Annotated in this window: 47 protein-coding genes (1 of these 47 running past the window's edge); 32 read left to right on the top strand and 15 right to left on the bottom strand. The window is 54.1% G+C overall.

Going from position 1 to position 57,671, the window contains the following annotated elements:
• From brxC to HBN54_RS20810, 7 genes are all read left to right on the top strand, one after another.
• Nucleotides 1-2,473: the 3' portion of a BREX system P-loop protein BrxC gene (gene brxC / locus HBN54_RS20840; protein ID WP_168675169.1), read on the top strand. It extends 1,046 nt beyond the left edge of the window; 2,473 of the gene's 3,519 nt are visible here — the last part of the coding sequence; its start codon lies off the left edge, out of view; its stop codon occupies nucleotides 2,471-2,473.
• An 81-nt stretch (nucleotides 2,474-2,554) separates the two neighbouring features.
• Nucleotides 2,555-6,163 (top strand): BREX-1 system adenine-specific DNA-methyltransferase PglX, encoded by a 3,609-nt coding sequence (gene pglX, locus HBN54_RS20835; RefSeq protein ID WP_168675168.1) that lies wholly within the window; start codon nucleotides 2,555-2,557, stop codon nucleotides 6,161-6,163.
• A complete protein-coding gene (gene pglZ / locus HBN54_RS20830) occupies nucleotides 6,160-8,664 on the top strand; it encodes a BREX-1 system phosphatase PglZ type A (protein WP_168675167.1) in 2,505 nt (834 codons plus the stop codon). Before pglX ends, pglZ begins: the two co-directional genes overlap by 4 nt.
• Before the next feature lie 5 nt (nucleotides 8,665-8,669).
• On the top strand, nucleotides 8,670-10,697 hold the full coding sequence (brxL, locus tag HBN54_RS20825; RefSeq protein WP_168675166.1) for a BREX system Lon protease-like protein BrxL: 2,028 nt from the start codon (nucleotides 8,670-8,672) through the stop codon (nucleotides 10,695-10,697).
• A gap of 191 nt (nucleotides 10,698-10,888) precedes the next feature.
• Nucleotides 10,889-12,055 (top strand): hypothetical protein, encoded by a 1,167-nt coding sequence (locus HBN54_RS20820; protein WP_168675165.1) that lies wholly within the window; start codon nucleotides 10,889-10,891, stop codon nucleotides 12,053-12,055.
• A 114-nt stretch (nucleotides 12,056-12,169) separates the two neighbouring features.
• Nucleotides 12,170-14,092 (top strand): AAA family ATPase, encoded by a 1,923-nt coding sequence (locus HBN54_RS20815; RefSeq protein WP_168675164.1) that lies wholly within the window; start codon nucleotides 12,170-12,172, stop codon nucleotides 14,090-14,092.
• The gene (locus HBN54_RS20810; RefSeq protein WP_168675163.1) at nucleotides 14,082-15,404 is read left to right on the top strand and encodes a 5-methylcytosine restriction system specificity protein McrC; all 1,323 of its coding nucleotides are present in this window, start codon (nucleotides 14,082-14,084) and stop codon (nucleotides 15,402-15,404) included. Before HBN54_RS20815 ends, HBN54_RS20810 begins: the two co-directional genes overlap by 11 nt.
• A 15-nt stretch (nucleotides 15,405-15,419) precedes the next feature.
• Here the strand turns inward: HBN54_RS20810 and HBN54_RS20805 are convergent, their stop codons facing one another.
• Nucleotides 15,420-16,379, bottom strand: a complete 960-nt coding sequence (locus HBN54_RS20805) for a site-specific integrase (RefSeq protein ID WP_317170260.1) — start codon at nucleotides 16,377-16,379, stop codon at nucleotides 15,420-15,422.
• 235 nt (nucleotides 16,380-16,614) lie between these two features.
• On the opposite strand from HBN54_RS20805, the gene HBN54_RS20800 reads away from it, so the two are divergent.
• Both HBN54_RS20800 and HBN54_RS20795 read left to right on the top strand, forming a co-directional pair.
• Nucleotides 16,615-17,445, top strand: coding sequence for an IS5 family transposase (locus tag HBN54_RS20800; protein ID WP_168675162.1), 831 nt, complete (start codon nucleotides 16,615-16,617; stop codon nucleotides 17,443-17,445).
• A gap of 275 nt (nucleotides 17,446-17,720) precedes the next feature.
• Entirely contained in the window at nucleotides 17,721-19,613 is a 1,893-nt protein-coding gene (locus tag HBN54_RS20795; RefSeq protein WP_168675161.1) for a CHAT domain-containing protein, read from the top strand.
• Between the two features lie 318 nt (nucleotides 19,614-19,931).
• Here the strand turns inward: HBN54_RS20795 and HBN54_RS20790 are convergent, their stop codons facing one another.
• The 5 genes from HBN54_RS20790 to HBN54_RS20770 all read right to left on the bottom strand — a co-directional run bounded on the left by HBN54_RS20790 (nucleotide 19,932) and on the right by HBN54_RS20770 (nucleotide 27,048).
• Nucleotides 19,932-20,486, bottom strand: a complete 555-nt coding sequence (locus tag HBN54_RS20790; RefSeq protein WP_168675160.1) for a HEPN family nuclease — start codon at nucleotides 20,484-20,486, stop codon at nucleotides 19,932-19,934.
• Nucleotides 20,483-21,031 (bottom strand): hypothetical protein, encoded by a 549-nt coding sequence (locus tag HBN54_RS20785; protein ID WP_168675159.1) that lies wholly within the window; start codon nucleotides 21,029-21,031, stop codon nucleotides 20,483-20,485. The genes HBN54_RS20790 and HBN54_RS20785 overlap by 4 nt, the downstream gene beginning before the upstream one ends.
• A gap of 56 nt (nucleotides 21,032-21,087) precedes the next feature.
• Nucleotides 21,088-24,936 (bottom strand): hypothetical protein, encoded by a 3,849-nt coding sequence (locus tag HBN54_RS20780; RefSeq protein ID WP_168675158.1) that lies wholly within the window; start codon nucleotides 24,934-24,936, stop codon nucleotides 21,088-21,090.
• 27 nt (nucleotides 24,937-24,963) lie between these two features.
• Entirely contained in the window at nucleotides 24,964-26,178 is a 1,215-nt protein-coding gene (locus HBN54_RS20775; protein WP_168675157.1) for a hypothetical protein, read from the bottom strand.
• Nucleotides 26,179-26,553: 375 nt separating this feature from the next.
• Nucleotides 26,554-27,048: a recombinase family protein gene (locus tag HBN54_RS20770; protein WP_168675156.1), complete on the bottom strand. Its 495-nt coding sequence runs from the start codon at nucleotides 27,046-27,048 to the stop codon at nucleotides 26,554-26,556.
• A gap of 430 nt (nucleotides 27,049-27,478) precedes the next feature.
• Between HBN54_RS20770 and HBN54_RS20765 the strand changes: the two genes are divergently transcribed.
• A complete protein-coding gene (locus HBN54_RS20765) occupies nucleotides 27,479-30,337 on the top strand; it encodes a T9SS type A sorting domain-containing protein (protein WP_168675155.1) in 2,859 nt (952 codons plus the stop codon).
• A 116-nt stretch (nucleotides 30,338-30,453) separates the two neighbouring features.
• Here HBN54_RS20765 and HBN54_RS20760 read toward each other — a convergent pair whose 3' ends face one another.
• Nucleotides 30,454-30,747 carry a hypothetical protein gene (locus tag HBN54_RS20760; protein WP_168675154.1) on the bottom strand — a complete coding sequence of 98 codons (294 nt, stop codon included), beginning with the start codon at nucleotides 30,745-30,747 and terminating at the stop codon, nucleotides 30,454-30,456.
• 78 nt (nucleotides 30,748-30,825) lie between these two features.
• On the opposite strand from HBN54_RS20760, the gene HBN54_RS20755 reads away from it, so the two are divergent.
• On the top strand, nucleotides 30,826-31,443 hold the full coding sequence (locus HBN54_RS20755; protein ID WP_168675153.1) for a hypothetical protein: 618 nt from the start codon (nucleotides 30,826-30,828) through the stop codon (nucleotides 31,441-31,443).
• A gap of 52 nt (nucleotides 31,444-31,495) precedes the next feature.
• On the opposite strand, the gene HBN54_RS20750 is transcribed toward HBN54_RS20755, so the two are convergent.
• The 3 genes from HBN54_RS20750 to HBN54_RS20740 all read right to left on the bottom strand — a co-directional run bounded on the left by HBN54_RS20750 (nucleotide 31,496) and on the right by HBN54_RS20740 (nucleotide 32,540).
• Nucleotides 31,496-31,702 carry a hypothetical protein gene (locus tag HBN54_RS20750; RefSeq protein ID WP_168675152.1) on the bottom strand — a complete coding sequence of 69 codons (207 nt, stop codon included), beginning with the start codon at nucleotides 31,700-31,702 and terminating at the stop codon, nucleotides 31,496-31,498.
• A gap of 2 nt (nucleotides 31,703-31,704) precedes the next feature.
• Nucleotides 31,705-31,977 carry a hypothetical protein gene (locus HBN54_RS20745; RefSeq protein ID WP_168675151.1) on the bottom strand — a complete coding sequence of 91 codons (273 nt, stop codon included), beginning with the start codon at nucleotides 31,975-31,977 and terminating at the stop codon, nucleotides 31,705-31,707.
• Between the two features lie 386 nt (nucleotides 31,978-32,363).
• A complete protein-coding gene (locus HBN54_RS20740) occupies nucleotides 32,364-32,540 on the bottom strand; it encodes a hypothetical protein (RefSeq protein WP_168675150.1) in 177 nt (58 codons plus the stop codon).
• Between the two features lie 224 nt (nucleotides 32,541-32,764).
• Here HBN54_RS20740 and HBN54_RS20735 point away from each other — a divergent pair, with 224 nt between their 5' ends.
• The 3 genes from HBN54_RS20735 (at nucleotide 32,765) to HBN54_RS20725 (ending at nucleotide 34,072) form a co-directional block, all read left to right on the top strand.
• Nucleotides 32,765-33,004: a hypothetical protein gene (locus HBN54_RS20735; RefSeq protein WP_168675149.1), complete on the top strand. Its 240-nt coding sequence runs from the start codon at nucleotides 32,765-32,767 to the stop codon at nucleotides 33,002-33,004.
• On the top strand, nucleotides 32,994-33,317 hold the full coding sequence (locus HBN54_RS20730; RefSeq protein ID WP_168675148.1) for a hypothetical protein: 324 nt from the start codon (nucleotides 32,994-32,996) through the stop codon (nucleotides 33,315-33,317). The genes HBN54_RS20735 and HBN54_RS20730 overlap by 11 nt, the downstream gene beginning before the upstream one ends.
• 104 nt (nucleotides 33,318-33,421) lie before the next feature.
• Complete coding sequence (locus HBN54_RS20725; protein WP_168675147.1) at nucleotides 33,422-34,072, top strand: hypothetical protein; 651 nt, start codon at nucleotides 33,422-33,424, stop codon at nucleotides 34,070-34,072.
• 28 nt (nucleotides 34,073-34,100) lie between these two features.
• On the opposite strand, the gene HBN54_RS20720 is transcribed toward HBN54_RS20725, so the two are convergent.
• Nucleotides 34,101-34,373 (bottom strand): helix-turn-helix domain-containing protein, encoded by a 273-nt coding sequence (locus HBN54_RS20720; RefSeq protein WP_168675146.1) that lies wholly within the window; start codon nucleotides 34,371-34,373, stop codon nucleotides 34,101-34,103.
• Nucleotides 34,374-34,451: 78 nt separating this feature from the next.
• Here HBN54_RS20720 and HBN54_RS20715 point away from each other — a divergent pair, with 78 nt between their 5' ends.
• The 6 genes from HBN54_RS20715 (at nucleotide 34,452) to HBN54_RS20690 (ending at nucleotide 39,294) form a co-directional block, all read left to right on the top strand.
• Nucleotides 34,452-35,042 carry a hypothetical protein gene (locus tag HBN54_RS20715; RefSeq protein ID WP_168675145.1) on the top strand — a complete coding sequence of 197 codons (591 nt, stop codon included), beginning with the start codon at nucleotides 34,452-34,454 and terminating at the stop codon, nucleotides 35,040-35,042.
• 33 nt (nucleotides 35,043-35,075) lie between these two features.
• Complete coding sequence (locus HBN54_RS20710) at nucleotides 35,076-35,672, top strand: hypothetical protein (RefSeq protein ID WP_168675144.1); 597 nt, start codon at nucleotides 35,076-35,078, stop codon at nucleotides 35,670-35,672.
• Between the two features lie 52 nt (nucleotides 35,673-35,724).
• Nucleotides 35,725-36,189, top strand: coding sequence for a hypothetical protein (locus HBN54_RS20705; RefSeq protein WP_168675143.1), 465 nt, complete (start codon nucleotides 35,725-35,727; stop codon nucleotides 36,187-36,189).
• 336 nt (nucleotides 36,190-36,525) lie between these two features.
• Nucleotides 36,526-37,413, top strand: a complete 888-nt coding sequence (locus HBN54_RS20700; protein WP_168675142.1) for a S41 family peptidase — start codon at nucleotides 36,526-36,528, stop codon at nucleotides 37,411-37,413.
• Between the two features lie 632 nt (nucleotides 37,414-38,045).
• Entirely contained in the window at nucleotides 38,046-38,786 is a 741-nt protein-coding gene (locus tag HBN54_RS20695; protein WP_168675141.1) for a ParA family protein, read from the top strand.
• Nucleotides 38,787-38,799: 13 nt separating this feature from the next.
• Nucleotides 38,800-39,294, top strand: coding sequence for a hypothetical protein (locus HBN54_RS20690; protein WP_168675140.1), 495 nt, complete (start codon nucleotides 38,800-38,802; stop codon nucleotides 39,292-39,294).
• A gap of 60 nt (nucleotides 39,295-39,354) precedes the next feature.
• Here the strand turns inward: HBN54_RS20690 and HBN54_RS24155 are convergent, their stop codons facing one another.
• Nucleotides 39,355-39,660, bottom strand: coding sequence for an HNH endonuclease (locus tag HBN54_RS24155; protein ID WP_168675139.1), 306 nt, complete (start codon nucleotides 39,658-39,660; stop codon nucleotides 39,355-39,357).
• 240 nt (nucleotides 39,661-39,900) lie between these two features.
• Nucleotides 39,901-41,043 carry a replication initiation protein gene (locus HBN54_RS20680; RefSeq protein WP_168675138.1) on the bottom strand — a complete coding sequence of 381 codons (1,143 nt, stop codon included), beginning with the start codon at nucleotides 41,041-41,043 and terminating at the stop codon, nucleotides 39,901-39,903.
• A 992-nt stretch (nucleotides 41,044-42,035) separates the two neighbouring features.
• Here HBN54_RS20680 and HBN54_RS20675 point away from each other — a divergent pair.
• The 11 genes from HBN54_RS20675 to HBN54_RS20625 all read left to right on the top strand — a co-directional run bounded on the left by HBN54_RS20675 (nucleotide 42,036) and on the right by HBN54_RS20625 (nucleotide 54,776).
• A complete protein-coding gene (locus HBN54_RS20675; RefSeq protein ID WP_168675137.1) occupies nucleotides 42,036-42,986 on the top strand; it encodes a DDE-type integrase/transposase/recombinase in 951 nt (316 codons plus the stop codon).
• A 565-nt stretch (nucleotides 42,987-43,551) separates the two neighbouring features.
• Nucleotides 43,552-44,250, top strand: coding sequence for a type IV toxin-antitoxin system AbiEi family antitoxin (locus HBN54_RS20670; protein WP_210428136.1), 699 nt, complete (start codon nucleotides 43,552-43,554; stop codon nucleotides 44,248-44,250).
• Nucleotides 44,222-45,133 (top strand): nucleotidyl transferase AbiEii/AbiGii toxin family protein, encoded by a 912-nt coding sequence (locus HBN54_RS20665; RefSeq protein ID WP_168675135.1) that lies wholly within the window; start codon nucleotides 44,222-44,224, stop codon nucleotides 45,131-45,133. Before HBN54_RS20670 ends, HBN54_RS20665 begins: the two co-directional genes overlap by 29 nt.
• 1,450 nt (nucleotides 45,134-46,583) lie before the next feature.
• Entirely contained in the window at nucleotides 46,584-47,033 is a 450-nt protein-coding gene (locus HBN54_RS20660) for a hypothetical protein (protein WP_168675134.1), read from the top strand.
• Nucleotides 47,030-49,582: a relaxase/mobilization nuclease domain-containing protein gene (locus HBN54_RS20655; RefSeq protein ID WP_168675133.1), complete on the top strand. Its 2,553-nt coding sequence runs from the start codon at nucleotides 47,030-47,032 to the stop codon at nucleotides 49,580-49,582. Before HBN54_RS20660 ends, HBN54_RS20655 begins: the two co-directional genes overlap by 4 nt.
• Before the next feature lie 80 nt (nucleotides 49,583-49,662).
• On the top strand, nucleotides 49,663-50,016 hold the full coding sequence (locus HBN54_RS20650) for a helix-turn-helix domain-containing protein (protein ID WP_235955637.1): 354 nt from the start codon (nucleotides 49,663-49,665) through the stop codon (nucleotides 50,014-50,016).
• A 244-nt stretch (nucleotides 50,017-50,260) separates the two neighbouring features.
• Complete coding sequence (locus tag HBN54_RS20645) at nucleotides 50,261-51,121, top strand: DNA/RNA non-specific endonuclease (RefSeq protein WP_235955636.1); 861 nt, start codon at nucleotides 50,261-50,263, stop codon at nucleotides 51,119-51,121.
• Nucleotides 51,122-51,235: 114 nt separating this feature from the next.
• Nucleotides 51,236-52,147 (top strand): toxin-antitoxin system YwqK family antitoxin, encoded by a 912-nt coding sequence (locus HBN54_RS20640; protein ID WP_168675132.1) that lies wholly within the window; start codon nucleotides 51,236-51,238, stop codon nucleotides 52,145-52,147.
• A 190-nt stretch (nucleotides 52,148-52,337) separates the two neighbouring features.
• Nucleotides 52,338-53,282, top strand: a complete 945-nt coding sequence (locus HBN54_RS20635; protein WP_168675131.1) for a phospholipase D-like domain-containing protein — start codon at nucleotides 52,338-52,340, stop codon at nucleotides 53,280-53,282.
• A 9-nt stretch (nucleotides 53,283-53,291) separates the two neighbouring features.
• Complete coding sequence (locus tag HBN54_RS20630) at nucleotides 53,292-54,455, top strand: HNH endonuclease domain-containing protein (RefSeq protein ID WP_168675130.1); 1,164 nt, start codon at nucleotides 53,292-53,294, stop codon at nucleotides 54,453-54,455.
• 3 nt (nucleotides 54,456-54,458) lie between these two features.
• Nucleotides 54,459-54,776 (top strand): nucleoside triphosphate pyrophosphohydrolase, encoded by a 318-nt coding sequence (locus tag HBN54_RS20625; protein WP_168675129.1) that lies wholly within the window; start codon nucleotides 54,459-54,461, stop codon nucleotides 54,774-54,776.
• Between the two features lie 85 nt (nucleotides 54,777-54,861).
• Here the strand turns inward: HBN54_RS20625 and HBN54_RS23715 are convergent, their stop codons facing one another.
• Nucleotides 54,862-55,056, bottom strand: coding sequence for an HTH domain-containing protein (locus HBN54_RS23715; RefSeq protein ID WP_168675128.1), 195 nt, complete (start codon nucleotides 55,054-55,056; stop codon nucleotides 54,862-54,864).
• Between the two features lie 256 nt (nucleotides 55,057-55,312).
• Here HBN54_RS23715 and HBN54_RS20615 point away from each other — a divergent pair, with 256 nt between their 5' ends.
• Complete coding sequence (locus HBN54_RS20615; RefSeq protein WP_168675127.1) at nucleotides 55,313-55,609, top strand: DNA-binding protein; 297 nt, start codon at nucleotides 55,313-55,315, stop codon at nucleotides 55,607-55,609.
• A 406-nt stretch (nucleotides 55,610-56,015) separates the two neighbouring features.
• Here the strand turns inward: HBN54_RS20615 and HBN54_RS20610 are convergent, their stop codons facing one another.
• Complete coding sequence (locus HBN54_RS20610) at nucleotides 56,016-57,443, bottom strand: hypothetical protein (protein ID WP_168675126.1); 1,428 nt, start codon at nucleotides 57,441-57,443, stop codon at nucleotides 56,016-56,018.
• Nucleotides 57,444-57,671 lie beyond the last annotated feature (228 nt).

Genomic DNA, 57,671 nt, shown 5'->3' with positions numbered 1-57,671 from the left:
AGTAGAGCTCAAGGGCCTTTGGGCGAGGGAGCACGCCAATCTGAGCACGCTGCTGCGTCTAAGCACGACGGGTAGGCAGTTCGTCGAATTCAAGAATGACGGTGACTTCGTTAACAAGTACCCCTTTATTCCTTACCAGTTCTACCTCTTCCAGGAGTGTATCCGGCAGCTGTCGACCCACAACGCTTTCCAGGGCCGGCACGCCTCTGTTGGCGAGCGGTCCATGCTCGGCGTCTTCCAGGAGGTGCTGAAGCAGGCTGGGGACTATTCAGCTGGGTATCTGGTCAGCTTTGACCGACTCTTCGATGGGTTGCGCAACACCATCAAAAGTGAAGTACAGGCGGCCATCTTTACCGCAGAAAACAACCTGGGAAATGATTTGGCGAAGCGAGTGCTGCGGGTGCTCTTCATGGTCAAGTACTACTCTGCATTTTCAGCCAATCTGCGTAACCTGGCCACGCTGCTCATTGACAATGTAAACGTAGATGTCACGGCGCATGAGCAGCAGGTAAAGGAGGCGCTGGAGCTGTTGGAGCAGCAAACTTATATCCGGCGCAACGGGGACCTTTATGAATATCTCACCGACGAAGAGAAGGATATTGAAAACTCCATCAAGGCTGTTGACATAGACAATCAGCAGGTAGGAGGGGAGCTGCACAAGCTCCTGTATGATGACATCATTGCGGACAACAAGCTCCGGTATGCTGCAAACAAACAGGACTATGGCTTTACCAGAAAAGTGGACGGTGTACTCTATGGCCGTGAGTCGGAGCTGATTCTTGACATCATCACGCCCAACCATCCCCAGTTCGATGACGAGCAAGGCCTGCGTGCTCTAACCATGGGCTACCCAACGATGGCGCTGTTCCGCTTACCAGATGATGCCACGCTGCTGCCTGATGTGCGCATGTACCTGAAAACGGAGAAGTACGTCCGACAGCAGTCAAATGACAGCCCCAGCGAGGGGCAGAAGCGTATTCTGCGCGAAAAGCAGGAGCGCAACGACGAGCGCCGCCGCACCCTGGTGAATCGGATGCGGGCTTTGCTTGGAGAGGCTAAGGTCTACCTGAGTGCAAGAGAAGTGACCAACGGCACGTCAACGGACGGGAAAATCCGCGTTAACAACGCCTTCCAGGAGCTAATTAACGTCGCTTACCCAAGCCTGGCACTGCTGAATAACGTGACCGTGACAGAGGCTGACGTTCGCAGTACGCTACAGGCGAAGCATGATGATTTGTTTGCTGGGCCCAAAGCAGCTGTTTCGGCCGCCGAGCAGGCAATCTTAAACTACGTGCATCTGCGTAAGCAGCAATCCGAGCGCACAAGCGTAGTGGACGTGCGCGACAATTTTGGCCGTAAGCCTTACGGGTGGTATCCCAATGCGGTGTACAACCTGTTGGCCAACCTCTACAAGCGAGGGAAGCTGGAGCTGCGGCGCGACACCACCATCCTGACTGACAATGCGGTGCTGGACGGGCTGCTGAACAACCGTCAGCAGGGCTCTACCATGCTGGAAATACAGTTGGAGTTTGATGCCCAGCAAGTCAAAAAGCTATGTGATTTGTACCGGGATGCTTTTGACAAGCTGTGCCCTAGTACCGATGCGAAGGAAATAGCCAATCAGTTCCGAATCGAAGCCGCGCAGCAGCTGGGCGAGGTAAACGTCTTGTTAGGTCAGAAGGCTCAGTACCCATTCCTGGTAGCTCTTGAGCCGGTGCGCAGCCTGTTTGCTGATATCACCAAGCGAGATAATACTGCCTTGGTTACCGAGGTGCGGGAGTTGGAAAAGACACTTCTTGACTTGAAAGAGGATGTACTAGACCCCATTCGCCAGTTCATGAGTGGAGGGCAGCGTACCATCTTCGACCAGGTGCGCAGCTTTATGGAAGGCCAGCAGTCCAACTTCAGCTACGTAGACCACACCGAGCTGGACGCCCTGAAAGAAGCATACCAACATCCCTCGCCTTATAAAGGCAAGGTGCTGACGGAGGCCAAGGGCAACATGACCGCCTTGCAGACCCGTGTTAACGACCGCATCAAACAGGAGCGGGAGGAAACCATACGGGTCGTAGAGCAGCTACTTCAACAGTTACAAAATCGGCCGGAATTTGCACAACTTGATGCTGTGCAGCAACAGGATGTACTTACTCCTTTCCGGACTTTACGCCAGCAAGTGAATGAGCACCGCTTTATCGCGGACCTGCAGCTTGCTTGCACCCGTGCCGGTGACCCCATGTACCTGGATGCGCTGAACCGCTTGACCGCCCTGACGGCACCAGCCAAAAAAGAGGACGATGAAACGCCAGGCGTCGAGGAGCCACGCATCCGGTACGTCAACAGTCATCAGATTAAAGTGAGCATTGGAAAAACGGAACTGCAGAGCCCTGGCGATGTAGAAGAGTACCTGACTGCGCTCCGGACGAAGATGCTGGGCTTGCTGGACCAAAACCAGCGCATTGTGCTCCCCGCTTAACTCTACTGCTTTTTCAACACGTCTTGTATTGACGGCTCTGCTCGAAGCCAGAGCTTCATTTCTTGCCTTTTATCTAGTCTTGTGAATACCAACGCCCTGAAGCGCTTCGCGCAGCAAACCCGTACGCTGCTGTTGGAGCAAGTTGCTACCCGTTTACATCTGGTCCTCAAAACGGATAGCGTAGAGCTGCGTGAGCGGGCTGAGCAAGTGGCCGCTTTGCGAACTGCGCTACAGACAACCACAGCGGCGGAGCTGGTAGATAAAGTAGCCTATACCTGGTTCAACCGGCTGGTGGCCTTGCGCTACTTGGATGTGAACGGGTATCAGCCGCTTGGCGTGCGTATTGTCTCCCCCGCTGAGACCGACGAAAGCCACCCGCTGCCTGAGGTGCTACAGTTGGCTCAACAGGGGATGATTGATTCAGAGCTGTTACCTGACCAGGCAAGGGTAATGGGGTTGCTGCGCGGCACTATCCCGAGTCAGAACGTAGACAATGAGGTGTATCGGGAATTGCTGGTTGGGGCCTGTAATTCACTTCATACCCTTTTCCCCTTCCTTTTTGAGCCCCTCCAAGACCACACGGAGCTACTCTTGCCAGCTGACCTGACAACCATGTATTCCGTGGTGTACAAGGTGCGCAACGAGCTGCTGGTCGAAGATTGCCAGCACGTCGAGGTGTTGGGCTGGCTTTATCAGTTCTATATCGCAGAGCGAAAGGACGCTGTTTTCGCAGCCAAGACCAAGGTTAAAAAAGAGGACATTCCGGCCGCTACGCAGCTATTCACCCCGCGGTGGATTGTGGAGTACATGGTGCAGAACACCTTAGGAAAGCTATGGCTACAGCACCACCCTGATTCTGGGTTGCGCCAGCACATGCCTTATTTTATTGAATCACCGAGTCTGCAAGCCACTGAGAAGCTACCCTTGAGCGGACCAGAAGAGCTTACCGTTCTTGACCCGGCCTGTGGCAGCGGCCACTTGCTCATCTACGCTTTTGAGTTGCTGGCTCACATTTATGAGGAGGAAGCTTACAGTAAGGCTGATATCCCTGGCCTTATTCTGACTAATAATCTACGAGGGCTTGAAATCGATGAGCGGGCTGCCCAGTTAGCGGGGTTTGCCTTAATGATGAAGGCGCGTTCTTATCATAATCGGGCTTTTCGTAAAGAGCTCACTCCCCATATTACACACTTAAAACCCTTAGTACTACGTAAAGAGCAAGCACAGGCGGTGTTAGCCCAAGTGGGGCTGCAAGGCTCTCTGGAATTATGGCACGACTTGGATGCTTTGCGTCAGGTGGATAACATCGGGTCATTACTAGTGCCTCGTTCGCCCTCAAAAGAATTATCCAGCTTTAAGGAGGTATTGGTCTCTCAAGGTGCTACAGCAGACATGTTCCAACGCAATGAGAAGGAAGCGTTGATTAAAGGTCTCACTACACTAATTGAGTTAAGTAAGAAAAGTGCTTGTGTAGCAGCCAATCCACCATACATGGGTAATGGCAACATGAACGCGGCTTTATCAGCATTTGTCAAGAAAAATTATCCTGATAGCAAAACAGACTTAATGGCCTGCTTTATGGAAAGCAGCTTAGCCATGTTAAAACCCTGTGGCTATTTAGGTATGATTAATCAACAAAGCTGGATGTTTGCCCCTAGCTACGATGGCCTTAGAATCAAGTTGATTGACAATCTATTATTTGATACTTTGCTGCATTTAGGTCCACGTACTTTTCCTGAAATTGATGGGGAAAAGGTTCAGAATGCGGCATTTGTGTTGTATAACAAAAAGCCAATCGATGAATTAGGTATTTATATTAAGCTAACTAATTTAAAGGATTCTAATCTCAAAAAAGAAGCGGTAATCAAAAGTGCATCAGGAGTTAGCACGGAAAATATATATCAGAAGTCCCAAAAAGCTTTCTCACAAATTCCGGGAAATGTTATCAATTATTGGTTTGACAATGATTCACTTGAGGCATTCTCCCAAAATGAAAATCTAAATCAATTTGCTGAAAAGCGCCTTGGTCTTTGTACGGGTGACAATGAATATTTCTTGAGATTATGGCATGAAGTAAGCTTTGACAAGATAGGATTTAATCATAAGTCTATTGGTGAATTCCGACAGTCAGGTAAGAAATATGCTCCTCACAATAAGGGAGGTGAATTTAAAAAGTGGTTTGGCAATAATGATTATCTTATAAAATTTGATGACAGCAATTATAATAAGCTGTCAAATATGTGTAACAAACTAGCCTCTAAATCCCACTATTTCAGGCCATGCATTACATGGTCTGAGCTTAGCAGTGCTGAGTTTGCAGTTAGATTCCAGCCACAGGGAACGGTCTTTAATATAAAAGGACCATCATTATTTCCGCGTGATAACAATAACTTCGATTATATACTAGGCTTAGCGAATTCTAGCGCTTTCAACCAATTGCTTAAAGGCGTTAGTAACGGCCTCAGTATAAATGGAGGTGATGTTGAAAATATCCCATTCGCTGTTGATAAGCATCATTTCGATGCTTTAACTGACTTGTCAAAACAGCAGCAAAATATTGCAAAATACGATTGGGATAAGCACGAAAGCTCTTGGGACTTCAAAGGTCACCCACTTATGGACTTTAACAGGTCGGAGTCAATGATGCAGTATTTGCTGAGCGATTTTGCAATGCATTTAGCTTCGCTCTATAAGCAAATGGTGTTTAATCAGCTCGAAATAAACAAAATAGCTAACTCTATATATAAAACGAGTACTGGTATTAAATTATCAAGTGCAATTTCTAGTGCAACAGTATTAAGTGAGGAATTGTCTTCGTCAGGTAATAATGTGTTCGATTTGCCGGGTTATAACTTAGATGACTTCGATAGAGATATAGAAAAAAATATAAGTAAAAGAGCATTAGTGATACAGTTGATTTCTTACGCTGTTGGCTGCATGTTTGGTAGATATTCGCTAGATAAGCAGGGGTTGATATTGGTTAATCAAGGTGAAGATTTTGCTGATTATCTTAAAAAAACAGGGGTGAATGAAGCACAAATGAGCTTTGTTGCTGATAAGGACAACATAATCCCTGTTTTAGATGATGAATGGTTTGAAGATGATATTGTCGCTGGATTTACAAGCTTTCTGAAAGCTGCTTTTGGAGAAAAAAATACAAGCCAGAATCTGAATTATGTTGAGGAATGCTTAGGTAAGACTCTGCGTCAGTATTTCAGTAAGGACTTTTTCGCCGACCATGCTCGACGCTATAGCAAGAGGCCAATTTACTGGTGTTTTAGTTCGCCAACCGGTGCTTTCAGTGTATTGGTGTATCTACATCGCTATAATGCTGACACTCTGAATTTGGTTTTGAATCGGTATCTGAGGCCTCTGCTAGCAAAATTCCATGAGCGTATCGAACGCCTGAAATATTTGCAGATAAGTTCTGATTCAAGTTCTGCGGAGCGTAACCGCGCACTAAAAGAGCAAGATAGATTGGAGCGCCAACTTCGTGAAATACAAGATTATGAGCGCGACACATTGCTGCCTCTTGCGAATGCTCGCATTTCAATCAACTTGGATGAGGGGGTTCTAGTGAATTACAACAAATTTGGCAAAGCTGTTCGTGAAGTGGCTGGCCTTAATGACATTAAGGCAAAAGCAAAAGTGCGGGCTTTTGATTGGATAGACGCGACCCAAATTCGATGAGCAATCTAGAAGAAACCTTGGTGCGCCTGTTTGAGCGTTACCGCATCTTATTCTGGTATGATGCAGATGGCGTCTTGGCTGAAAGGTATAAGGATGTCAAGCTTCCAGGAGTAGAGAAGATTGAAGTGGATGGAACCCCGTTTCGGGTAAAGTGCCGCGTGCTCCATGAGGAACCGATGCAGCAGTTCCTGCTTTACTTCCGTCATGCGCGCCCTGAGCCTGCTCAAGATTGGCTGCTCGACATCTACTTGGCTCACTATGAGTTTCGTACTGACAAAATATCCATCTTTATCCAGGAGACGCCCGGACTAACGGAGGAATATCGTGCGGTAGTAAATGACCATTCGGAGTTCTTTAACAGCCAAGAGCGTCGCCAGGCTATAAGCAAGCGTTTGGTGCCTGATGATACTCCTGAAAAGGTTCGGTTCAAGCTTCTGGCCGTTGTGTTTGGCTCCGAAGAAATAAGCCTTGAAGCCTATTTGCTGGCGTATTTCAAGTTGTTGGCCGCAGGGCAGGAAGCTGGGGTAGAGAAAGAACTGGAGCGCTATAGTCTACGCGAGCCCTTCTGGGGACTTGTCAACCAGCGCTACGGCTATATGTCGAAAGCACCTAGTATTTACGGGTTCCTGTTGGAGCTGTTTGGTCACCATTTCCCCTTGGAGGCACTGGGTAGTCTTACCGCCGAAGCGGATGTGCTGTTGCCGCGGTGGAAGAATGACCTGCGCTATCGTGAAAGCTTCCGGACCCTCTCTGAACGAGTAGCAGGTGACTTGGATGTTGAAGCTCGTTTGAATTCAGCCGACCTCGATACGCTCTTGGCTGATGACCTTTTCTCCCTGACCGAACAGCGTATCCTGGCTGAGTTGGTGCAGCGGCTGGTTGCAGGTCAAATCCCACCAGAACGGGTCACAAGAGTGGTCAAGGAAAGAAGTAACCGCTTTTTCTATCCCGATTACCAGTCGTTCTACGAGGCGCTAAGCTATGCCGCTCAGCTGTTGGAAACCGTAGCCGCACCGCTCCCTGCATGGTCTAATCCCGCTGCCGCGCTGGAATGGTACACTAGCACCGGCTACTTACCCGACCGGTACTATCGCCACTTTATACACAGCCTGAGAGCAGCTCACCAGAACAACGTGCTGGCACCTTTGGCCCAGCGGGTAGAGAAAGTGTATCTGAACGATTGGGTGCTGCCCGTCGCCCAGCGTTGGCAGCTGCAGCTGGATGCTGCACCAGGTACCTGGGCAGTACCTACGGGCCGGCGCCAACGAGACTTCTTCGCTTACTACGCTCAGCCGCTCCTCAACGAGCGTCGCAAGGTGTTCGTGGTGATTTCTGATGCCCTGCGCTTCGAGTGTGGTACTGAGTTGTATCAACGCCTGCAAGGGCATCAACGCTACCAAACGGAGCTCAATCACCTGGTTACGGGCTTGCCTTCCTACACCCAGCTGGGTATGGCGGCGCTGCTGCCGCACCAACAGCTACGCCTGGAAAGCCCCGATGCGGTTTGGGCCGATGGAAGGAGCACGCAGGGAATGGCCAATCGGATTAAAATCCTGCAGGCCTCCCTTGGCGAGAAAGCAACGGCCTTATCGGCCGAGGATTTCATGCAGCTACCCAGCAGCACCACAGGTCGGGAACTCTCCCGCAACCATGATGTAGTATACATCTACCACAATCAGATTGATAAGGTAGGTGACGACTTAAAATCGGAGGACAAGGTCTTTGAGGCGGCTCGACAGGAAATAGAGTACCTACTTAGCATAGTGGACAGAATCCGAAACATCAATGGTACTCACATCTTCATTACGGCCGACCACGGCTTCCTCTACCAGCAGTCTGAGGTAGAAGAAAGCGAATTCAGTGGCAGCCAGCTGGAGGGAGAAATCTGGAAAGAGTCCCGACGCTATGTACTCGGCCAGCCACTGAAGGGTGGCTCTGCATTAATGAGCTGGACGGCTGAGCAGCTGGGCTTGGAAGGTGAAACGCAGGTTCTGATTCCACGGGGTGTGAACCGTTTGCGGCGCCAAGGTGCCGGAAGCCGCTACGTGCACGGCGGAGCCAGTCTTCAGGAAGTGGTAGTTCCGTTGGTGAAAGTGCGGGTAGTGCGCGAGCAGACGACGAGTCAGGTCAGTGTAGACGTGCTTCGCATGAGCAACAACCGCATTACTACCGGCCGTCTGCCGGTGAGCTTTATTCAGCAAGAGCCCGTCACCGATAAAATTCTGGCGCGAACGATTCGCGCCAGGCTGTTAGCGGGACCTGGCGAGGAAGTGATTTCAGACGAGGTTACCCGAGTCTTCGATTCCGCCGATGCCAATGTTCGCACCCGGGAGTTTCAGCACACCTTTACCATTAGCCCGGACGCTGCCAAACGCTACCGTAACCAGGAGGTGAAGCTTCGACTGGATGAACCCGTGCCCAACACCGACAAATGGAAGCAGTACCAGGAGTTCAGCTACACGCTCCTGATTTCCTTCACGTCAGATTTTGACTCTTTCTAAACGCCATGAGTGAGCTACGGCAGAAACTGAATCAGCACTTTGCGGGCAAAGTGGTTCGTAAGGACCTCACCAAGCTGGTGAAGGGCAATGCCATCGTGCCCACCTTCGTGCTAGAGTACCTGCTGGGCCAATATTGCGCGACCGACGACGAAACGACCATACAGGATGGCGTGGGGCGGGTAAAGGATATCATTGCCCGCCACTACGTCCACCGCGACGAGGCACAGTTCATCAAGTCTACCATCCGCGAGAATGGCTCACACCGCGTGATTGACAAAGTTGCCGTTCATCTCAACGACCGGCGCGACGTCTACGAAGCCTCATTTGCCAACCTGGGGTTGAAGGGCGTTATCCTGGGAGCTGATGTCGTGCAGGAGCATCGTAAGCTGCTCTCCAGTGGTGTATGGTGCATTGTTACCCTCGCGTACATGGTTACCGAGGAGCGGGACCGTTCACCCTGGATTATCGAAAGCCTGAAGCCCGTTCAGATTTCCGGCATCGACCTTGAGGAGTACAAGCAGGCCCGGCGGCAGTTCACGAAAAACGAGTGGGTAGACGTACTGCTGCAATCCATCGGGCTGAATCCAGCTGAATTTTCATTCCGCTCCAAGCTATTGCAGCTGGCTCGTCTGATTCCTTTCGCAGAAAACAACTACAACCTGATTGAGCTAGGGCCGAAGGGTACAGGCAAGTCCCATATCTTTTCCGAAATGTCGCCGCACGGCATCTTGATTTCAGGCGGCGAGGTTACCAAAGCCAAGCTGTTTGTGAATAACAGCAGCGGAGATATCGGGTTGGTCGGGTACTGGGACGTAGTGGCTTATGATGAATTCGCAGGCCGAGAGAAGAAGGCTGACCGAGGCTTGGTTGACATCATGAAGAACTACATGGCCAACAAGTCGTTCTCACGGGGCACCCAAGTATATGGAGCTGCGGCCTCCATGGTGTTCGTGGGGAATACCGACCGGGCTGTGCCCTACATGCTCACGCACAGTAACCTGTTTGAAGCCCTGCCGGCTTCGTATTACGACTCTGCTTTTCTGGACCGCCTACATGCTTATTTGCCAGGTTGGGAAACTCAAAAGCTGCGCAACGAGATGTTTACCGATGACTATGGCTTCATCGTGGACTATCTGGCTGAGATACTAAAGGAGCTGCGCAAGGAGGACTACTCGCACGCTTACACGCGTTATTGTCAACTGTCGGACACAATTACGACACGTGACAAAGACGCCATCTCCAAAACCTTCTCTGGCCTGATAAAGCTCATCTACCCTCACGGAGAGTACACGGAGGCAGAAGTATACGAGCTTCTGGATTTCGCCATTGAGAATCGCAAGCGGGTTAAGCAACAGCTCATCAAGATGGATGAGACGTTTGAAGAAGTTGACTTCAGTTACGTTCAGCTCAGCAGCGGCCGCAAGAAGAGCATAGAGACCCTGGAGGTAGAAGAGTATGGCAACGGGCGAGGGGAAGCCCCTCAGGCACCGCCTTCAACTGTTGCTACACCTAGTTCAAATCCAGAAGGTACATCACCTGTCATAACCAGTGTTCCAAAGCCCGGCCAGCGAATTCTGCGTGACAATCAGACTAATGTCACCTTCGCTGACCTGTTTGGTCCATATTTGGTTGGCACGAAGCGCGTTGTTGTAACTGACCCGTACATCCGGCACCCATACCAGCTGCGCAACCTGATGGAACTTGCCCAGCTGCTGGCAATGCAAAAAACTGATGGGGATGAGGTAGAGTTGCACTTAATCACCTTCAATGAAGAGCCCTATCTGGAAACATCCAGAACAGCTTTTCAGGAGATATGCGACTCATTAGCAAGCAGCGGTATTCGTTTCAGCTTCGCCTTTGATGGCACACTGCATGACCGTGCTATAGAGTGCGACAATGGGTGGAAAATAGTACTTGGCCGGGGGCTAGACATCTATCAAAAGACCAACGGGCGCTTTGATATGGCGGAGTTCATGCAGCAAAAGCGTCTGTGCAAGGCGTGTGAGGTAACCTATCTAGAATTGCCAAAGTGAATCTGCTTTAGCTTATAATAAGTGAGCGCAAGAGTGAGAAAAGAAATTTACCATGTGGTAGTAGGGGCAGAATTGGGAGCAAAGGGCGTCTCGCAAAAAGACACTTTCTTAATTCTCATATAAACGGAAATTCATCAAGTAGCTAAAATCAACGGTCTTCAGCTTTTTGCCATTCGCCAGTATCAATTGCCATGTTTGTCCTTAATCCGCAAGAACTTCGCCCGTTTGACGTGCTCCTAGTGCGCTTTCCAAATGATTCAACTTCGGCAAGCATTCGAGAGGCCTGTAAGTCTGAATTCAGTCATGCGGCAGTTTATCTTGGCAATCACTCTTTCATAGAAGGCGTCGAGCCGGTGGTGCTACTGTTTTCAGCTCAGCGCTACTACTTTCCTACCTTGGATGACGTACGCGTTATTCGGCTAAAAAGCGCTTACCAGTCATCGTTTAATGCCCAGGCGGCGGAAAACACCCTTCGCAGTCTAGCCTACTGCAATTACTCCAAACCCCTCTTGGGACGGATGCATCGGCAAGGAATTGCCGAGGAGGTCAAACAGCGGTTTTTGAGCGAGCATAAATGGACCGGAGGCGTGGTATGTTCCACGCTGGTCGCACTGCCCTACTATGCGGGCGGAATCGACATCTCCCAGAAAAAGGAGCCGTTCTATGTACACTTTGGGGACATCGAGCAAAATGTTTTTTTCGAGGATGTGACTACGCTCGTTTTCAGCCAAGTGGTGCAACCTGCCGGAGCGTCCGACTATTTCGCTTGCGCCGAAACTGGGTCCATTCAAGAAGCACAGTCCCAAGCCGTTGGACAACTTAACAAGTTGGTGGCGCGCATCCTACAAGAGCTGCGACGTGACAGGAAGCTTTACGACACCATAATGCGGATTGAAAACGAGGACCTGAATTTTACCACTTGGGAAGACATTGTTCCACTTATTATGCGGTGGTTCTTAACCGAAAAAGGGCAGCAAATTGATGAGCAGGTGTACGAAGAGTTGGTAACCAGCGGATTCACTACACTCTGGTTCGAGGAGGTACACAGCCACCGGCGGCTATTTTTCCCGTTTCGCTATTTCATAGAGAGCTTGGCTCAAGGCCCACAGTACTTTGTGCCGGTTGCCCAGTACCAAGCATCCCGCGATGCGCTTGCAATTGAGCTAGAGCGTAATGAGGCAGCTGAAAAGGCTAGCTTTGCGAATTTTTCCCAGGCCCCAGCTAAGACGCTTCACGCCTTGTTGGATATGTACCGCTCCTATAGCGACCTGTTGCGTTCTTCGGTTACACAGTACGATGGTATAATCAATGAAATTTCGCGGCTGCAACAGGCTCTCGGGTCCTGGCCCAGCTTCTAGGCAAGTACTGGTCCTAAGCACTGATGTGAGTGTAACCTGCTTTGATTACCCTACCGGGAAATTCTGCCCTCGCTCTTGCACTACCCCGAATACCACCATTCTCAACTCAATCACATGAATTTCTGGGTTGTATCGCCAAATGTTCGGAGCAACAGTGGGGAAGTAGAAACATGGCTCAAGTGCATTAAGGAGCACCAAGTAGCCTTTATGGGGTGGGGTGAGGACGATAAATTTGGGAAAGTGTTTATTGACCGGGTCAAACCCGGTGACATTATTTTGGTCGCCCAAGGAGCGAACTGGCAAAAGAGGCTATTCCTCTGTGGAGTTGTCAAGTCAACTGCTCTTTATGGTCAGTTACCAGGGGCACCTAGCGAGGCTTATTACAGGCAGTTAACGAATGTTATCGAGGAGCAAGAGCTAAATGCGCTCAATCTAAATTTTGACGGTAGCGCCTACGGAGATGCCAGCCGAATTCCGGCGATTTATATATTCAAGCCAGGCCAAACACCCCGTGATTCTGAAATCACTCAAAAACTTAAAGCCGCTATTTTGAGACAAGCCGAGCAAGAGCAATTGGTCGAAGCGTTGAATTTGCTTCACTACAAGCACCAACTGGTACTATACGGCCCGCCAGGCACTGGCAAAACTCGCCGTGCGATGCAGCTTGCAGAGGAGTTAATTAAGCCTGGCCTACGTCTTGGGCCAAGCCCCAAGGAGCGCATCAAGTCTTTCTTAGATGGCTTTGATGCAACGCAAGATTCGGTGATTCAAGCGCGTGCCGAGCGGAAGCGGACACGCGAGGAGTTTCTACGCCGCTTCCCTGCAGATACGTTGTCATCGCTTCAACTTAGTGACTATTGCATTGGGAGTGGTGACCGTGACAACTTCTGCTGGTGGCTGGAGCGGGGATTAGCATCGCTGGGGAAGTTTAGCCCTGCGAACTCCTCTACCTATAGAATATACTGGTCAAAAGGAAGTGGTGAGTACGAGGTCGATAGCGAGTGGTTTCCTGACATTCTTGCTGCTGAGGCTATGAGCAAGTTGGCTGATGCCTTGGGCCAAGCCGTCTTGAATAAGGCAGAGAGCAAGCAATCAGGGCTGTTGCGGGAAAGCATGTGGCTGAAAATAATGAATGCCTACTATCCCGACGACTACTTTCCCATAAACTCGAAAGCGGCCTTGGACAATGTACTGAGACTATTTGGTGAAGTCCCAGGTGCCGATTCCAGTTGGGAAAAGAATCAACGTGTTTACGACCTGTTCAAAAGCTTTGGCTCCGCAGCTGATGCAAATGATTTGACTGATTTTCTGTTCGCGAATTTTGATGTTCGCAACGGAAGAGACCTTTCCAGCAATAATACGATTGAAAGCCCAAGAGGTGAACAACACCTCGTGCAATTCCATCCCGCATACTCGTATGAGGATTTTGTGCGGGGCATATTAGCTAAACCCACTCTGGCGGGTGGAGTGAGCTATGAGGTTGAGAATAAAATATTAGCGGATTTAGCGGAAAGAGCTTTGGAGGAACCAAACCGCAATTTCGTGCTCATAATTGATGAGCTGAACCGCGCGAATTTGCCCGCCGTGTTCGGCGAGCTCATCTATGCACTTGAGTACCGAGGCAAGCCTGTTCAGACTTTGTATGAATTAGACGGAAGCCGCCAGCTTGTTCTACCTCCTAATCTATTCCTGATAGGCACAATGAATACAGCTGACCGTTCCGTAGCACATATAGACTATGCGTTGCGCCGGCGCTTCGCCTTCCTTCCCCTACTGCCCGATGAATCAGTCATTGCTGACCCTGAAGGGAAGCGTTTGTTCCGGGAAGTTGCCTTGTTGTTTACCCGAGCCTACTTAGCCCCCGATTTCCAAGCCGATGAGGTTCAGCCTGGGCATAGCTACTTCTTAGCCAACAGCCAACAATTACTGTCTTTAAAGTTAAAGGCTGAATTACAGCCGTTACTACATGAGTATGTAAAGGACGGAGTACTTGCAGAGGACGCACGTATCATTATCGATGGGCTGCATGTCGCCTGATTATTCCCTTACCTTCTTGCGTGAACACGGCAGTGTAACGATTGAAGGACTATCTCCGATTAAGCCGATATTATTCAAAGGAGAACCTCAGCGATTTTGCTTTGGCATAAGTTCAAACTCGGTCGGGCATGTAATCGAGGCGGGATACTTCATTGGTTGTGACTGGCTAGAATCAGGCCAGCGCGCGGTTCATATTGCTCCCAAGCTGCTTGGCCAAGACCAACCACTTGATTATATGAAGATGCTGACCGAAAGCCTACTGGCAAACGAGACAGCAGATTATACTCATGATTTATATGAAATAAAATTTGATGAAAAGCCAGTCTGGCTCACCCGGCAGGAAGACTTATTGACCCCGCTGTTGATTGTTGAGTTTCTGCAGCGATTAAAGAAGCTGGTTCGCAAAGGCCTCCGCTACTCTTACTATGCCGTGGAGCGCAACCTGTTTGCACGCAGTAAAGGCAAAATTTTGGTTGGAGCTACAGTTGCTCGCAACCACATGAAGAATAAACAGATTAACACTTGGTGTCGATATGAAGAGTTTGGTCCTGATTCACCCGAAAACCGGTTGCTGAAGCAAGCGTTACAGGCTGCAAAACGATATCTCCTCAGAGTTCCAACACATGAATCCACTTGGCGCGACAGTGCTGGTGCCGTTATTCAATTTTGCACGCCAGCTTTTACCGGGGTAGCGGACAAGTCGATTGAGATAGCATCACTTGCAGGATTTGGGCATAATCCTTTCTTTCAGGAGTATGGTCCTGCCCTACGCTTAGCGCAGCTTTTATTGAAAAGATTCGGGTATTCGGTTACCGAAGCTTCGGCGCTGGCAAGTCATCGGGAACCAGTGCCACCCTTCTGGATTGACATGAGTAAGCTCTTTGAGCTCTATGTATTAGGGAAGTTGCAGCGCGCCTATCCCGGAAAAATCAAGTATGAAAAGAGGCAAGCCGGGGGAAATTATGGTCTTCCCGACTATCTGCTAGTAGATAATCAAGGCCAGCACTGGATTATTGACGCAAAGTACCGGCCGCATTACCAGGGCGCTGGAGCCACTCTGGTACTAAGTCACATCATTGACAATATTCGTCAAATAAGTGGCTATGCTCGCGATAAAGGAGTGCTACAAAAGCTTGGCTATTCAACTCAAGAAATTGAGCAGGCCCTGCCTAATTGCCTTGTTATATACCCTGAACAAAAGGGTCTTGTGCAAATTAATGGCGCTAACCTAATGGTAGACCCAATCACTGCATTTAACAAGTTCTTCAAGATGGGTGTCTGCCTACCAGAAAGCAGTCAAAGTGCCGACTAAATCAGCGAGCCAAGTTTATAGCCCCAGCTTCTGGGCCGCATTATGCTGACGCACGTTGTCTAACCGGGTATAGCGGCGAATCATCTCGCTCGTCTTGTGCTTAGTCTGATTCATCACCTCGCTATCATCCGCCCCATTGAGCTTGGCCACCGTCACAAACGAGGCCCGCAGGGAGTGCGCCGTAAACTTAGCTCCCAGGTGCCGCTGCACGATTTTGTTGAGGTGCACATCGGTCAGCCGGCGGTCGGTGAGTCGGCCACCTTTGCGAAACGAGACCAGAATGGGTCCCGACGTGCGTTCCAACAGTCGTAGCCAGGCCTGCAGGCTGCGAATGGGGCACAAGGCGGGGTCCGGCGAATAGAAAATGGCCTTTTCTTCAGCTTCCCCCAGCTGGTTAGTTTTGCTGCGCTTTAGGTTGATTGTCAGGCCATCCTCTGAAAACGTCAAGTCGTCCAGGTCCAGCGCCGACAGCTCGGAGCGCCGAAATGCCCCGGTAAAGCCTAGCAGCAAGATGACCTTATTGCGCAGCCCTGCTGGTGTGGTGGCGTCGATATGCTTGATGGTGCGCTTGAAGCTGGCCAAGGAAAACGCTGGGGCCTGCTTTTGCCGGATGCCTTTTAACCGGCTGATGCCTTCCATCAGCACCTTGAATTTTTTGTCGTCCGTGGGCGAGGCCAGGTCGCGCAACGCGTGCGCCTTGCTGATGGCCGCGCAGCTGCGCTGAATGGTCGACACCTTTTTACCGGCTTCTGCCAGGTGAGTCACAAAGCCGGCGAGCGTATCGACCGAAGCCGGCAGCGCGACCTGTCCATGTTCGGTGCACCATTCGGTGAAGCGCCGCCAGTCACCGGCGTACGCGCGGGCCGTGTTGGGGGCGCCTTGCAGACCGGCCTCGACGTACCGAGTCGTGTGCTCAGTCAGGTGCGCCAGGCCCGCGGAGGTGGGCGACGGGGGAACGACGGGGACAGAGCTCACGGTATTCTATACTATAAGGAGTGAAAACCCGAAAAATGGGCACTTCTCAAAAGTAGTGAATAAGGTATGATAACTAAGACTTATCATACCTTATTCTGAGTTGAGGGTAACTTTTCTGTCGTGTTGGTTTTAGACATAGAACCTGTTTAGGAAGTAGTCAGGCGTCAGGCAGAATAGAAAAGACTCCCACAAAAGCGGGAAATTTGAGGTGCGACCCATCTCCTTTCCCTCCCTCATGGAAGTCCTGACCAAAGATATCATTACCCGCTGGATACTGCCGCACCTGCCGGCCCGTTCCGGTGGCCGCCGTTGCGCCGTCGCGCCGGAAGAGGTCGTTGGTGCCATCTTCTACAAGCTTAAAACCGGCTGCCAGTGGCGCTGGCTACCCGTTCAGGCTTTGTTTACCGGGCCGCCCTTGAGCTGGCAGGGGGTATACTATCATTTTCAGGCGTGGGGCAAGCAGGGCGCGTGGAAGCAGTTGTGGGTCATGTGCTTGCGCCTGCACCGGCGTGCCCTCGACTTGTCCAGCGTCCAACTCGATGGCAGCCACACGCCGGCCAAGAACGGCGGGGCGGCCATCGGCTACCAGGGCCGCAAAGCCGCCCGCACCACCAACGCCCTGTTCCTGGCCGACAACCAGGGCCTGCCGCTGGCCGTGGCCACGCCCCAGGCCGGCAACCAACACGACACCTTTGACCTGGAGCGGGTCTTTGACGAGTTGTGCGAACTGCTTGAGACGGCTGACCTACGGCTGGAAGGACTGTTTCTCAATGCCGACAAAGCCTTTGACGTGAGCAGCTTGCGGCAAGCCTGCGCGCTGCGTGCCATCGAGGCCAATATCCCGCGCAACCGGCGCTCAGCCGACTGGCAGACCGACGACGATACCCCACTCGACCCCGAACTTTACCGCCGTCGCCTCGTCATTGAGCGCCTCAACGCGTGGCTCGACGGGTTTAAGACCCTGCTCGTGCGCTACGAAACCAGCGTGCAAAATTGGCTGGCTTTCCACTGGCTAGCCTTTACCGTGCTCCTATTGCGTAAGATTGCCCCGACGCCCACTTCCTAAACAGCTTCATAATAAGGAAGAGTTATGATACCTAAACTTTTAAAAACTATTTGTATGGGGGCCATAATCACCGCTTCCATTCAACTACCCGCTCATCTGTACCTACACGCCCTAAGTTGCGGCCCATAAAGTGTTCTTGCACGAAGGCTTGCCCATGGCGACGCTGGTCTATCTTGCATCGCTAGCGTATGCTTACTTGAAGTTTTACGCTGAGCCGGCTCGATACTGTCTGAGAAAGAAAGAGTTATTTTCTCACTATAACCTGTAGAATATCCATGCAAGTACCTGCCTTCAATACCAAATATGCATGCATCGTCGACAGAAAGAAATCACACCTTGCTGCCATAATATCTTCATACCTTCAAGAAAACAACACTTTTTTAAGTGTTTTCGAATTTTCCTCATCTACAGCAGAGAAGCCAGAAGGCCCTATCGATATAGTAGATGAACATGCACTATCAAGAACAAGGAGTGAAGAAATAAGCATTAAGATTGATAATGCTATTAGGAAAATTGGTAAAATAGAGTACTTAATAATAGCTGGGTTAGACGTAAACCAGAGAAGTTATCTGACTTTTTTAGGAGAGTATAATATTATAGAAATTGATTCAATAGAAGATGTAGATGCAATGCTGGGAGGCCTAGCATTTGGCAAAGCTGAATATTTGCGGGTGAGACCTAGTGAATTTTTGAAAGGTCTGTTTTTAGCGGGAAAAAGTGGATTAAAGCTGAAGATTGATACAACAGCTCCTGCTCTACGATATGAGGCTAAATTCGATAATGGCCTTATTGTAATAGAAAATTTTGGCATTGCATCGGCAGTGACAGCAGTGAATTACGCGCTTTCAACAAACTCCGATATCGAGATAATCAGTGAATTGCCTGCGAGCCAAATTTTAAATATAGAATTGCTGATTAAAGAATGGCAGGATGGGAATAATTCAAGCTACACTGAATTGAATGCGTTGTTGTTTAATCAGTTAGATGGTATTGACTTTTCTAAATATGACTTTGTTACCTTCTTTACAGAGGGGGCTCCCTATTCATTGGTTATCAAGAATCAATTGCCTGTTACTTATGTCCATTTGAATAGATACCCAGCCCTATTTATTGTAAATAATATATTTTTTGAAAAAATCAAACCTATTGGTTCAGCAATTGTGTTTTCTCCTCTATTTTTTACCGATGAGGAAACAGAGTTTGTGATTAATGTATTTAAGCAGGAAAATTATTGGGTTAAAGAACTTATTGGGAATGAAGCTTCTTCTTATAATATTGATATGTCAATAAAAGAGTACCCTTTTGATATACTTCACATATGTAGTCATGGTGGCGAAGTTAAGGGCTACAGTAATGTTACAGATTTCATTGATAGAGATGGCAACAAGCATGTCGTAGAGTATGATGATGTAATTAGCTTTTATCCCAATCCCAACCGCAATAATGACTTAATTAAAGTTGAGACTAAACATATATGGAGAAAGTTTGATGGGCTTAAATGGAAAAGCGAGGAATTGAAAAGACTCAATTATCCACATTATGTATTTGTTGATATGACAAAGGCGATAAACGAGCATGATGACGAAAATGGGAAATATAAAGGTGTACCCAAAGCAGTTGTGGCAGATTCTTGCGCTATACAATGCAACGCTTTTGTCTATCAAGCAATATTTGAAATGATTGCGGGCTTTCATGCTGCTCCAATCATATTTAATAATACCTGTTGGTCATGGTCTGGGATTGTTGATTCATTCTTGACTGCTGGCACAAGAGGTTACATTGGAACGCTTTGGGAGGTAAATAATGAAGTGGCAAAGCTGTCAGCAGAAGAATTTTATAAAAACGTGTTTAAAGATACTGTAGCTAATAGCCTGCATAAGGCTATTGAGAAGACTAAAGGAACTCCAAGTGAAGATATTTATGTATACTGGGGTCTCCACTTTTCGACATTAAAAAAGAGTTGTTCTATAGAAAATAGTAGACTGAACATTGCTGAATTTTTGATGAAAGGCTTCTACAGGTGGCGTAGAAACGGGCTTGGAATGCCAGATGGTTTTGTAAAAAGTAGCTCAATTGAGCTTTCAGAGTGGAATCTTAATGAATTGCGCAGGTATTTTATTAAAGAATCAATTGAAATAATGGAAAAGAGGAAAAAAAATCAACAATAGCTGGCCTGCATATAGGAGTTCTTATTCCAAAAGAGCGGTTTTACACGCTAAGCCATTAACCAATTGATTCATTGGTTAATGAAACAGAAAATTCGAAGCCTATCATCAAGGAAATCCTTTTCAATAAAACTTACATATCCCCCCCCCCCGAATTGCTTGGAATCGCCCTTTTTAAGCTGTTTACACGCTAAGCCCTTTTTGATAAAGGGCTTAGCGTGTAAACAGCCCTTTAGAAAGAAGAACCCCGAATAATCTTCATTGTCTCATATTTTTAAAAAATTATCAATATATTTTGATGATAAATCGTTGGCTTATTTATTATTCGCTACTTGTTGATTGATAAGTTGTTAAGTATATATCAGCTACGCTTAGCGTTAGTTTTTTGAGACTTAATATGGAAAAAACTATTACAAAGTCTGTGCCCCCTCTTTCGGACTCATTCCATAATTTAATGCCTGTCCATTTTCCTTCAGTATTGATTGCCTCGATATGCTGATGCGCTATTCCATTTCTTAATTTGCCTAGAAACCAGCCTAAATTATAATCGCTTTTTTTTGCATCAGTTGAAAGTGCATTTTTATCTAAAATTTGCCAACTTACGTTATCGTTTTCAACACTTATACGCTTAGTAATCGAATTGATACTAATAAACCTTAATGTCTCAGGGATATCATTTAGCAGGGAGGTAGATAAGTTTTTATCTCGTAATTTCTTACCATTTCTGTTATCGAACTCATTAGCAGCCACAAGAAGCCCCAAGAGACAATTCACAAGGAAAGTCACTTCGTAATCGTCAGCAAAAACGCGACTCTCTTTGAGAAGATATTGGGTGCGTTTTACAATATCTATGGGATAGTTGATTGACTCGCTCATCCCTTCTGTTTTTCTCTGATATCATCCTGCAATTCCTTTAGCCACCCCTCCATTAATGCGCCTGGGGTATCATCTGGATGAAGCCCAAACTCATCAGCTTCAAGTATTTTTTGCTCATCAATTTGACGCAGTGCCATATCAATGTAAAAAATAATGGCATAAGGCTCTCTAAATTTTTCATATCCCATGTCATATATTAACTTCTTATATCTAGATTTTACTTCGTCAACTGGGCAATTCATATTTTTGGATATTCTCATTAAGCTTTTAGCTTTATCCAATCCGGATTTATCAGGGTTAAGTTGAATACCTAGAGTTTTTTTGTTTGCAATATCTACGGGCTTTGCAACAGGCTTTGTGTTTTCAACAAGTTCTTCATTTCCAGAAAGAATCGTATCCCACAGGAATTTCCCTAGAAGCAAAAGAGCAATAAGACCTATTATCGACAAAAACCCCATGGCGTGATTAGTTAAAAATGTCCCACCAAAGTAGTAAATAATCAGTGCGCAGCTGCTTTCGCTCGCACAGCCAGAACTTCTTATCACAGCGGGATGGTAAAATGTTGTAAACGAGGAAAAGGATGTGTCATGGAGCCGAAAGCTCAATGTCCAAACTGGTCTTCTCGGTCGGTGCGGCGACGTTGCTCTTCCGCCTCCCTTTTGAAATCATCGTGGAGACTACGAAGGATGCGAGCACTGACGGGGAATTGCGTCTGGATTTTTTGTGCCCAACTGGCATAATTTGCCGCAATTTTTTCTTCGCGCTGTCCACCATCAACGGTATGCGTGCGGCCGTGGATATTGTAGCGGCCCATTTGGATATGCCGCGCAATTGTTTCGTTATGAGCCTCGTTTTCTAATAATTGGCATACCCCAAGCGGTGGCCAACTTTTATCGGGATTGGCAGGTGCATGGCTGAGGAGCAGTCCCAGCTGGATATCGAAGCCTTTGGTAACCCGACTTTCGGCCGCCAGACGGCGGGCCACCTCCACCCAACTACTTAGATACTCGCCATCGAGTGAACCATCCGACTGGACGCCGGGCACTGATTCCCAATGGTTGAGCACACTCCAGGCATGACTGCCAAAGGCCTGTTTGGCTTGGCGTTCTTCATCGGATAAAGGCTCGGTATCCGTTGCGCCAGCATCATCGGGCTTGTAGAGTGCGGCGAGCAACTCGACAAAAAAAGCGGGGTTACGCTGCAGTTCCTCATTTAGCAACTGCGGATTCTTCAGCGGAATCACGGAGCTGAATGAAAACGCTAACCGGACTGCTCGGCTGCGTTCCTCGTCGGGAGCATGAGGAAGCTCATTGAGCAAGGTTTCCAACTCATAGCGCCGCACCAGTAATTTGCCAGCAGCGCGTTGGGCTGAGAATAATGCCTCTAGGGTTGTCAGTACCAAGGCAGCTGGTAATCGTCCTTTGCTGCGATTTTGAAGCCGGGCCAGCACATGAACGGCTTCCGCCGGACGGTGATGGTCTAAAAAATGCCTTACTGCTTCGGGAGCTTCGGCATCTTGCTCAACGTAATGCCAGGCACGCTGCCAGTACTCGTGGTTCACTTGTTGGCCCAACTCCTGTGCTAGTTCCCAGGTAGTGGAGGTCATCGGCATCGCAGCTAACCAGATGGCCGTTTGCATGGGCTGCCAGGCAGCGTGCTGCTCCCGAGCAACGGCGGCCGCCTTTGCGTCGCCGAGTTGACGAGTGAACGTAGACGCAAGGCCTTGGGCAAAATTGGCTTCCCGTTCCGCCGCGGCCCCGGCGTATTGCTGGTAGAGACGCAATTTTTCAGGGGTGCTGAATTGGGCAGTATGTCCACATATACGCCCCAGCCAGAAGACATTAGGCACCAGAGGTAGCAACTGCGCGATGGCGCTCTGGCCTACTACAGTAAGTAATTCGCTCAATACATGTTCCTGATGATGAGCGATAATACGTTCCGTTTCGGCGCTACTATCATGTTCCATGCCTTCCGGCAATTGTGGCCATTCGTCAAATAACCAAGCATGGCGTACGGGCAAGGAAGCGGGCTGCAGCTGCTGATACAACGTAACTATGGGAGCCAACTGCACTTCACTCCAAGCCCAATCCACGTCGGGAAAAGACCGGTGGCGGTTTAGGAACTCGCGCAACTCCTTGAGAAGTGCTAGGCGGTCGTCCTCTGGGATGGGCAAGAACGCGAGCTGCTGCAGCTGCGCCAGTATCTGGTCACGAAGCCTCTGGTCGCTCAGGCGGTTTAATAATTCGGGCAACTCGTCTATAAGTTGACTCCACCGCTGAGGGTCTGTTCCTACCCCTTTTAAGACGCGTTCCGTGAGGCCGCTGATGAATTGGAAATATTCCTCCCAGGTAGTTCCCCGGTCTGGATTTACTTCCCAGTCCCGCCAATGAAAAGTTGGGACGTGACTGCCAGACGAATAGTCGTGCGCGCTCGGTAATAGGAGCTTCAGCAACTGCCAACTGACTTCTGGCTCCGCTTGAACAATGCGGTCGAGTACGATGAAACGGTCGGCAACCGAAGCATTGGTTTGGGGGTGCCAAGGCAGGAAAATGGTGCGTAGAGAATTGATTGGGCGATTCATCAAGCGCCCACCGGGGTCCAGCCGCGCCAAGATAGCCAGCGCGAGACAAGCGTCAGCAAAGTACTGGGGGGGCCAAGCCAACGCTTCTAACGCCCAGAGTAAGCCTGTATGGTGGGCAGTGGCCTGAAAAAGGTCCGGCTCTTCCTCAAATAATTTCAGTAGGGCCGGCTCCGCGTTACGTAAACCCTGCAGGATGGTGGTCAGAAAGACTTCAGGAGCCGCTTCGGCTAAAGCGGGCAAGTGGTAATCAAGCGAAGTGAGTAGGTAGCCGGCCGAGTTTTTCAGCGCGTACTCCAACAGTTGGCGCACTTGGTTTCCAACCCAAGCGGGTACGTACTGGGCCAAAGTAACTGGCGGAATGTGGGTACTTAAAAGTGCCAGCGAGGTTGTGAAGCCTTGACGTAAAGTAATGGAGTAATCATCCTGTACGCCCCGCAGCTGGGCAAAGCTCCGCTCGGCGGGGGGTAAATTGAAGCGTGCTAAAGGTGACCCTAAAACGTCGTGAAGTGCTTCACTGAATTTCGTGAGCAGCTCGGGCGTAAGGAATGGTGCGGTTTGTTCCCAAACATCGGCGGGGTCGAGAACGAACCACTCCCCGCTGAGATGGCGCACCGGGGCCGCCGGCTGCTGCGCCCACACCTGTAACCGCTGTTCCACCGCCGAATACTCCTGGCCCGTCAGGTGCTCCACAATTAGCTGGTCTCCGGGGGAAGCGGCTTGCCAACGGTTGAGCAGCAGCAGTGGGAGCAGTTGTTGAGCGGTTGCGGCCTCCTGCCACCACAGGCGCTGCAAGGATTTATCGGTTAGAAGGGCGCGGTGAAACGCCGTGAAACTACGCCGAGCCAAACTTGCTTTTTGTGCTGCATCAAGGCGAGAAAAATTCATGCGTTCCAGCGCCGGCTGAAGCACATCGCGGTTAAGGGGCAGAATAACGACATCGCTGCCGGTCGATTCATTAGCGGCCCTGGGCAGTAGTGCCCGATGTCCTTGCTGGTTAGCGGCGGCCTGAAGTTGATTGAAGCGCTCAGACTCAAAATCGGGGATTAACAGTAATTTATGCTTTACCTGAAGCAGCTGTTGCCACATAGGTTCATTGGTAACCACGACTGCCTGTGCGAGGCAAGCGACTCGTGATTCTTCGGGTAGCGCCAAGATGCAACTGGCAATAAAAGCGCGCGCCTCCTCGGCGGTGCTGGCCAACACAGAGCGCGTGGGCAAGGTGGCATCTCCAGTAGCATCTCTACTGGTCAACCAGTTAGCAAGGCTCGTTTGGGCCGCAGAACGGCCAGCGAGCAGCCACTCCTTTTGCATCGGCGGGCTTGTTTGGGCAGCCCAGGCCTCCCACCAGAATTCCAGGTCCTGTACGCCATCAGGTTGCTTATGTAGCAGGCGGGATAGCCACACGTGAGTCGCAGGGGCCGCCGTAAGCCACGTAATCAAGTCGTCGGCATCATAGGCCCGGACGTCGTGCCAATGCCCTTCGGCAAGCTTGGTAGCCACCCATTTTTTTCGCGCCCCCCAGCGGCGGGGAGTGCAAAAAATGAACGTCGCGCTGCTTGGGATTAAACCCAATGGGTCAGCAGTACGTGTGGTGTAATCACCGTCAGCTTTGCCTTTCTGGGCCTTATTCGTTCCTAACTCCCAGCCAGCAGGTCCAACTGGCACAAAGGGAGTGGCGTGGTCAGCCGTGGTAAGGCCGTCCCAACCCTCCCCCTGCACCCCTTCGGCCGAGGGAAAGCTAAGACTGGTGAGCGCTGGCGTAGTATCCCGGATGAGGCGGCGCATCAGTTCGGGGAAAACCGATTGGCTTTCGAGTAAACCGGCCCATTGGTCGAGGTCAGTAGCCGTGGCCAGAAGAGTGTGGAGCATAAGTCAGAATGGTGTAATTCCTTAAACTTAACGATTCAAAAACGGCCATTTCAAGGATTGCGAATCGGGGTTTGTAAACAACTGGGAAGTCATCAACGCATTAAAGGCAGCTATCTCAGTGGGCATCCCTAATTGCTCCAGCTTTGCCTGTAATATCTCCGGCATGATAGCCGGAAGCACATCAGCACTTGCTTCAGTGCCGGTCAGCCCCTGAGAGCAAGCAAGAATTACCTGGTGCCCACGGCGGGTTGCGCTGGCGCAGAGCCGGTCTTGTTTAGTCGATTCGAAATCAAAAATCAATACCAGCTTTTTTTCTTCCCAGACCAATTGTTCCCATACGTCTTCCCGGGATACGATTACAATGCGCCCTAACAGCGGAAGGCGTTCATCTTCTGACAACGCCATAATGCAGGCAGCGATAAATGCGCGAGCTTCCTCGGCAGAGCAGCCAAAGACAGGAAATGCCTCCTCCTTGCTTGAGAGCCATTTTAGTAGCTTGTCGCGGTGTTCGCTTCTCCCGACTAACAGCCAATCTGATTGGATATCCAGGCTACTGGTATAGGTCCAGTCGAGCCACCAATTTTCAATGTCGTTGGTACCACTAACTGGGCTTCCCAACTGCCTAGAGAACCAGAGATGAATGCCCGAATGCTGAGTGAGCCATGTGTGGATGTCTGTGGCATCAAAGACCTTAATGGCATTCCACTCACTCTTTACAGTCTGTGAACTAGCCCACTCCTTACCGCCCGGCCACTCCCGCCCAACCACGAATACCAAGGTTGTCTGGGAACGGTTTAATGAATCTACCGGGACTAATTCTTCTGCCTCTTGCGGCATCGCGGGCTGGCTAGCCGATTGGGCTGCTAAAGAGACAGAATCGTTTTTTTCAGAAGTCGCCAAATCCGCATTCTTCTTAGGCCGCCCACGCCTAGTAAGGAGGCTTGCCGGTGCATTGCGCTTCTCAAAGTCGCTTTTGACTTTACTGGCAGCGTCCTGATTGGTTCCTAATTCCCAGCGAGAGGCACCGGCGGGCACGTAGGTTGAACCCTTTGCTTGGTCGATAGACCCGTCCCAGCCGCTGATAGCGATGCTCTCGTAAGCGCGGAATTGAATATCGCGAACGGAGTGGTCAGATATTAAGATTAGGCGCCGGATAAGGTCTGGAAACAGGCCGCGCTCAACAAGCCGATAATGCCGCTCGGTTAAATCAGAGGCCGTTACCAGATGGGGGGAGTGGAGCATTGAATAGACTCAATTTAATTCGCCCATGGAAAAGTTTGCATTAGTTCTGCCTTGGTGCAGTAATTGGGGGCCCCTCAGAAAACAGAATAAATAGCACGTTAATGGATTTTGGCCCTCTTATAGCAGCGAGGGGGTAAAATTACTGTAAGCAGTTTCGAGTCAGGGTCAGAAATCCGTAACTTATTGACGCTTTATTATTTGCAGCCTACTTGGTCTGTTGGTCAAGCAAACAGGGTTCAGAAAGGCAGTCCAAAAAGAAACAGCCAGTTGATTTATTGAACCCAGCTTTTTGAGCCATGTAAAAATGACATCTGTTTAAAAGTCAACCGGATGTAATATAGCATTTCCCCTTAGAGTAATTTTGCCCCCTTGCTGCTATAAGAAGGCCACTTCGGCCACTTTGGTCGCAGCAAGCCTAGGACGTCCCGGTTTCTTGGCACTGCGCGCTTGGCCCGCTTTAATGCGCTCGGAGAAACGCGCCTGTTCCTGCTTAGCAATAGCCGCCAAGATGGCAATAATGGCCTCCTTAAAGAGCCCGGTGCTGTCGAGGTACTGCTCGGTGAAGGACTTGAACGACACGCCGGCCACGTCCAGGCGCTGGAGATGGTTCAGCGTCTCCCTCACCCCTTCCCGGCTGAAACGGTCCAAGCTCCAGAACAGCACCACGTCGAAGCGCCGCTGGTGGGTATCGGCAAAGAGCTGCTGGAACGCGGGTCGCTCGGCCGTACTGCCGCTTTCCCGGTCGCAGTACTCCTGATAGATGGGGTAGCCCAGTCGCTCGGCGAAGGCCCACAGTTCCAGGAGCTGGTTGTCGTTGGTCTGGCCCTTGTCACGGGTCGAGACGCGGGCATAGATGGCGGCGGTGGTCATGGAGCAGGGAATAGCGGAGTGAACTTAACAAACGCGCCGTTCGCGGCAAGGTGCCCGGCCCCACGCGGTGATGCGCTAGGGCCACCGGCACTCCCTTCGCTCAAGGTACGCGACCCGTTCACCAGCTTCAGCGTGGCGGGGGCAAGCCGGTCCCTAGCGGAAGTAAAACCAATTGGGCGCGTAACCCACCAAAATCACAGAATTGGCAATTTGCAAATTTACTGTTTCTCGAAGGGTCTCGCACCGTTTTAGAAAGCCCTTCAAAACATGCGTTTTAAAGGGCTTTCTTGTAGGGGTTTTACGAACGTCGGTTTTTCCTTCAGACGTCAGGGATTCGTGATAGGCATACCACCCCTTTCGCTTTGCGCCCCAACGTCAGCACAACTTTTAATAGAAATACCTTTGCCTCATACTCTTTACCCCCCCGCTGATGTCTATATCCGTTACACTACGCTACTGGCTTATCAATGGGCTCTCCCTGCTGGCCCCGACAGCCGTGCTGGCCCAGGCGCAGGCCCCCACCCTACTAGATGACTTCAACCGCCCCGATAGCCCCACCGTGGGTGCGGGCTGGGTGGAAACCGAAACCACGGCCGGCACCGGGGCGGCCATCGCCAGCAACCAGCTCAAAATCAGCAGCGGGGTGCTGGGCAAGGATTTTGTGGCCCGCGACATCTCGACCCGCTACAGCCCGGTGCTGCGCCAGAATGCCGACCAGTTGACCTGGCTCTTCAATATGCAGCAGTCGCGGCCCAACCCCTCGGGCATCGGGCCCAATAACTACGGGGCGGCCTTCGTGCTGGCCGGCAGCTCCGCGGACCTGACCACGGGCAACGGCTATGCCGTGGTGTACGGCAATGCCGGCCAGCCCGACAGCCTGCGCCTGGTGCGCTACACCGGCGGGCTGGTGGGGCCCACGAACCTGCGTACGCTGGTGGCGGTGAGCGTGCCGGTGGCAACGGGCGCGACGAGTGGGCCCGCAGCCACGGTGCGGGTGCTCTTTGCCCCGGACGAGGACAACTGGACGCTGGAAGTAAGCGCCAACACGGCCAGCTTCGACGACCCCACCACGGCCAGCTACACGCGCATCGGCATTCGCAAGGACTCGGCCTTCACCACCGTGGCCCTGCCTTGGGTGGGCTGCTTCTGGAACCACGCCACCACGGCCACCGAGCAGGCCGTATTCGACAACATTTACGTGACGGCTCCCTGCACCCTGGGGCCGGAGCCCACGCAGGGCTCCGCCACGCCGACTGCCACAGGCGTGAGCACAACGGGGGCGACGCTGAGCTGGACGGCGGGCAACGGCACGGGGCGGCTGGTGGTGGTGCGGCCGGCCAGCGCGGCGGCCACGGCCCCCACCGATGGCAGCGTTTATAATGGCAACGCGGCGTTCGGCAGCGGCTCGGCCGTGGGCGCGGTCGGCTTCGCCGTCTATGCCGGGACCGGTACCACCGTGGCGGTCACGAACCTGCTGCCCAACACGGCCTACACCTACCAGGTATACGAGCTGCTGGGCACCGGCTGCACGACCAACTACCTGCAGTCGGCACCCGCGAGTGGCACGTTCACGACCGCCCCCTGCGTGCTGGCGGCGTTTCCCACCCAGGATGCCACGGCGGCCACGGCCGTCGCGGCGGGGCGCACCAGCGCCACCTTCGGCTGGACGCCGGGCAACGGGGCCAATCACCTGGTGGTGGTCCGCCCCAATGGCACGACGCTCGCGCTGCCCACCAGCGGCACGGGCTACGCGGCCAGTGCCGCCTATGGCGGGGGCAGCCGGCTGGGCAGTGGCTTCGTGGTCTTTGCCGGGGCCGGGACCAACAGCGTCACGGTCACCAACCTGGTGCCCGGCACGAGCTACCGGGTGGAAATATTCACCTACAACGGCACGGGCTGCTCAGCGGCGTATACTACTTCCTTCTTTGCCAATACTTCCTACACCGTGCCGGTGCCACCAGTGGGTACGCTGCTGCCCTTTCGGGGCAACCTGCACGCGCACAGCAGCTACTCGGACGGCAACCAGGATGGCGCGGCCGTGACACCCCTGCAAGACTTTCAGTACGCGGCGGCCTCGCTGCACACCGATTTTCTGGGCATCTCGGACCATAACCACAGCCAGGCGGGCATGAGCCTGCCCAACTACGCCCGGGGCCTGACCCAGGCCGACCAGGCCACCACGGCCAGCTTCGTGGCGCTGTACGGCATGGAGTGGGGCGTCATCTCGGGCGGGGGCCACGCGGTGGTGTATGGCGTGAACCAGCTGCTGGGCTGGGAGCCGGGCAACTACGATGTTTTCGTGGCCAAGAACGACTACCAAGGCCTGTTCCGGGAAATCAACCGGCGGCCGGGGGCCTTTGCGACGCTGGCCCACCCGAACCGGACGGACTACACCAACCTGGCCGGCACCGCGTTCAGCCCCCGCGCCGACTCGGCCATCGTGGGCACGGTGCTGCGCTCGGGTCCGGCCACCTCGACCAACATGAGCTACAGCAACCCCTCTCGGGGCAGCTACACGCCCTACTTCCAGACCCTGCTCGCCAAGGGCTATCACGTTGGCGTCTCGCTGGACCACGACAACCACAACACGACCTTTCTGCGCACGACCCAGGCCCGGCTGGTGGTGCTGGCCCCGGCCCTGACCAAGGCCGACCTACTGGACGCGCTGCGCCAACGACATTTCTACGCCTCCGACGACTGGAACGCGGAAGTCACCTTCACGCTCAATAACCAGCCCATGGGGTCCATTTTCGCCGACCAAGTGCCAGCCTCCATGAGCGTGTGCATCAGTGATGCCGACAACGAGCCGGTGAGCTCGGTGCGGGTGCTGCGCGGGGTCCCCGGCAGCGGGCTGGCCCCGGTCGTGGTGGCCACGGCCGCCGCTGGCGCGACGGCGCTGAGCTACGTGGACCCGCAGGCGGTGAACACCACGGCTTATTATTACGCCGTGATTGCCCAGGCCGACGGGGACAGCATCGTGACTTCGCCCATCTGGTACACCCGGCGCATCATCACGGGCACGACGCCGGCCACGGAGCAAATCGCGTTGACGGTGTTTCCGAACCCCACGGCGGGCCCGGCGACCCTCTCCTATTATTTGGCGACGGCCGGGGCCGTGCAGGCCGAAGTGGTTGATGCGGTGGGGCGGCAGGTGGTGGGCCTGGTGGATGAGGAGCGGCAGGGGGCCGGGCCGCACACGCTGGCGGTGCCGGCCCTGGTGCCGGGGCTCTACACGGTGCGGCTCAGCTTTCCGGGCGGCACGGCGTACCGCAAGCTGGTCGTGGAGTAAAGCCTCATTGCCCGCGTCAACGGCTGGCGAAGTAACTTACTGCCCCTGGTGAATAAAGAGCCCCGGTCCGGAAGGTATCAGCCTTGCTGACCGGGGCTTTTTGCGGACCCTGCATCTCAGTAGCACCACTTGCACGGGTCCATGCGCTGCTGCGCGGCCGCCAGGCGCAAGGGCTGCACCGTGGCCCCGCACCGGGCCAAGCCACGGCAGCCGGGCGAAGCGTGGTACTTGACCGTGTTGCCGCTGGCGCAGTAGTACACCGTCGGTCCCGTCGCGTATTTGGTCTTGACCTTTGCTTTGGCGGCCGCCGAATGGGTAACGGTTTTGCGGGTCGTACGCGAATGAATCGTTTGGGCCGGCGCGGGGAAGAACAGGGCGAGGAAGACGGCCTGGAGTAGCAGGTGTTTCATAGAGGAGCAAGCTACGCAGAAGTCGGCGGGGTGATGGGACAGTAATTTGCCCGTTCCTTACGCTCTTTGGTTGCTGTCGTGCTGGAATTCCTGCTCTTCTGCTTGCTGCTGCTGCTCATCGCCCTGGTCGTCATCGGTACCTGGCTGGTGCCGTACGTGCTCCTGCCCGGGGTAGTGCTGCGCCAGTTCTTCCGCAGTGAGCGGGTTCCCCAGGGCCTGAAAGAGGTCGTTGGCTGGACCCTGAGCGTACTCACGCTCCTGCTCCTCGGGGGGTATGGCTGGAGTCAGCACCTCCAGCAGAAAGCGCGGAGCTTAACCCGGCAACAGGCAGCTCAGGTAGCCCACATGCCCCCCATCCGACTCACGGTGCAGCAGCCCGGCCTGCTCCCCTACCCACTGGGTCGGGGTCGCATTGAAGCGTATCGGCAGGGTCCGACGCCCTTGCTGGTCGTTTCGGGTGACCTGCCCGACGGTCAGCGCCTGCGCGCCCGTTTTACGGCTACCCGCGGGGTGGGCACTTCCTTCGAAACCGATACGGTAGCCGTCAGCACCGACGAGGGTACGCCCACGCAGGCCGTGGGCCACAGCATTTATACACCCGCCACGCAAACGGTGCAGGGGGAATTTCGGTGTGTGCTCTCGTCGAGCAAGCGGCTCCTGATTTCGTTTCCGGCCACTCCGGTGGCCGTGCCGTGAGAGCGGAATGAGTTCATCGAGGGGCTTGTTCCGGGCAGTCGGCGCTCTTCGGTTAGAAAGGAAGCTGCCCAATGGCCAGCAACTCCTCCTCGTAATAGCAGTCCCAGTGGGGCTCGCCCAGCCAGTACACATCGACCCTTTCTTTCTGCCCCGGTGGCCCCAGCTGCAGTTGCCCCCGCCACTGAATTTCGATAAAGGTGGAAGAGGCAGGCAGCTGGACTATGTCGCCCACGCGAAACAGGTAGCTGTGGCCAAACATGACTACTCGACTTCCGGCACCCACGTCGGGAGCTTCACGAACATGGCATAATCAGCAAGGCGGTCATCCTCGCTGCCAGTTTCAAAAGGAAAGCAATACTGCACCTCGTTGCTTTCGGTGTCGTAAGTCAACTCGACGAAAAATCCCCCGGGCATCTGGTACAGGAGCACGGCTTCATAGACCTCCTGCCAACGCGTGGCCACGTAGGCACCCACGGCATAAACGTGTGCCAGTTGGCTGTCTTCCGTCAGCAGAGTGAACTCAGGGAAAGTCATGGGTACCAAGATAGCCTTCAGTGAAGCTCCGCGCAGCGTATGGGCTCTTAGGTAGTATGCCTTAAAGGGCACTAACAAATAAGGCTGGGGTGAGTGCAAATTGCCCCAACGATATAGCCCCCTAGGCGTGGCGCAGAATTTAATGTTGGTTTATATCAAATAGTCTAGCTACACAACGGCACGAATAAACCTGGCAATCTCAAGATTCATTGCTTCAGCTGCGAATTCGCGTAGGGTCAAATAAAACAACTAGTCTTGGAAGCGTTATAGTAAAATTGGCTGGATGTCAGCCATAACTAAGAAGTACCCATTCCTAATAGTCGTACTACAGAAAGGGCCAAATACGGAGTTTAGACAAAGCGGCTTGTTTCTACTACCTGAATTAGTTACTCGGGTATCTGCATGCCAAGGCGACGCCCCTCATCAAAAACCAATGTTCGGATAAGCCCAGTTACGCTCAATCGCCGAGCTTTTGCCACACTTTCGATGAATGATTTGTCACCAGCATCAAGGGCAAGATTGAGTTGAGGCTTGCGTGGCTTGTCTGATTTCTCTGCTTTCATACCTCAAAGATAGAATTTAGATTACATCAAGAGGAAATCTAGACAAAATCTTCAGCGAACTACGCAATCTAGATTTTATCTAGTATATTTGTAGTGTCCAAATTGGACGGCTCACCTTGTAGTAAGCGAAAGAGGCCACCCCTAGCAAGAGATGGCCTCCGATATAGCACCTGTTTCGACCAGGCACTACGGTTGGGTTCTTACAAACCTTACCCCAAAATTACATGAAAACGCATGTAACCGGGCAACCTATACTTGGCGAACTCCGCCACGCCCTCTCCGCCGTATTTTTCGGCAACCCGCTCTTCTCGCCCCAGGAGCAATTACTGGCCAACCACTACATCCACGAGTGCGAGGATGCCCGGCAACTCACCGGCTGGTTGCGGAACATGAGCGCCGCGGTTGCTCACCGGCTCTGCACTGGCCATTGTTCCACCCATTCAGTGGCCGGCCATGTGGTATAGCAAACAGCTGCGGAAAGTCCGCCGAGCCCGCAAGGTGGCCCGAACCCAGCAACACGAATTGCTCACGCTCGAACTGGAAGGCATCGTAGCCATCACCCTGCACTCCACCACCCGGACGCTGACCGTGCCCATCGAGCGGGGCGCAGGGGTGCAGGTCATCGACCTGCTCGGCCAGGGCCTGCGCGAGCACCGTCAGGTGCTGAAAACCGAAGCCCGGCAACTGCGCCAGGACTGGCAGGAAAGCGAGACGTTGCGGGGTCGAATCCCGTCGCGGCCCGACCAGTCCATACCCGGCGAACCCACCGCATCCTAGCCCCCGGCGCATCCCTCGGCTGCCCGCCCTGCCAGGGATGCGAACACGCCCCCCTCTTCTGATGATACGATAAGCTTCGCGATTCACGCGTCAATGACCTTGTTATGCCCTATTATCTCCCTTTTCATGCCCCGCCAACTGGCCAGTGCCTCCCCTATCACCGGGCCACGGCGGCGCAACGGACGCTGGCCGGCAACTACCTGCACCAGCGGCTCGGAACCCACTTTCCCACCCTGCGCGCCGTTACCTGGACCCGTGCCCTGGCCGACTACCAACCCGACCTGTGGCTCCGGGGCACCGTCGTGGCCCTGGCTGAAACGGACCTGACCCAACTCGCCCAGCACCTGGCGACGAGCCCGGAGCTGCCCGTGCTGGACCCGCCGCTCTACGGGCTACCGGCCCTGCACCTGGCCCAGCACAGCCTGCAGGCCAGCGAACTGGCCGTCTGGGCGCTCGGCGAAGTAGCGGCGGGGGCCACGGCCTGTGGCCCCCGGCTCGAGGCGTTGCTCCGCCGCCTGGTTTACCCCAGCCCCCTCGCCGAGCAAGTGGTCCAGGCCTGGTGCTGGAACCTGGCCAGCGCGCCGCTCCTCGCACCAGGCCTGCCGGGCGCGCCTCCCTGGCCGGACAGTGCCGAAATCGAGCGCCTGCTGAACCACCTCAAATTCCCTGGAAGCCCCGGCGGCCTCGTCCCGGGAACCGGTCCTGGCCCGGCGAAGCAGCTGTTCCCCGGGCCTCTGGTCCGCCGAGTTGCCTGACCGGGGGTGCACCGTTGCGAACCAGCCGTTAGTCCGCACTGGAGCGCGGCGGCACGGGAAACTGCAGCAGTTCGCTGAGCGGGATTTCCAGCCCCTGGGCCAGGGAGGCCAGTACATCGAGCGTCGCCGAGTAGCGGGCCGTCTCGATGCGGTAAATGGTCGGCTTGGACACGTCGCACACGTCGGCCAGCGCCTGCTGGCTCCATCCCCGCGCCTCGCGCAAGCCCCGCAGGTGCTGGCCGAAGGCCTGCAATACCACCTCGTTTTTCACCCCGGCAAGCTGGTCCCAAAATACAGGCACTTTATAGTCACATGTGATTACAAGCAGGGCTTTTTCTGTATCTTGCGTTCCTTCCAAGCCCTTTGCCATCGCCATTCCATGAAATCCACTGCCCCGTCCCGCCTAACACCCGCCGCCTGGTGTCTTCCCTTCGCGCAAGCGACGCCCGAACAGCTCGCCCAAGCCGAGCACGCTGTCCGGGATGCTTTAGGAGGGAAGTTCCCCCCCGTGCGCAGGGGGACGTGGGCCACCGCGTTGGCGGCCCTGCAACCCGACCTGTGGGCGACGGCGGACACCGTCTTCCTGGACGCACCCGACTTGGCCCGCGTCGCCGACTACCTGGACGCCCTGCCGGCCGTCGTCCTCGCCCGGGCGGGGCACGGGCCGCGCCAGCTCTACTACACCCGGCTGCCGATGAACTGCCCGGACGAGGTCCTCCGCGCCCTGGCGGAGCTCGAAGCCGACCCGCGGGCGGGCGGCCACGCGGTGTACGAGTTGGTCGCGGGGGTGGCCCGGCGCTACGCCGAGGCCGAACAGTTCGGGTGGACCAAGTCCCCGGCCCCGCTCGAGGCCGACGGTACGGATTCCGACCAGGCCCGAGCGACCCTTCTTGCGTGGGTGGCGGCGCTGGACCGCGCCCGCGGGGTTGCGGCCGGCAACGACCCCGCTGAGAACCGCCAGAGTCGGTGAGTCCCCCTATTTCCGCACCGCTTCTACTTGCCCATGCCACACTTCTCCCGCCACCCCGCTGCCCTGCTCGCGCTCCTATTGCTCGCACACGGGCTACTACTCCCCGGCTGCGCGCCACCGAACCCGACCGCTGCGGCGGGAGCACCCCCTGCGGCCACGCCCCCCGCGTTTCCGTTCGGCCACCGCGTGGATTCGCTCAACGGCATCGCCGGCCACACCTTCGGTGAAACCCCGAGCACCTTTCCCCACCTGCGCCTGCTACCCCAAATCCATGGCATCCCGGAGGGCCCGACGCGGGCCTACGCGTCCACGGGAACCACGGGCTGGTTCGACCAGCACCGGACGCAGGTAAACTTTCAATTTTATTACTTTCTCGACGGCAAGTTCTATGCCTTCGCGACCCTCGGTGACGCGGCCGTGCTGCGGCCGGAAGCCACTGCTCTCTTCGGCCCCGGTCAGGCGCAGGGGCCCAACCAAATCGTCTGGGAGGGGAGGCAAGCCCGCGCCGTGTACACCGAAGAAGCCGTTGGCGCGGGCCTAGAGGGTCGCCTGGACGTGCTGAGCAAGCCCCTGGAAGCCGCTCTGATGGCCGAGGAACAAGCGCAACGCAAGGCCGAAAATCCCCAGTAGGGCGCTGAAAAACACCCCTTCTCCTCTCCCCTATTCATTTCACTCCGTCCCGATGCAACCCGTCCCCGCTGAGCTTGCGCGCCCTGAGGCCCGCGCCATCCCCTACCGTTGGGCCACGCCCGGCCAGCAGGCGCAGGCCGTGCTCTGGCTCGCGCAGCAGCTCCACCACCACTTCCTCCCCCCGGCCGTGGAGGTTTGGTCCGAAGTCTTTCACCAGTACCAGCCCGACCTGTGGGAGGACCGCGCCGGCATCAGCCTCGACCACGCCGACCTGGTGCGGCTTGCCCAGCGCGTGGCCCGCTCGTTGCTGGCCCCGGACCTCGACCCGCCCATCTACTGCGAAGCCGCACGCTACCTGGCCGAGGGCTATAAGTACTTTGGCCAGGTGGCGGCCAATCTGCGCCCGGTAATAGAAGCCAGCCCCTTGGCCGGCAACAACCAGCTGATGGCGTTAATCGAGCGGCTGGAAGTGGGCAACGCGGTCGCCGAGAGCGTGCTACTGGCCACACGGAGGTAAGCGGCGGCAAATGAATGCTGTATTACCGGCCTTGGTTAAAAGTTTGGTACAAAGGTTAAACAAGCGGGCGTTTGGCAGTCATTCAACTGTGAATGACTGCGCGGGCCGTTCTCCGCGTGCCCCCAGTGAGCCGGGCAGTTGCCCTGGGCTAGTAGATGCGCTATGACCGGGCGCAAGTGGTCGGTGCGCGGGTGGTGGCCGAAGGCTCCCTGAGCGGCTAACGGTATGCTAGGTATATCTTAACTTGGACGAATGAAACGGCTACGCTACTTCTGCCTTTTATTCTTCGTCTTTGCTACTTGTAGTGCCGAACATAAGCCCCCCCCCTCACCTGCCGTGCGGAACTATGTGGAGGAGGTAGTCCGGATACTGCAAGCCAATTTCATGAATCGGGCGGCCATCAGCTGGGTGGTTTTCAAGCAGAATTTGCTAGCGAAAGCAAGTGGTGCCGAAACCATTGAGCAGGCCTATCCAGCAGTTGTATCTGCTATCGTTACCCTAGGCGATAAGCACAGCATGTTTGCGCCCGCCCGCCTGGTGCAGGAGTCCAAACTGCCCACTTCCAAGCAGCCCCCACTATACCCCGACGAACCGGTCCCTGGGGACATCGGCTACATCCGAATCCCCTGGGTTGTCGGCAGCCATGAAAAGCTGGACGCATACATAGCCCACGTACAGGCCCAAATAAAGGAGCGGGATAAGCCAGAATTAAAAGGCTGGCTCGTGGATTTGCGAGGGAATGCGGGCGGGAATATGTGGCCGATGCTTGTGGGGATAGGGCCGGTGTTGGGAGAGGATACGCTCGGCTATTCTGTTGACTCGAATAATACTAAAACCGCGTGGCGATACGAAAAGGGCAAGGCATTGGCGGACGGCGACATCGAGGCAGAAACCGCCAATTATTATACACTTAAGTCTGCCAACCCGGTCGTGGCCGTGCTGACCGATACCCTAACGGCCAGTTCGGGCGAGGCCGTTGCGGTCGCCTTCAAAGCCCGAAAGCACACGAGAAGCTTTGGGGCGGGCACGTGCGGGGTATCGACTGGCAGAAGCCGCTTTTATTTGTCCGATGGGTCCATTATCCTGCTAACAACCGCCGTGTTCGCCGACCGCCACCTAGTACGGTATGGCCACTCCATCGCCCCCGACGAGCCGCTCAAGCCAGCCGAAGTAGTGCCGCAAGCCATTCGCTGGATTAGGGAAGAATACCAAGCGAAGAAATAATAGGCAGCATCAATGAGCGGGCCGAACAGGTCAAGAAGGTGAGGCCAGCAGGATGGGTAAGTAGTTCCACTTTCTGGCCCCGTTCCCACCGGCATATCAGCCCCCAACTGGCGGGAGCTGGCAAGGTGCGCCTTGGTAGCTCCTACCTCCGCGCAGTAGGACGAGTTGATACGCCCACCGAGTGACCGCTCATTTAACCTTTGTACCAAACTTTTGACCAAGTCCGACGTTGTGAGCAGCTCCTGATGCTTCCTTAATCAGTTGAGAAGAAGAAGGCCGTTGAGTCCCGCAGGCAGTGGGGAAATAAACGGGTTATTGCCCGTTCATCCGCGTAAAACCCAACTGCTAAGGCCTCTCTTATCTCACACTAAATGTTGAGGGGCATGTCTCTCACCTGCCAGTCACCTTGACCGACTGAGGGGGGCGGTTAGAGCCGAACGGAACAGGCCTTGGTTAAAAGCTTAGCCGAACAGTTAATCGGTGAGATTTTAATCGGTAGTTTTTAAGGTAGGAGTGTCGTCACAACCTGTTGCTGATTACTGCGATGGTATGAATACCTGTAACACAGGTAATACCAACAATACTTGTGTTACGTTTAACATGAGTAACATTTGTACACCTATCTTTGCTGCATGAGCAAGATTCTAGCATTTACGAATCAGAAAGGCGGGGTTGGCAAAACCACATCCACGGCCAACATCGGCGCGGGGTTGGTACGCGCTGGCAAGCGAGTACTACTCGTTGACCTAGACCCGCAGGCGAACCTGACCAAAGGCCTGGGTCTGGTCGATGCAGATAAGAATGTGTACGGCGCGCTGCTGAAAGAATATCCGCTCAAAGCATACAAAGCACACGACATGTGGCTGGTCGCCGGCTCGCCGGCACTGTCGGGGTTTGAGAAGCTCAAGGGCGATGAACTAGACCGTGAGTTTCTGCTGAAGGAGCTGCTTGAACCCGTACGCGAGAAGTTCGACTACATTCTGCTTGACTGCCCGCCCGCATTGGCGCTGGTTACGCTTAACGCCTACGCCTGCTCACAGGAGCTTTACATTCCGCTGGAAGCGCAGCTTTACGCCACTGACGGCCTGGAAAAGGTGCTGGACCTGGTGAGCCGGGTCCAGCGGCGGCTGAATCCCGAATTGAAAGTAGGTGGCATCTTCTTCACCCGCCACGATGCCCGTAAGGTGCTCCGGCGGGAAACCGCCGAGCAGATGCGGACCAAGTACCCCAAACTGGTGCTGAACAGCTTCATCAGGGAAAGTATCGCCTTAGGGGAAGCCCCCCACTTGGCCAAGGACATCTTTACTTACGCTCCGCAAAGTGCCGGGGCCACCGACTACCAGGCGCTGGTGGCGGAGATACTCACCCGCTAAGCTAACACGCCCCATGGCCAAAACCTTCAAGAACCTGTCCCCTGCCGGTGAACCGGCTACCCCAAAGCCAGCGTCAGAAATGGATTTTTTTGACCTTTCCGACAGCAGTGCTCCAGTACAAAAGCCAGTTGATAAAGCAGTTGCAACGAATGGTGAGAGTAACACTGTCAACAGTGTGAATACTGGTAACATCAGTAAGCCTAAGCGAGTCGTTAAAGCTGCCGTTTCAACTGCTCCTGCTGCAGTGGAGGCCGGCGATGCGACGGATGGAGTACGCCAGACGTTCGTGCTCAGTCGGGGCCATCTGGAGCAGTTAAGGGATTACGTTCATGCTCGCCGGTCAGGGGGCGACTATACTTACTCGCAAAAGCAAGCTTTGCAGCAGGGGCTGGACCTGCTATTCGCTACTGCAGAGCCCGCAGCTCCCCGTCCTGCCCAGACTCGTGAGCAAGAGCAGCAGCGCCGGGAGCGTATCCAGCGGGGCCGGCAAGTAAAGAGCAGCGAGTAATTTACCGTCGCCGTCCATCATTAGTTGGCAGGCATTTGGAAGGCGACCAACAGTGCTGCGTCAAAGCGGGGCTGAATGGCCAGGCTTAGATTGCCGGCTGAACCATGCTTTGCGCTTCAGCCACCTTTTAGAACGCATGGTTGGGTCTTCCGTAGGCCTAGAGCGGCGCGGCTGCTCAAGATGGCTTTTGCGGATGTTACAGCGCGCACACAAGGTTTGCAGGTTATGCTGCCCGTTGGTTCCGCCGAAGCACCGGGGCCTGATGTGGTCGATGGTGAGGTTCTCCGTGGCCCCGCACTGAGCGCATTCCCGGGGCAGTTTTGTCCGCAGCTTCCGCTTGTTCTTGGTTTTGAGTGGCGCGCTCATGAGAACACATGGTTGTTGAACCGCATTCGCGGCATGGCGGGTGATACGGAGCACGAATCGGGGCAGTCAATGCCGGGAGATGCTTCGCTGCCATGAACGGGCTGACAGAAAAACCGAAGTGCTGTTTCCTGAACAAATCGCACTAGATTTAGCAACTGTTCGCGTTTACCGACGCCACCAGTCCTGCTGTCTGCTGCTCTACTGCTCTACTGCTCTACTGCTCTACTGCCAGAAGAAAATTTATAAATTCAGGGCCTGCTGCACAATCAGCTTGGCTTCGGCTGCCTCAGCTTTAGCATCAATTTTAGCCTGCTTTGCATCCTCCAGAGCCTGCTTGGCAGCGCGTACCCAAGCCGCATTGCAATAACGCAGTTTGTCGTCGATGTGGCGGTTAGACCGGTTCTTGAGTTCCCACGCTCTGAGCAGTTCCAGGGCTCCCTCCTGCTTGAGAATGGGCGCGTATTTGACGATGTTAGCATCCGTAACCTTCCACTCCCGGAGGCGGGTAATGATGCTGCCAGTATCCGTATTATCCATCCAGGAGTCCGGGATGTCCTTTAGCATTGGACCTTTTTTCAGTTCAAACCGAAAGCGGATGATTTTCTTACGGCCACGGGTGGGCCGCTCGGTCTCATAGATGGGCTTGTACGTGAACTCAAAGTCGGTGCCGGCCAGCTCCTTTTCGGGCTCCTTCATCGTGTTATCAAGGAGCAGCTTGGTGTTGGGGTACTTCATCACCGGCTTATCTTTCTTGTCCAGTCTGACCTGTCCGCGTTTGTCGACGTCATGCCAGCAATCCATGTACTGCCGGTATTCATCCACCGGAACCTCCCAGTACCCTTTATCCTGCCAGGCGGCCAGAATCTCGAAGAAGCGCATGCTGTACCAGCTCTTCAGGTTCATGTAGCCGTGCAGCGGAAACTTGCTGTAATGGGCCGCTTTCACCAGGTAAGGCGCTAGCTGCGGGTTGAGCAGGATGGTGATAATGCCGTCCTTGTAGCCGACCCGCTGCTCTTTGGTCGTATCGAGCAGGTGCCGGAAGTACCATTCCTTGCGGTCGATGCTTTCAAACTCCCACTTCATGTCGGTCAGCTCGTAGAGCGCTCCCTTGATTTTTGAGAAGGCCGTATCCGTATCGATGTCCGTCCCCTCGACAATGGAGGACACGTGCAACTGATAGAAGTCCCGCAACTGATAGTCATTGTCGCGAATCTGGTCGATGACCCGCGCCATAATGCGCTTGCCGTATACCGAAATCTTCTTCTGGTGCGCAAAGGTCACGTTCCAGTGCTGTTTTACCTCACCCCGGTATTCGGGCTCGTACGTTAAGCCAAGCTCCAGCAGTGGAGCGCCGGGCGCGCGGGATAGACGTTTGTCAGCCATGATACTTAGCGGTAGGCAGCGTTAGAAAGCACCTGCAAGATATATCCGAAAAACTAAAAAGATAAGGTGTCAATCTTTCGCATCTTACTCTTCTACGGCAGGCCGTTGGCCTAGCATTCACCAGGATGCTTACCGACCATAGCCCGCTAAAGAAATATAGTTGATTTAAGCCGATATTCAATCATAAACCATGATTATAGTCTCAATATGTAGTGGTGTGAAATTTGACTTAAATTGACCACGGTTTTAGCTGTCTGATGCCGATGGATTCAGGAGATGCGTGGCTGCTACAGATACAGCCCGCAGCAACTTAGCACTAACGTTTATGCGAAATCAGCGCGTGAGGGCACAATTAGACATGTCCAAAACTTAGTTTATTACATAGGCCTGTCAAGACTTCAGGATGAAAAACACAGGCAACCCACAGATAAACGGGTCCGTTCTGTGGCCTGTTTTCAACATTAAAGGAACCAGTCTTCACCAAACCTCCCTTTTTTATAGGTTTATCAGTCAAAAATCACCTTTTCACCCGAAATCTCCAATGTGGATAAGTACCTGTCCAAACCTTAGTTTTTACCTGTCCAAACCTTAGCTTTTACACGCCTTTACCTGTCCAAACCTTAGTTTTTGATTTTGAACACCTGTCCAAACCTTAGCTTTTACCTGTCCAAACCTTAGTTTATTGCCGTTTACTCCTTATAGTAAACTAATAGGTTCTTTTTAACTAATCAGTAAATTACTACTATCTAGTTTGTCACCCAAGTCGAAAGCTTTTAGGACTGTTGATATGTACCACGGGTCCATTAGAACAGAAAACAAAACAAAAGGGGGTAGTCTAAACAAGCATAAAGCAGTGATTGCACTTTAACAATAATTACTATTATTTACCAAATACGTTTGTCTGTTTTTGGTATATCGTAATCAACTTAGTGTATCTGTGTACCCAAAATCAATAACGGTGTGTACTACCTGCTGCACCCTGTCAAGTTTCTATGAAACAGATAATACACGGCAATGCCCGCACCACCCCGGCAATAAGACTTGCCATACAGGAGAGTCAGGAAAGCTTGCTTAAACTAGCCGAACGATACAACATCAACCCAAAGACGGTCGCCAAATGGCGTAATCGCACGACCATAACTGACGCGGTGATGGGCCCGGAACCAGGTTTGACTTTACTTACGTCTGAGCAAGAGGCCTTCGCCGTGGCTTTCCGAAGGCACACGCTGCTCCCACTCAATGATTGCCTCTCCGCACTTCAGACGATGGCTCCGCGCCTCTCCCGCTCCACACTGCATCGCTGTTTTCAGCGGCACGGCATCAGTCGCCTTCCCCGAACTGAAAACATCGGGTCCCCATCAACAGAGAAATGCACGGACTATCCTATCGGCTTTTTGCGCGTCGATTTCGCGAGTATATGGTCGGATAAGGGCACACAGCATCTTTACGTGGCCATCGACCCTGTCAGCAAATTGATTCTTGCTGAGCTTCATCCACATTCCAGATGGGTCTCAGCTTCCAACTTTCTGGAGCGTGTGCTTGAAAAACTACCCCAAAAAGTACATACAGTTTTTACTGACAAGAGCATACAATTCACACACCGGGCGCTCAAGTTCCTGCCAAACGAGCCCAATTTCAACCAAGTATGTAGAACATACGGTATCAGCCATCAGCGCATTCCGGCCGAAGAATGTTGGGGTCAAGACCAAGTCGTTAACATGACCCACACCCTAACAGAAGCCTTCGCCCTGAGCCTCTTTTGCGGGACTGAGAAAGAAATCAATAAGCAATTGCAAACTGTGTTACTGACTTATAATCATGCCACGCACCTCAATGTCTTGGGAGGATTGACCCCACATGGATTGATTTGTACCCAGTGGCAAAACAACCCTGCTGCTTTCATTCGCGACCCGACCCTCCTATCGCTTGGGCTATATGACTAGCGTTAATAAAGGATTGCTTAGTTCTGACTGCCAAGTAGTTATTATTAAATCTGCCTTTCTATATCGGTTTAAAAATTTACTTAATTACATATTTAAATTTATAACGATACACTGACAAGATGCTCCCTGCTTGACAATCCACTAGTCGCACACAGGCAAAAAGCTTGCTTTCTCATGGTTTGTTCATTATTTTTGATTGTTCACTACTAACGAACTGCTAAATATAGTGAACACTCCGGAGCAGTTAAGCTTGCTGATGCTCGCCAGCCGAGCACTTGAAAACCAATTGCAGCTGCCGGTCCATTTGAGCGGGAATGCGAAGTCAACCGGAGTAGAAAATCCCCAGCAGAGAGCCGACAACTGGCTACGCATCGGTGAGCAGGCACAACCCTTTCTGCTAGAGGCCAAGCCCAAGCTGGGAAAAGATACTGTTGCCCAGCTTCGCCACCTAAGCGAGAAAGACGCCGTGGTCCTGGTTGCCCCATATATCCCGGATGCACTTGGCAGAGCCTTGCAGGGCATGGGTATTCACTACTTGGATACGGCTGGCAACGCTTACCTGCGTATGCCGGCTGCGGGTGGGCTGATTCTCATCCGTGGGCAGCGCCAGCCCACAATAGGCAAGCAAGTGCAGCACCGCGCCTTTCAACCTGCCGGCGTGCAGCTGCTCTATCAACTGCTGCGTGAGCCAGCGCTCCTGCAGGCTTCGTACCGCGTACTTGCCGAGCAAGCCCAGGTCGCTCTGGGTTCGGTCAGCGTACTGTTGCGCGGCTTACAGCAGCTGGAGCTGCTGCGTGACGAAGGGGGCAAGCGCCGCTGGACCAACCCGTCGCACGTGCTGCACCGCTGGGTGGCGGCCTATGGTGAAGTCGTGCGGCCCCGCCTGCACGGGCAATGCTACCGCTGGCTGGATGCCAATACGGCCCGCCAGGGCTGGCAAGACCTAGAGCTGGGGCCGGACATGGCCTGGGGCGGAGAACCGGCGGCTCACCTGCTGCTGGAGGGCTACCTGCTGCCCGAGTATTTCACGCTCTACACGGCAGCCCCCCGCGGGGAAATAATGCGCCGGCTGCGCCTGGTCCCCGATGAGGCGGGCAAAGTGGAAGTGCTTCCCCCCATGCCCATGACGCTGGGACCGGGCCGTCCCCTACCCCAGGCTGTACACCCGTTGCTCGCTTATGCGGACCTTTACCTGACGGCCGAGCCCCGCAACCGCGAGGTCGCGCATCTACTGCATGAGCGCTACTTATCCTATCTCACCTGACGAGCTCCACCCGGTGGGCATGGCCGCTGCAATGGTCGCCCTGCAACGGGGGTTCGACTACTTCGGCATTGACTTTTACATCGTAGGTGCCGTGGCCCGGGATATCTGGCTGAGTCAGGTATATGACGAACCCATCCGGCGCATGACCAAGGACCTGGACTTGGCCGTGCTGGTCAATGACGCGACCCATTACGAGGCACTGCTGGTGTGGCTGACCGAAAAGGAAAGCTTCGTCCGGACCGGGCACAGTGCTTTTTGCCTGCTCTATCAGCCACCTGGTGACGTTAACAGCGTCGCGGTGGGCCTGATGCCCTTCGGAGCCATCGCAGATGATGCAGGGGACGTGTATTTCTCCCGCCGGGGCATGGAACGCATCTCTACGGTCGGCTACGAGGCAGTGCTGAGCGGGGCAGCGAGCATGACTACTCCGGCCGGCCAGCAGTGGCAGGTAGTCACGCTTCCTGGTCTGATAGCGCTGAAACTGATTGCCTGGCAGGACCGGCCCGAAAAGCGGGGGAAGCATGCGCTCGATGTGCGGAGTTTGCTTCAACGCTATTTCGACTTAGAGCAAGATGCGATTTATGCCAGCCATCACGATTTGTTCGACGAGAATGACACAATGGAACCGGGCTCGTTTCTACAGCTGGTGGCGGCCCGTGTGTTGGGGAGGCAGTTGCAGGTATTGCTCAAGAGCGAACCCATACGCACGCGGTTGCTGAATCTACTCCGCGCCGAATTGCAGGTTGGGGACCAGAGTCAACTGGCACGGGCTATGAGTCAACCCCAGTACCGCGATGAGCCGGCAGTGCCAAGTCTGGAAAATAGTTTGGCGCTGTTGGGAGCGTTACTGACAGGGTTACTAGAGGGCACAGGAGAAGGGTAAAGCAAAGTTCAGTTGCAAAGTCTTCAGCGGACATCGTCAAGGTGGTTACCACTGCTTAAAAAGCGATAATATAAGTAACATAAATATTACTAGTAACACAAATCATACTGGTAATATAAGTAACATAAATATTATTAGTAATATAAATCATGCTGGTAATATAAGTAACATAGATATTACTAATAACAATGGTGTCTATAGTAATACAGTTAACATTGGTGTTTGGAGTAACAATGATAATATCAGTTTTATTTTTAGTTCCTGTTATTGACTTTGCTGGTAGCGCCAGTGGAAGAGTGCATGTCTACATCTTCTGCTGGATGGCGATGGCCGTACCCAGAGTAAAAAGAATTTTGTGGCCGTAGCAGGCTATACAAGTTTTAACAACATCAATAATATAAGTAACACAGATAACAATAGTAATATTAACTGATGCGCGCTTCTGCAAGGGGGGGCATCAGAATGAGGGACCTCAATTGAAAAAGACAATGGTGTATACTGTACAGGTATCTCAGGTGAGGTATTCGTTCAGATATAATGTTCACGTCGGAGATAAATGAATTCTAATACCGGTAATCTTGTCAGAAACCGGCCTGTAGTCAACGAACTGTTCGATAATGGGGACACACTGCTCCAGATGGGAATGGATGGCTTAGAAGGCTTATTTGATGCTATGGCCCGGTGCAGTTCAACCCAAGGTGCCGTCATGACAATCCTTGGATGGGCGAGCAACTGGAAATCGACTGAATTCTTTCTGCAATAAATAGGAATCGAAGACCTGACTACCCTATCTTGCCAGTGTTGCAGGGTTTTTGACTGACTGTACTTTTAAAAGATTTGAGCAGATGAGCAGGGTGTGCCAGGTTTGCGGAAATTCATTGGAAGGGAAGAGGGCGGACACCAAGACTTGTGGTTCGGTATGTCGTAATGTACTATCGGCTGAGCGGAAGAAAAGTCGTGCCGGGGTCATGCCAGGGCAAGGTGATACACAAGGCTTGCTGGAAGCAAAACTGGTCTGGATTGAGCAGTACGTACAAGGATGCCGTGCATTGATAGAGGGAAAAAGTACGCGATTGAGACAGGTGATGATGCTGCGGACGTTGTTCGAAATTGAGGAGGCGGCGCGGAGTGTGCTACCGGAATCAGGTGCATCGACAAGCCCCGGGCAACGTTCGGAGGAGAGATGGAATCTGCTTCGAAGGGTGGGCTGGGTCTGAAAACCGAACCATTCCAAGTCCCATCCAACTCCTGACTTAAGTGTAACCTAAGTGTCATCAAACCCTAAGCAAGGAAGCAGGCAGTCATTTTCTATTGGCCCGTCATCCATTATTACACGTAAGGCAGTGGGGAAAAGGCGATGTTGTGTTCTGTAGCACAAAACTCTAATTATAATATTTAATCATTATTTGATTATAAAACTGATTTTCACCACATAGATTTCCTGCCAGCCATGGACACACCTAATCCCGAAGACAAAAAGGGCGGTCGCAAGCGCCTCAGCAAGGCGGTTTACAAGCGTGACAAGGATGCGCCGGACGAGGCGCCCAAGAAGCCGGAAGAGCTTGTCCACAGCAAGAATTTCAGTATCCGCTTCACTCAAAGCGAATGGGAAAGTATTACGACGAAGGCCTCGCTGGGGGGCGTCACACCTACGGCCATTGTACGGGCCGGCGCGCTGGAACTGAAAATGCAAGCTGTGCTGAGCCGGGTGTGGACGCCGGAAGAACGGGTCGAGTACCGACACCTCGTCAACTCAACCAATTACTACAAGCAGCAGTCCGAACGGGAAGATTTGTCACCTAGCGAGCGGCAGAAGATGGATGAGCTGTACGTTGAAATGCGGCGGTTGCTGGCCATTCTGGTGCCAGTTCAAATAGAACAAAAAGAAGACGAGTCATGATTGGGAAACTGTACTACGAAGACTTCTTCCGCAGACTTAGTGAGTATGTGTTGCAGCAGGCCGGAAAGAAAGCAGAGGTGCTTGCTGCCAACGGCGTGCGCGTGAGCAGCGCCGGAGAAATGGCAGCGGACTTTGAATTCCAACGCAGTACCCGCCCGGATGTAACCATGGCCGTGGAGCACGTTTCGCTGGCCTGGCTGCCCTGTGAGACCGAAAAGCTAACGAACGAGGTGATGACGCAAGCCGCCATGCTCTACATGGAAAAGCGCGGTATCGACCCGAAGGAGACGCAATGGGTACTGGCCCGGCACTTTGACGAAGAGCACCCACACTGCCATTTGCTGCTAAACCGGGTCACAAATAATGGAGAAGTAGTGCCCAACAATCTCAGCCAGGTGGAGAGCGCGGTGGCGTGCCGGAAGGTAGAAGCTGAAATGGGGTTTATAGACGCAGCCAAAATTGGGGTAGCTAACGAACTGGAGCAAGCGAAAAAGGATGGAAAGCCCGCGGAAAAACTGGACAGGCTGCACCTGAAAGCGCTACTGGTGGAAGCACTGGAAAAGCACCTGCCAGCAGTTACTACCGTTGCGGAGCTTCAGGAGGCGCTGGCGAAGGATGGCGTCAGACTACAGCCCACCTTTCAGGAAGGCAAGTTGAGAGGGGTCGTCTTTACAGCTGACGCTTACCCCGGGCTGCACATGACAGGGACTGAAACAGGGGCACCATATCGCGGCGGGCAGCTGCGAAAGACCCTGGAAGAGCAGGCCGGGAACCTAAAGGCGCAGCAACAGGAGCGTGCAGCACAGGAAGAAAGGGACGCTCAACAACGGAAAGCAACGCACGAGATACAACGGATTCAGCAACTGGAAGCCCGGATGGAAGCCCAATTCCGGGAGGTGTTGCTGGCTGCCCTGAGTAAACAGTTACCGGGAGCAGTGAACATAAAAGAACTGCAAACGGGTCTTGCAACCGAAGGTGTAACCGCCCGGCCCAGCTGGCAGGCGGATGGCCAGCTGCAGGAAATCAGCTTTATGGCGGCAGCATTCCCCGGCCGGGAGCTGAGCGGGGCAGCGCTGGGTCCCCAGTACGCGGCTGCGGCACTGAGCCAGACGTTGACTGACCAGGCGAAGCAGCGGGCATCCGAACAGCGCGAAGCTGAGCTACGCGAGGCCCAGGAGCTACGCGAACTCATCTGGGCGCAGCAGCAACAGGTATCTAAACTCAGCGACGATGAGAAACAGGCAGATTCCCGGGGGGATTATGGGCTCGTCGCTGAAATCAGGTATGGTACGCTGGTCGAGGCAACCACTCAGCTGACAGCTTACCAGGAACAGGCCCAGGGCACAGCGGCCGGACGCGAGGTGTTGAAGGAACTGGCAGCCGAAAACGAAAAGCGCTCAGACCTACGCCAGCAATTAGAGGACGATGGGAAGAAGGCGCTACTGCATCCTTTGCAGGAAGGACGGGGAAATTGGCGAACCTGGGCGGATTATAAGGAGCAGGTACATCAGCTGGGTTTCGACATTCTTGAAATCCAAGGCCAGATGCCGAAGCTGCAGCACACCATAAGCGGTGAGATGCTGGACCTAGCGCTGGTGCAGCCGGGTGGGCAGAAAGCGACAGGTCTGCGCAACCAGGTGAATGAAGAAATTCAGGCGCAGGAAAATGCCCGGTTCGTAGCAGAAGGCATGTTCAAGTACCGGCTGGCTCTCCGCAGTTTCACTTCTCTGTCTGAGCTGGACGAGCAAATACCAGCGCAAGGCTATCGCGGCGTGGTGCAACCCGATGGTACGAGGTGGGTGCAAGAAAAGGCCAGTGGCCGGCAGTTCAGGCTGACGGAGTTGCACCCCGATGGCAAGCCCTTGGAAGCACAGCTAGAGGCTGCGATGACTACACGGAAACAGGAATTACAGCGGGGGCACCTGGTGGTGAACTCCGGCCCGGACGGGTCGGCTGCCGAGCGGGCTGGCCATTTCCAACGCGTCCTGGAGTCCGCCGGGGCACAGGTCCGTGCGGAAGCCGGGGCGGCGGGAGTCGGTAAGGTGGTACTGGAGTACCGCTACGAATGGGATGGGGCTAAGCTGGAATCCGTGAATCAGGCGCTGCGGCAAGCCCAGGCGGCCCCAGGCGTGCTGGTTCGGGAACAGAGCAAAGGATTCGACCAGCCCGAGGCGGAGTGGCCCGTGCGGACAGGGGAGTATGGGTTGGCTGTGCTCGTGGTGCCGGCGATTCACAAAGACCAAGTAGAAACCATTACCCGCAAGCTGGAGGAGAACGGTGGGTGGCTAAACGTGAAGCGGTCGAACCCGGATGGCACAATAGAGCTGGACATGGGTTATAAGACGCAGCATCCAGACTTTCCGGTGCTGAACGCAATGCTGGATAGGTGGGCCGCAACTACCTCGCTGCAAGTGCAGGAGTCATCCTACGGTGCAGTTGTACGCGAAGAGGTGCGCCAAGCCGTTGCTGAATCAACGCCCAAAATGGACAAGGCGATAGTTCCACCGGCACCCGCATCCCTATCTGTTGATGATTATGAGATTGACTAGGTGCGCATACTGCTGAGGACCTTGTGATGGTTATATGTTTAGCATCGGAATTCCTGTGGCATCAGACTGACGTTTCCACTATGATTCCCAAGTTCAAAACCACGGTTGTGGGTGTCCGGCAATTGCCTTCTAATGATATGGTAGCATTCCTGTTGATTCCCGAGTCAGAATGGAAACAAATCGTGAGTCGTCTGGAGCGTTTAGAGGAAGCGGTGCAGCAGAAAGCGCAGGAAAAGGATTCGCCTCCAACTGACGAGGTGTTGAATGTGCGGCAGGCAGCAGCCCTTTTAAAGGTGACCCCGGCGGGGCTGCGCAGGGCCCGACGTGCCGGACGAGTTAAAGGGGTACGCATCAATGAGAAGGAGTGGGGCTTTTACACCTCCGAGTTACACCGCTACCTGAATCGCTATAACCGGTCCGACAGGTTGGGCTGAGCGTGCATGGCTAGCCGATGAATAGACGGGATTTTGTTGGGAATCCATCTTCGAAGCAAGTAATGACGGCATACTGTTTTTATATGGCAGTGACTTATTGACTCCTGGAACAGCAGCGGATAGAAAATAAGCAGGAAAAAAACCATGCCTTGCAGCTCTTCAAGCTATTGAATAAGCGTAGATTCCTGACCTTTACCATCTACTCGCTGCTCCCCGATGCAAAAAAATCCTGCCTTTTCTTCGCATGCCCGCGCTGGCTGTTTGCCTGATGCTGGTCGGCTGTCAGAAGGAAGCCATGTCTCCAAGCGCGCCTACGTCGCCGATGGGTCCCGTAACGCCCGCCCAGCCCCTACCGGAGCATCTCACCCTAGGTAATCCCAGCGGTGCCACCGCAGACGCAACTCAACCCACGAACTACCTGCTCAGTAAGTCCCAGTACGCGCTGAGCTACCACCGCGACCGGGGCATCCCCAATTGGGTGAGCTGGCACCTAAGCACCGACTGGCGCGGCAGCGCCGCCCGCCAGGACGACTTCCGGCCCGACAATGCCCTGCCCACCGGCTGGTACCAGGTGCTGGCCACGAGCTACACCGGTTCGGGCTTCGACCGGGGCCACAACTGCCCCAGCGCCGACCGTACCAGCACGGTGGCCGATAACTCGGCCACGTTTCTGACGACCAACATGATGCCCCAGGCTCCGCGCAACAACCAGCAGACGTGGGCTAACCTGGAGGACTACTGCCGCACCTTTCTGAGCACCGGCAACGAGGTGTACATCATCTGCGGCAGCTACGGCCGGGGAGGCACCGGCACCAACGGCTACGCCACCACCCTCGACCAGGGCCGCGTCACCGTCCCCGCCCGCTGCTGGAAAGTCGTCGTCATCCTACCTGTCGGCACCGATGATGCTACCCGCGTTACTGCGGCCACCCGCGTCATTGCCATCGACACGCCCAACGACAACAGCATCAGCACCACGTGGGGAACCTACCGGACCAGCGTCGATGCCATTGAAACCGCCACCGGCCTGGACATTCTTTCCGCGGTCCCATCCGCCGTGCAGCAGGTGGTGGAGGCCCGCGTGGACAACGGTCCCACTAGCTGATTCCACTGCCGGATTCCGATACCCATTCCGGTTTTCAGACTGCTGGAAAGCAGGGCTTAACCCGCGTTCTTTGCGACCGGATTCCGATACCGCTACTTCTACCGCCTTATTTGCATGCACCGCTACCTGCTGGTCGCCCTGAGTCTCCTTCCCCTCGCGACCCTTGCCCAAACCAAAAAGACTCTCAAACCAGTCGTTCCCGCCGATACCATCTACTTTGACCAGGACTGGGCCCGCACCGAAATCCCTGACGACCGCAAGTATGTCCGGCTCATCCGCTACGGAGCTGATGGCCTGCCCACCGGCACCGTGCGCGACTATTACTTGCCTTCCTGGAAAAAGCAATGGGAAGGCAAGCTGGTCAGCGAAGAACCCGAGTTGGCCAGCGGCCTGTGTAGCTTCTGGTACGAAAGCGGCAAGCTCAAGGCCCGGGGCACCTATTCCCGCGGTCAGGCCCTGGGCGACTACCAGCAGTGGCGGCCCGATGGTACTCCCGTCAAGTGTTCCAGCCGCCTGGTGGAAGCTTTGCCCAGCGAGCAGTCACAGATTCATTCCTCATCCCACGGCCGGGAAATGCAGCACGTTTTTCAGGCGGTACTGCCCTCCGGCACTACGAGCGTGCTGTATCGCTTCGATATCCGCGACGAGGGCCAGCCCCCGATGAGTTGGAATAGCGCGGCCAGCCTGGCCCTTGGCTCCATGGTTTCCGGCCTTACGTTGGCTCAGCTGAGCCTGCAGGCCATGCGCACGGATGCCCGTCATCAGCAGGACCCCACCATCAGCACGCAGTGTCACTACTTCATCACCACCGACGTGGAGGTGGCCAGCCGCTTCCAGCAGACCGACGGCCAAACACCCACTTCCGGGAGTTTCCTCTACCAGACCTCCAGCACCCAGCACGAGATTCGTCCCCTGACCGTTCCACCCGGTACCCGCCAGGTGTTCTTCTGCGTCAAGAACGACAACTCCTTCACCGCCGCCATCGCCACGCTTTCGGTCACGGCCATCGTTCAGGAGTGCAAATAGGCGGGGCATATCCTTTCAGGGTATCCTTACCATCGACTGCTATCCCCGCTCATGATACCGGTGCAGCTGATTTTACTTTCATCGGCGGTTTCTCAGTCAGGTAGCTCGCCTTGCCCCACCCTGGTTTGACCTTCCATAACCCCGAGTCAATCCTCCTTCGACGCTGGCACCCCGCGTCGCCTCTGTCAATATGAAAATCATTCAGTCGCACGACATTCAGAGCAAGCTGATGAACGTCATTCTGACGGCTAAGAAGGAGCTGGTGTTGGTTTCCCCCTACGTGAACCTGGCCTACACCAAGCAGGTATCTGCCGCCATTGTAGCGGCCCGGCAAAAGGGCGTGAAAATTGACTTCTACATCCGGGAAGATTCCAACACCGACAGCAAGGTCAGCAGGCAGCAAGTGCTTGATATGGGCATTACGCCCCGCCTGATTCCCAACCTGCACGCCAAGCTCTACTTCAACGAGTCCACCGGCATCATTGCCTCCCTCAACCTACTGAGCAGTTCCATCGGCAATTCCATCGAGATTGGGGGGCAACTCGAAACGCCGGCCGAGATTGAGGAATTACGCTTGTTTATCGAGAACTTCATCACCCCGCATGAAATCGGGGGGCCTCCCGCGCCAGTCAAACCGGCTGCTGCGGAGCCAAAGCCGGTGACACCAGAAATAAAGGCACCGGCCAAGTCGCTGTCCGACGAGGAAATTAGGTTCCAGCAGCAGCCTTTTGGCCAGGTCCTGGCCGACTACTTGTCGGCTCAGGTTGACCGCAGGTGCAATATCGAGGGGGACCATACCTTTATGACCATCCGGGCGGTGGGCAACACCTTCTCAATGCTGCTGGACAACGCCCAGGGTGCCACCAGTCAGTTGCTATTGCGCGGGGTTGTATCAGGTAGCGAGGTCGACCGCTTTGCCAGGAAGTCGGCTACTCATTTCAAGCTGGGGGCCTATGATTACATGATTAAGAAGGGCACCAAAGGACACTACGACCAGGTGCAGGCCGTCCGCAGGTCCAGGATGTCAGCCACTGGGTTCGACGAACTCTCCCACGGCGAGAAAAAAGCGCTGCTCTCCGAGGTGGCCCACTTCCTGCTGGCCACGCAGTCATTCAAGGCCGACTACCGCAATTAATCAATGCCAATGTCCGTCATACCCGGTGAGCAAGCTATTGCTACCATCCTCAAGCACGACAACAAGACCACCAGCTACAAGATTGCCTTGCTGCGGGCCATCAACGACGTGGTGCTGATGTATCCTGACGTAGCCCGTCAGGGCCAGCCCGTCGCCGTGCCGTTGAACCGCCTGGCCGAGCTGTGGGTGGCTTACTACTGGCCCTTTGCCGACGCGCAGCACCCCATCTACCAGGGTGCTCGCGCTATCCGTGCCGAAGCCACCCGCAACGACATCGCCTTTCGCCCGGCCCTCACCAGCCTGCGCGCCGCGTGGCAGCAGCTGGTGCAGCTCCCGCCCCAGCCCGCCGATGGCTTCTTTCTGCTCACGGAGATGCGCACGCCCCGCCGGCGGGCCACCTACCCGCCCGCGCTGCAGCAGGCCTACCGGCAAACCGTGGCCGCCACCGCTAAGGCCATTCAGATGCCCATCAAGTACGCCGGCCCGGGCCACTGGTCGGTGTTTGATGCGCCCGCCCGCTACGACCAGTTGCCGCCCACCGTGCTGCCCCTGCCCGGTACCCAGCCCCAGGATACCTGCCTCGTGGTACCGGCCAGCCTGTGGGAAGCTTTCCATCGGCTCTCGCTCTACGTCGAAGCCCTCTGCCTGCACGAGTGGTGCCTCTTCACTGAAGGCGTCACCCAAGATGCTGGCCCGGCCGGCCGCGGCGCGGTTTACACCCTGCTCACCGCCCGCCCCGACAACCGCCGGCCGCTTTCCTGGGAGCGCAACCAGGTCGATATTCTGCTGCACGAAGACCACCACTTCATATGCCCCTGGACGCGGAAGCACCTCACCCAGCCGCAGCACTACGACCTGGACCACCTGCTGCCCCTGGCCGTGTACCCCGTCAACGAGCTCTGGAATCTGCTACCTGTGGACCGCGACTTCAATCAGCACATCAAGCGCGACAAAGTGCCCGACACCAAGCGTCTGGCCGCCGCCGAGCCATTGCTGGCCGCCGCTTACCGCACCTACCATCAATCGGCTGCGCTACAGAAAGCGGTGCGTGAGGATGCGGCCCTGCGCTTCGCCGGCCTGCGCACCGACCATACCTTCGCCGCCATGCTGGCCAGCCGCGCCGTGCGGTTCATCGACGACGTGGCCGCCGCCCGCTTCGTCCAGCGTTTCTAACTCATGCCATACCCCAAGCTCGTACGCGACCGCATTCCCGTCATCATTGCTGAATCTGGCCGCCAGTGCCGCACTACGGTGCTCACCAAGCCAGTATTCCTCGTCGCCTTGCGGGCCAAGCTGGTTGAAGAGGCACTTGAAGTGCAGGCCGCTATGTCCGAGGAGCTACTCACCGAGCTGGCCGACGTGCTGGAAGTAGTGGAGGCGCTACTCACCACGTACGGGTTTACGCAGGCCCAAGTGCACGCGGTGCAGCAGCAGCGCCGCCAGACCCGGGGCGGTTTCGAAAGCCGCCGGCAGCTGGAGTGGGTAGGGGAGTAGCGCCCCCGGCCAACCGGCGAACGCCCGTGTCCGGGCCGCGGACACGCATGTCCGTGGCCCGGACACGGGCTGGTTCTTTATCCTTCTAACCCAGTAGTTGATAGTGGGCCGCCACCGCCGCCGCCTCAATGATTCCGGCCTGGCGTAAGAGTTCAAAGTCCCGCCTGACCGTGCGCTCGGTCACACCCAGCTGCCGGGCCAGCGCCGCCGTGGTCGATGGGCCCGTGGCCGCCAGCTGGTCTACTTCCAGCCGCAGCCGCTCCGCTACCCCCGCGGCCACCGCCAGGGGGAGCAGCCGTTGCCGGGCTCCGGCCAGGGCGGCCTCACTGGCTGCCGGGCCTGCTTGAACTCGATGCTGATGCCTTCGCCTTGCGCCAACAGGCTTTCCAGTTGCTCCGTGGTCATGGCAAAAGGGAAATGGGGAATAATTCAGCCGGTAAACTAGGCATTTATCCCTGATTAACTTAGTGGGTAGCCGGTCCCGATTGCTGACCAGGGCCGGCGCGGTAGATGTTCAACCCCTACGCGCAGATGCCATGCAAGCTTTTTTGTTGATTCCCGAATCCGAATGGAAAGAGGTACTTGAACGACTGGCACGTCTGGAAACAGCCGAGCAGGAGCGGTCCAAAGATAAAGCGGCGCTGCCCCCGGATGAAATCCTGAATGTGCGGCGGGCCGCCGCGCACCTGGGCATGACCCCGGAGGGCATCCGCAAAGCGCGGCGGGCCGGCCGGGTGAAAGGGGTGCGCATCAACGAAAAGGAATGGGGCTTTTACAACTCGGAGCTAAACCGCTACCAGCATCGCTACGACCGGACCTATAAAATGGGCTGAAAGAGTGCCGGAGGCTTCCGGGCGTGTACACGGGAGCCGGAGCCTTATCTCGAGTAAGAGCATGATATACTGGCAAAAATCAATTTTCGTCTCGGTGGTATAGCATATTGATGACTGGTTCACGTGTCTCAATTAACATTCAGCCATTGCGCAGCACTGGGCGTCCACTGGCAGCCAGGTAGTGTGGTGAGGTGGTGCTGGTTCAGGTGGTCGGCAAGCTACTGGTACGTTAACTTAAATCGGCGCTTTTCCTGGATGATGCCCGTGGCCTGAACAGTTATACTGAGCGAAGTAATACGTGGTTTTGCCCGCTACTTAGCTAAAGCCGCTGAAGTGCAGAACCTGCACTCCTTATATAAACGCTTGACCTCTTACTTCAGCAAATGATTGAACAACCTTTTTTTAACTACAGGCCAACCTTAAGCTTTCCAGCCCTGACCTGAGCCTTGACAAATGGTTCGACAACATTATTATAAAAATTGCCCTCAATTTTCCCATTTGATTTTGATAGCGCATTAGGCTCATCATATGCGTCAAACCTGACAGCGTGGTAAACAGGCTTGCTTTTAGCCCGCTCTTTACATGCTGCGATGGCACGGTTTGGCCCTGTGCCCGAGCTGCGCCCTGTAGTTGACTCACGCATACCTAAGTCATCTTTACGAGTGGTAGTTTGGTCTGCCGCAGGCCTCAGCTTATTTGGAGATGAAGCTCCTAAAGCAAGGTCAATGGCATCGTGCGTATCACGAAGGGATGCAATACCAGCCGGAGTATCAAGAAAGCGCAGTGATTCCATCCTTGCTTGATGGTCAGCCCGCTCACAGTCGCAAAGCTCCGCAGAAAGCGCCCGGTGGGCTTCTTCGTTGGTCAGGGCAGTAGTAGTGTTGCTCTGCTCACGTTCTGTTGCTTCCGCTGCTTTTCCACTGGTTGTGTGAAGCTGCGATGCTTGGGCACAAATAGTCATTTTAAATGAACGAGCGGCGGCGTCCTTGTTATGCATTACCCCCGTGTAGCAATTACCCGTAAGCTTAAGCGAGCATTCAGCTGTGTCGTCGTCGCCGGTATATTCCGTTAAAGTCAAGTCTGTTCCATCAAGCAGCAGCTTCCCCTGTAGGGTGTATACTTTGCCGGGCCGGTTTGTATAGTAGTATGAGCCTTTGACTACTAATTCGTCCTCCATGGTCAGCTTATACCGTGCTTCTAGATTGCCGACTTTGCCGATGAACTCTTTTGTGTCCCCGACTCCGTTAAATAAACCGGTGCCTTGGGGGCCAGAGGGTGCTTCAAGAGCCTTCTTTATCCGTATTACGTCTTTGCGTTGTTCGGCTGCCAACGTGTTGTAAACATTACCCGCCAAATACCACCCCTTTTCGTTTTTTAAGAATTGGGCGGCTCCCTTGTTGTCATCAAGGTCACCACGAAACTGCGGTGAATCAGGCAACGCGGCTGTGTATGTAACATCGAATTTCTTCTCCGTTTCACGAACGTTTCCGATGGTATAGTAAACAGGAATAGGCCCTGTAATCTTTTGGTCGAGAATAGCTTTTGGATACCGCTCCTTTAGGCTATCCAGGTTTGCTGCTCGCCATCCCCAATGTGCCGTCACCTCATCAATCTGCCCTGCCTGAGGCCCAGCCCCTAAGTAAGTCGTGTCTATCAATCTGGACTTGAAGATGGCCGTCATGGCTATGCTATCGCTCATTTGCGGATAGTAAACTTTGCCATCTGCGGCACCGACGGTGGCAGCCTTTTCAGGGGTGGTGGAGCATGCTGAAATAAAGAAGGCAGAGAATGCGAAAAGACTGATTCCAGCAAGCAGGGTAGAGGGTTGTTTCATTTGTGTTAAACGCCCTTGTGAGTTATGAATTCTAGACTGAGTATCTAAAAACCGGCATTTGGGGTCTAAAGGTATGTACACGTTTCATCTACTCCATGTCCTTGGTTATAGTGGTGCATCGTACCGGTTGAGGAAAAGTCATTTTATAAACGACCGGCCAGAGCTGACTTTTTTGAAAAGCATTACGCTTGAACCAACTCCAAATGAGCGCCGGGCTCGTTGAGTGCC

The sequence above is a fragment of the Hymenobacter artigasi genome, from assembly GCF_012275535.1.
Classification (GTDB): Bacteria; Bacteroidota; Bacteroidia; order Cytophagales; family Hymenobacteraceae; genus Hymenobacter; species Hymenobacter artigasi.
This window is presented reverse-complemented; position numbering and strand designations above follow the sequence as displayed.

Bases quoted from the DNA above. Each gene is read 5' to 3' on its own strand.
- pglZ (WP_168675167.1), top strand. From the start codon at position 6,160: ATGAGCAATCTAGAAGAAACCTTGGTGCGCCTGTTTGAGCGTTACCGC.
- brxL (WP_168675166.1), top strand. From the start codon at position 8,670: ATGAGTGAGCTACGGCAGAAACTGAATCAGCACTTTGCGGGCAAAGTG.
- HBN54_RS20820 (WP_168675165.1), top strand. From the start codon at position 10,889: ATGTTTGTCCTTAATCCGCAAGAACTTCGCCCGTTTGACGTGCTCCTA.
- HBN54_RS20815 (WP_168675164.1), top strand. From the start codon at position 12,170: ATGAATTTCTGGGTTGTATCGCCAAATGTTCGGAGCAACAGTGGGGAA.
- HBN54_RS20810 (WP_168675163.1), top strand. From the start codon at position 14,082: ATGTCGCCTGATTATTCCCTTACCTTCTTGCGTGAACACGGCAGTGTA.
- HBN54_RS20800 (WP_168675162.1), top strand. From the start codon at position 16,615: ATGGAAGTCCTGACCAAAGATATCATTACCCGCTGGATACTGCCGCAC.
- HBN54_RS20795 (WP_168675161.1), top strand. From the start codon at position 17,721: ATGCAAGTACCTGCCTTCAATACCAAATATGCATGCATCGTCGACAGA.
- HBN54_RS20790 (WP_168675160.1), bottom strand. From the start codon at position 20,486: ATGAGCGAGTCAATCAACTATCCCATAGATATTGTAAAACGCACCCAA.
- HBN54_RS20780 (WP_168675158.1), bottom strand. From the start codon at position 24,936: ATGCTCCACACTCTTCTGGCCACGGCTACTGACCTCGACCAATGGGCC.
- HBN54_RS20775 (WP_168675157.1), bottom strand. From the start codon at position 26,178: ATGCTCCACTCCCCCCATCTGGTAACGGCCTCTGATTTAACCGAGCGG.
- HBN54_RS20770 (WP_168675156.1), bottom strand. From the start codon at position 27,048: ATGACCACCGCCGCCATCTATGCCCGCGTCTCGACCCGTGACAAGGGC.
- HBN54_RS20765 (WP_168675155.1), top strand. From the start codon at position 27,479: ATGTCTATATCCGTTACACTACGCTACTGGCTTATCAATGGGCTCTCC.
- HBN54_RS20760 (WP_168675154.1), bottom strand. From the start codon at position 30,747: ATGAAACACCTGCTACTCCAGGCCGTCTTCCTCGCCCTGTTCTTCCCC.
- HBN54_RS20750 (WP_168675152.1), bottom strand. From the start codon at position 31,702: ATGTTTGGCCACAGCTACCTGTTTCGCGTGGGCGACATAGTCCAGCTG.
- HBN54_RS20745 (WP_168675151.1), bottom strand. From the start codon at position 31,977: ATGACTTTCCCTGAGTTCACTCTGCTGACGGAAGACAGCCAACTGGCA.
- HBN54_RS20740 (WP_168675150.1), bottom strand. From the start codon at position 32,540: ATGAAAGCAGAGAAATCAGACAAGCCACGCAAGCCTCAACTCAATCTT.
- HBN54_RS20735 (WP_168675149.1), top strand. From the start codon at position 32,765: ATGAAAACGCATGTAACCGGGCAACCTATACTTGGCGAACTCCGCCAC.
- HBN54_RS20730 (WP_168675148.1), top strand. From the start codon at position 32,994: ATGTGGTATAGCAAACAGCTGCGGAAAGTCCGCCGAGCCCGCAAGGTG.
- HBN54_RS20725 (WP_168675147.1), top strand. From the start codon at position 33,422: ATGCCCTATTATCTCCCTTTTCATGCCCCGCCAACTGGCCAGTGCCTC.
- HBN54_RS20715 (WP_168675145.1), top strand. From the start codon at position 34,452: ATGAAATCCACTGCCCCGTCCCGCCTAACACCCGCCGCCTGGTGTCTT.
- HBN54_RS20710 (WP_168675144.1), top strand. From the start codon at position 35,076: ATGCCACACTTCTCCCGCCACCCCGCTGCCCTGCTCGCGCTCCTATTG.
- HBN54_RS20705 (WP_168675143.1), top strand. From the start codon at position 35,725: ATGCAACCCGTCCCCGCTGAGCTTGCGCGCCCTGAGGCCCGCGCCATC.
- HBN54_RS20695 (WP_168675141.1), top strand. From the start codon at position 38,046: ATGAGCAAGATTCTAGCATTTACGAATCAGAAAGGCGGGGTTGGCAAA.
- HBN54_RS20690 (WP_168675140.1), top strand. From the start codon at position 38,800: ATGGCCAAAACCTTCAAGAACCTGTCCCCTGCCGGTGAACCGGCTACC.
- HBN54_RS24155 (WP_168675139.1), bottom strand. From the start codon at position 39,660: ATGAGCGCGCCACTCAAAACCAAGAACAAGCGGAAGCTGCGGACAAAA.
- HBN54_RS20680 (WP_168675138.1), bottom strand. From the start codon at position 41,043: ATGGCTGACAAACGTCTATCCCGCGCGCCCGGCGCTCCACTGCTGGAG.
- HBN54_RS20675 (WP_168675137.1), top strand. From the start codon at position 42,036: ATGAAACAGATAATACACGGCAATGCCCGCACCACCCCGGCAATAAGA.
- HBN54_RS20670 (WP_210428136.1), top strand. From the start codon at position 43,552: ATGCCGGCTGCGGGTGGGCTGATTCTCATCCGTGGGCAGCGCCAGCCC.
- HBN54_RS20665 (WP_168675135.1), top strand. From the start codon at position 44,222: ATGAGCGCTACTTATCCTATCTCACCTGACGAGCTCCACCCGGTGGGC.
- HBN54_RS20660 (WP_168675134.1), top strand. From the start codon at position 46,584: ATGGACACACCTAATCCCGAAGACAAAAAGGGCGGTCGCAAGCGCCTC.
- HBN54_RS20655 (WP_168675133.1), top strand. From the start codon at position 47,030: ATGATTGGGAAACTGTACTACGAAGACTTCTTCCGCAGACTTAGTGAG.
- HBN54_RS20650 (WP_235955637.1), top strand. From the start codon at position 49,663: ATGATTCCCAAGTTCAAAACCACGGTTGTGGGTGTCCGGCAATTGCCT.
- HBN54_RS20645 (WP_235955636.1), top strand. From the start codon at position 50,261: ATGCCCGCGCTGGCTGTTTGCCTGATGCTGGTCGGCTGTCAGAAGGAA.
- HBN54_RS20640 (WP_168675132.1), top strand. From the start codon at position 51,236: ATGCACCGCTACCTGCTGGTCGCCCTGAGTCTCCTTCCCCTCGCGACC.
- HBN54_RS20635 (WP_168675131.1), top strand. From the start codon at position 52,338: ATGAAAATCATTCAGTCGCACGACATTCAGAGCAAGCTGATGAACGTC.
- HBN54_RS20630 (WP_168675130.1), top strand. From the start codon at position 53,292: ATGTCCGTCATACCCGGTGAGCAAGCTATTGCTACCATCCTCAAGCAC.
- HBN54_RS20625 (WP_168675129.1), top strand. From the start codon at position 54,459: ATGCCATACCCCAAGCTCGTACGCGACCGCATTCCCGTCATCATTGCT.
- HBN54_RS20615 (WP_168675127.1), top strand. From the start codon at position 55,313: ATGCAAGCTTTTTTGTTGATTCCCGAATCCGAATGGAAAGAGGTACTT.
- HBN54_RS20610 (WP_168675126.1), bottom strand. From the start codon at position 57,443: ATGAAACAACCCTCTACCCTGCTTGCTGGAATCAGTCTTTTCGCATTC.